We start from the raw sequence: 49,618 nt of genomic DNA, 5'->3' as shown, positions 1-49,618 counted from the left end.
TCAGGCCACAAGATGTTAAACGCTGTAGCCCACCCATCGCAGCTCCTGGCCGGGAGCCGCGATGGGGCTAATCTAGCAGGACTGAGACACATAAGGTGTTCAGTCTCGGTATCAGTAGAGACCGCCGCCACCGGACTGGATGGCCTGGTTTGCCTGAGGGGAAAGCGCCTCACCATAGCCGTTGGAACCATCCTCGCCCATGCCGATTACCCAGTAAGAATCGGCTGGGCCGGTGCCGGGCTTGAACGCTTCGACGATGGTTCCGGGCTGGCCCGGAGTCGCCTGCATGCCCGTCTTGCGATCGATCGACACAAGGTTCATGCCCTCGGGGACCTTGAAGTCGACATTGGGCGTGCCGTCCAGCGCCACACGCATGAAGTCCTTGAAGACGGGAGCTGCAAGACCGCCGCCGGTCGTGCCCCGTCCGAGGCTGCGCGGCTTGTCATAGCCGAGATAGACACCCACAACGAGGTTCGGCGTATAGCCGATGAACCAGGCGTCCTTCTCGTCGTTCGTGGTGCCGGTCTTGCCGGCGATATGGCGGCCAAGCTCGGCCACGGAGGTGGCCGTGCCGCGCTGCACCACGCCAACCATCATGGACGTGATCTGGTAGGCGGTCATCGGATCGAGAACCTGCTCGGCGTTGTCGACAAGCTCCGGCTCGGGCTGGTTCTGCCACTCGCTGGCATTGCAGCCTTCGCAGCCGCGGTCGTCATGCCTGAACACGGTCTTGCCGTATCGGTCCTGGATGCGGTCGATGAGCGAAGGCTTTATCGAGCGACCGCCATTGGCCATGATCGCATAGGCAGAAACCATGCGCATCACGGTCGTCTCGCCGGAGCCCAGCGACATCGGCAGATAGGGCGCAAGCTTGTCATAGACGCCGAAGCGCTCCGCATATTCGGCAACCAGCTTCATGCCCATGTCGTTGGCGAGGCGCACCGTCATCAGGTTGCGCGAACGCTCGATGCCCGAACGCAGGGTCGAGGGGCCGGCGGCGCGGCCATCGTAGTTCTTGGGCGTCCAGGTGGTATTGCCGCTCTGGATGGTGATCGGGCCGTCCATGATGACGGAAGCCGGCGTGTAGCCATTGTCGAGGGCGGCCGCGTAGACGATCGGCTTGAACGACGATCCGGGCTGGCGCATCGCCTGCGTGGCGCGGTTGAATTCGGACTGCGAATAGGAGAAGCCGCCCACCATGGCCAGAACGCGGCCGGTATGCGGGTCCATCGCGATCATGCCGCCGCTCACCTCCGGCAACTGGCGCAGCGCATAGGCGCTGTCGGAGCCTTCGCGCTTTTCCACGAAGATGACATCGCCGGGTTTCAGCACATCCGCCGGAGAATTTGCCTTGAGCGTCCTGCCGTCGACCACATGGCGCATCGCGAAGGACATGTCCTCCTTCGATACTGTGCCTTCGACCCGCTCCCTGACCAGTTCGCCGGAAACCTGCCGCGCCGGTTTCAGGCCGATGCGAAGGCCGGAAGCGCCGCTTTCCAGAACCACGGCGAGTGTCCATTCCGGCACATCGTCGAGGCTTTTGACTTCCCCAAGCGGCACGCCCCAGTCGCCGGACACATCGATGGTGGTCACCGGGCCGCGATAGCCGCGCAGGGTGTCGTATTTGATAAGGCCGGTCTGCATCGCCTTGCGGGCGACACGCTGCAATTCGGGATTCAGCGTCGTACGGACGGAAAGCCCCCCTTCATAGAGCGCGGTCTGGCCGTAGCGGGCGCTGATCTCGCGGCGCACCTCCTCGGTGAAATATTCGCCGGCGAAGAGATAGGTGCCGCCGCGGCGCGGCTTCACGCCAAGCCCCTCGGCCTTGGCCTTGTCCGCCTCCTCGCGCGAAATGTAATTGTTCTCGACCATCTGGTCGATCACCCAGTTGCGCCGCTCCAGTGCCCGTTCGGTGTGGCGGAACGGGTGGTAGTTGGACGGACCTTTGGGAAGCGCAGCCAGATAGGCGGCTTCGGAGGTGGTGAGTTCGTTGACGGATTTGTCGAAATAGGTAAGCGCCGCGCCAGCGATGCCGTAGGAGCCGAGCCCGAAAAAGATCTCGTTGAGATAAAGCTCGAGGATGCGATCCTTGGAATAGGCCTGTTCGATGCGGAACGACAGGATCATTTCCTTGATCTTGCGTTCATAGGTCTGGTCCGAGGTCAGCAGGAAGTTCTTCGCCACCTGCTGCGTGATCGTCGAGGCGCCAACCTGACGGCGCCCCGAGCCCATGTTCTGGAAATTGGTGATGACGGCGCGGGCCAGGCCCGTCGCGTCGATGCCGGGGTGATTGTAGAAATTCTTGTCCTCTGCCGAGAGGAAGGCCGCCTTGACGCGATCCGGAACGGCTTGGATCGGCAGATAGAGCCGCCGCTCATGCGCATATTCGGCCATCAGCGAACCGTCCGAGGCGTGGATTCGCGTCGTCACCGGCGGTTCGTATTTTGCCAGAACCTCATAGTCGGGCAGGTCCTTGGAAAGGCTACCGATATAGATCGCCACCGCACCCGCGACGAGCAGGGCCAGCGCGGTGCCGATGCCGAAAAAGTAGCCGATAAGCCGAATCATGCCCGCTCCAGTAGAAACTCCGCCACCTCCCCGAAGGGCGCGGCTACGCGCGCAAGACTCCCGGGAAGGTCCAAGATCGGGAACCAATGTCGCCCTGATGTGGGTAAATTACGGCAACGGGCAAAGTCGATTCTCGATTGCGGCAACAATATCGCACTGTGTTGTGCGCTTGCAACGCCACCTTGCAGTCAAAGGTTGCATCAACCACCCGCCGCAGCCTTTGCGGAAGCAAAAGCGGATATGGCGTTTATGATGCTGGATGCTGCCTTGTCGCGCCACTCCGGATTGAGGAGCTGCGCCTCGTCTTCCGGGTTGGACAGATAGCCAAGCTCGACCAGAACGGAGGGCACATCGGGCGCGCGCAGCACCTTGAAGCCGGCGAACCGGTGGGGATTGTTGATGAGGCCGACGGTGGTGGACAATTCCCCCACCAGCGTGTTGGCGAAGCTCATCGAGAACGAATGCGTCTCCCGGCGGATGAGATCGAACAGGATATCGGCCACTTCGGGGCTGTCCACCTTCACCTCGATGCCGCCGAGCTGGTCCGAAAGGTTCTCGCGCTCGGCAAGCGCCTGGGCCTCGGCATCCGATGCCTTGTCCGACACGGTGTAGACGGTCGCACCGCGAATGCCCTTCAGCCGGATCGTATCGGCATGGATCGAGATGAACAGGTCGGCCTCGTTCTGGCGCGCGATGCGCACGCGCTCGTCCAGCCGCAGGAAGGCGTCGCTGTCACGCGTCAGGATCACGTCATACTTGCGGATGGCGTCGAGTTTCGTCTTGAGCTCGCGTGCGAAGGCCAGCGTGATCTCCTTTTCCTGCGTTCCGCTCACGCCCTCCGCGCCGCCGTCGATGCCACCGTGGCCAGGGTCGAGCACCACGGTGAAGCGCCGCAGCGGGTGTTTGCTCTTGCGGTCGCCCTTGTCGCCCGCGACCGTCGCAGCCGTGGTCATGGCCTGCTCGGCAAGGGCTTCCTCGAACTGCCGGTCGGATGCAGCGGAAATCTCGATCGCAATACGCTGGCCGGGGCCATCCTCGTTCCTGAGTACATCGAGCCTGTCAACGAGAAAAGGCCCCTTGCCGGTAATCACCAGTCGGGAATTGCCGTCTCCGCTCTTTCCATAGCGTACGCCTGCGACCAGTCCCCGCGCCCTGAGGTCGGCGGCAGACAGGCGCATCTCAGTGGAAGGCAGATCGATGACCAGCCTGTGGGGCGAGCGCAGCAGGAACCATCTCGGCTCCGGCTCCCCGTCGAAATTCAGCACGATGCGCATTTTTGTGGCATCGCCCGCCATCTTGTATTCGGTGGCGGTCAAGGCTTCGCCAGCCGGTGCGGGAGCCGCCGCGAGGAATTGCATCCCGACCAGCAGGACCATCAGGGCAAGGACGCCGCCCAGCCGGCGGCAAAGGCCCGCCGCCTTGCTCTGCCGTGCATCCGCACCCATATGATGTCGCGTGGCTTCCATTGCGGCGGCTTGCCTGTCATTGATCGTGGCGCCGATACGACGCAATTCGATTAACAGTTCGTAGCCAGAGAAGGTTAACCAAGCCTTTTCAGAAGCCGTTTTACGCTACGTAAGGCCCATTTGCCGGCATCCGAAAACGGGGTTGCCTTCCACCTCGCCAAATCTTAAAAGCAGCGGTGGACTACCGCAATCTCGCAACCGTCCCTTGCGGCTCGCAGCCACTCCATAGTGGCCGGAGCCTTCAAGCGGGGTCGATACGGTTCGCGGCTGGTCACAAAAAGTTTTCGCAGGCATGGACCCGTGGCGGGGAGTGGTCTGCGTTCAGGAAAACGGCTGGGATGTGCCCGGCCGGCTCTGGTCAAGAGCAAACAAGCTGGTCCGGTTTCCGGGCTTTGGTTCAAGAGGTCCACTGGCTGACTATGCCTTCAAGCGCCATAATGGAAAGGTCCGCATCACACCGCGCCACAACGGCAGCGGGCGGCTCCGCCATCGCGCTTCGGCTGCGGCGCAGGGACATACAATTATCCGGCACCCTCACCCATTTTAACCGGCAGCGGGCATGGCCCGGTTGGCCGGCGCTGGCGGCTGCCGGGAGGACACGCAGTAATGCCCAACAACAAGATGCTTATAGATGCCTCCCACCCGGAGGAAACACGTGTTGTCGTCGTTCGCGGTAACCGCATCGAAGAATTCGATTTCGAATCCCAGGACAAGAAGCAGCTCAAAGGAAACATCTATCTCGCCCGTGTGACGCGGGTGGAGCCCTCGCTTCAGGCCGCTTTCGTCGAATATGGCGGAAACCGTCACGGCTTCCTCGCCTTTTCCGAAATCCATCCCGATTACTACCAGATTCCGGTTGCCGACCGGCAGGCGCTTCTTGCGGCCGAGGCCGCGGAAGCACAGGCAGACAGCGAGGATGAGAATGGCGGCGACGAGCGAAAGGAGCGTGATCGCTCCCGCCGCAACCGCCGGCGCGGCAGCAAGGCGCGCGACAGCGAAGAAGATGCGAATCGCGTCGAAGCAACGGCGGATGAGGCCGTCAGCGGCGATGAAGCCGGCTCGGAAGAGGAACCGGCCACCGGCGACGTGGTTTCCGATGACACAGAGGTGATGGCGCAGGCCGATGTGGCCTCCGACGCAACGGCTGAAGAGGACGGTGAGGCAGAAACTGGTTCCTCCGACGACGCCAGGCCGGCCTCCATGGCTGCGATGGTCGAAACCGATGTGGTTTCCGAGGCGGTTGCCGGCGAAACGGTGGAATCTTCGGAAAACGAACAGGAAAATACCGACCGCGGCACGGTCGAGGAAGTCGCTTCTTCCAACGGCGACGACCATGAGGTCGAATCGGTCGGGGCGGAAGATGCTCTGGAAGAAGCCCGCAGCCGCCGCAAGCCGCTGCGCCGCCAATACAAGATTCAGGAAGTCATCAAGCGGCGCCAGATCCTGCTCGTGCAGGTGGTCAAGGAAGAGCGTGGCAACAAGGGCGCGGCCCTCACCACCTATCTGTCGCTTGCCGGCCGCTATTCCGTGCTGATGCCCAACACGGCCCGCGGCGGAGGCATTTCGCGCAAGATCACCAACGCGCAGGACCGCAAGCGCCTGAAAGAGGTCATGGCCGACCTCGAGGTGCCGGAAGGCATGGGCGTCATCCTGCGCACGGCCGGTGAAAGCCGCACCAAGGCCGAAATCAAGCGCGACTATGAATATCTGATGCGTTTGTGGGAGAATGTCCGCAATCTGACGCTCCAGTCCACGGCCCCTGCCCTCGTCTACGAGGAAGGATCCCTCATCAAGCGTTCGGTGCGCGATCTCTACAACAAGGACATCGGCGAGGTGCTGGTCGCCGGCGAGGAAGGCTATCGCGAGGCGAAAGACTTCATGCGCATGCTGATGCCCAGCCACGCCAAGGTCGTGCAGCCTTACCGCGACACCACGCCGATCTTTGTACGTTCCGGCATCGAAGGCCAGCTCGACCGCATGGTGCAGCCGCAAGTGACGCTCAAGAGCGGCGGCTACCTCATCATCAACCAGACCGAAGCGCTGGTCTCCATCGACGTCAACTCGGGTCGTTCCACCAAGGAGCACTCCATCGAGGAAACGGCCCTGCACACCAATCTGGAAGCGGCCGAGGAGGTTGCCCGCCAGTTGCGCCTGCGCGACCTTGCCGGGCTGATTGTCATCGACTTCATCGACATGGAGGAGAGCCGCAACAACCGCGCCGTCGAGAAGCGGCTCAAGGAGTGCCTCAAGAACGACCGTGCCCGCATTCAGGTCGGCCGCATCTCGCATTTCGGCCTGCTCGAGATGTCGCGCCAGCGCATCCGCGCCAGCGTTCTGGAATCGACCATGAAGCCCTGCCCGCACTGCGGCGGCACCGGGCATGTGCGTTCGGATTCTTCGGTCGCCCTGATGGTCGTTCGCGCCATCGAGGAATTCCTGCTCAAGGATTCGCGTCATCACATCACGGTGCGAACCCCGGCTGCCACGGCCCTTTATGTGCTCAATCACAAGCGCAGCACGCTGATCGAGCTCGAAAAGCGGTTCGGCGTGACGATCACCGTCGAAGCTGACGAGAGCACCGCATCGCAGCACTATGTCATCTCGCGCGGCGCGATCGCCGACAAGCCGGAAGGCTTCGTTGAGATCCGCACGCAGACCGGCTTTACCGACGACGACGAGCCCGAGGACGACATCGTCATCGAAGACGAGGAAGAGGCGGAAGAGATCAGCGCCGAACAGGGTGAGGACGGCCACGGCGAAAGCCAGCGCGATCGCAAGCGCCGCCGCCGCCGCCGCCGTCGCGGCGGCCGGGACCGCGATCAAGCCGAGCAGGCACTGGATGCCGGCTCCGACCCGGCATCGGATGCGGATGACGAGACGGTCGAACAGGCCGGCGACGAGACCGATGCCACCGAAAGCGAAACCATATCCGTGAAGGCGGAAGACGACAGCCAGCCGAAGAAACGCCGGCGGGGCAAGCGCGGCGGCCGCCGCAACCGCGCCGACGATGAGGAAAATATCCCGGCCGCAGAAGCGGAGGCCGAAGAGGCCGGCGAAGGCGATGCGGCGATACAAGAGCCTGCCGCCGCGACTCAGCCCGAGGCCGGAATTTCCGAAACGGAATCCCCAGTGGCCGAGGTGGCCCTGGAGATCGCGGCCGAGGTGACGGCAGAGCCCGACAAGGTAGAAGCGCCCAAGGAAGAGGCGCCCGCCGAAAAGCCGAAGCGTGCCCGCCGCCCCCGGAAGGCCAAGGTCGAGGAGGTTTCGGCGGAAGCGGCCGACACAGAGGCTCCTCCCCAGCCGGAACCGGCTCCCGAAGCAGAGGCTGCTCCGGTTATCGAGGTTCAGGTTGCGCCTGAGGCACCTGTCGTCAATGGCTCGGCCGAGGAAGCGCCTGCCCAAAAGCCGAAGCGCACGCGCCGCAAGGCCGTAGCTGCCGACGCGCCCGCCGAACCGGTGGTGTCATCCGCAGTCGCAGAGACCGACGCTGCCGCTGCCCCCGCAGAAGAAAAGCCGAAGCGCGGCGGCTGGTGGCAACGCAAGGGCTTTTTCTGAAGCATTTTGCAGTCAGCTGGAATCACCTGACGTCGCACGAATGCGGCGAAAACAATCGGATGGAACGGCAGCCCGGATCTGTCCGGGCATCCGCCGCTCCAAGCATGTCGCCCGAAAAGCGGGAACCGGTTTCGGGCCAACGACATGCAAAAAAAGAACCTGAAGCGTGAAGGAGCGAATCTGAAAGATCGCGACACGCTTCAGGATTTCGCCTTCCAGTTGTGGATCAGAGGCCCGGCTTCCAGACAGCCGGGCCTTTTTCGTGCAATCCCGCAGCAATCAGGCGCCGAAGACCGACCAGTTCATGGCACGCGCCAGGTTTTCCAGCGCCAGCGTTCCCAGTTGCGAATTGCCATGCGCATTGAGGCCGGGCGACCAGACGGCAACCGAACCCACACCGGGCACCGCGCCCAGAATGCCGCCGCCCACGCCGCTTTTGGCCGGAATGCCGACGCGGAAGGCAAAGTCGCCCGAACCGTCATAGTGGCCGCAGGTCAGCATCAGGGCGCTGATGCGCCTTGCCCGTTCTGCCGATACGACCGTGTGGCCGCCGGCACTGCGCCCCCGGTCCGCCAGAAACCGCCCGGCCAACGCAAGCTGGCGGCAATTCATGGCGATGGCGCAATGGTGGAAATAGACGCCCAGCGCGAGTTCGGGCGAATGGTCGAGATTGCCAAACGACTTCATGTAGTTGGCAAGCGCCGAATTGCGGAATCCCGTGGCGCGCTCGGATGCCGCCACCTGATGATCGATCACGATGCTGTCGTCATCGGCAAGGAACCGCATGAAGCGCAGGATTTCACCGATGGCCTCGCGCGGCTGGTGTCCGGCCAGCAGAATATCGGCCACCACGATAGCGCCCGGATTGATGAAGGGATTGCGGGGCACCCCGCCTTCATGCTCAAGCTGCACGATCGAGTTGAAAGGATTGCCGGACGGTTCGCGCCCCACCCTGCGCCACAGGGCATCCCCCACCTTGCCGAGCGCAAGCGTAAGCGTGAAAACCTTGGAAACGCTCTGGATCGAAAAACTTTCCTCCGCATCTCCGGCCGTCAGCACCCGGCCGTCAACGAGAGCGACCGCGATCCCGAATCTGGCGGGATCTACCCTGGCCAGTTGCGGAATGTAGCTTGCCACCGCGCCCCGATCCCTGCGCTCCGACATTTCCGCAGCGATCTCGTCCAGAACGCCCTGCAAATCAGCCACGCCCTGCCCCCCGTTTATTTCAGCCAGCGTTCCAGACGCGCCAGCGCCTCGGCGATGTCGCTGTTGCTGCCGGCATAGGAGAACCGGATGAAGCGGTGCCCCTGCACCGGGTCGAAATCCCTGCCCGGCGTAGCGGCGACATGCGCCTCAGCCAACATGCGGCCGGCAAACTCCATGCTGTCGTTGGTGTGGCGGCTGACATCGCAGAAGGCGTAGAACGCCCCGTCCATGGGGGCGCCCAGCGGAAAGCCGAGTTCCGGCAAGCGCTGCATGAGGAGTTCGCGGTTCTGCGCATAACGCGCCTTGACGGCCTCCAGTTCAACGGTAGCGGAAAAAGCCTCCATGGCGGCGATCTGTGACAGTTCGGGAGCGGAAATGTAGAGGCTTTGCGCGATGCGCTCGACCGGGCGGACCAGTTCCTGCGGCAACACCATCCAGCCGATGCGCCACCCTGTCATGCAATAATACTTGGAAAAGGAGTTGATGACCGTGACCTCGTCGCCATAGGCGAGCGCCGTCGTATCCGGCGCACCGTAGGCAAGCCGGTGATAGATCTCGTCGGAAATCACCGTAATGCCGAGCTCGCGCGCGGCTGAAACGAGTTCTGCGAGCTCGCGCGCGGGAATGACCGCGCCGGTCGGGTTCGCGGGGCTGGCGAACAGCACGCCCTTCAACGGCTTTCTCGCATGTGCCGCACGAAGATGGCCGGCATCCAGATAGGGCGCTCCGTCCAGTTCGATCTCCAGCACATCAATCCCGAGCGCGGCCATGATGTTTCGATAAGCCGGATAGCCGGGAGCGGCGATGGCCACACGGTCGCCGGCGTCGAACATGGCAAGGAAGGCGAGGTTGAAGGCGGCCGAAGACCCGGTCGTCACGGCGATGCGCGCGGGCGAGACTTCTACGCCGTAGTGCTCGGCATAATGGCGCGCGATGGCCTCGCGCAGGCTCATGAGGCCGAGCGCATCCGTATAGCCGATGCGTCCCCGTTCCAGCGCCTCGGCAGCTGCACGGCGCACCGCGGCGGGAGCCGGATCGGACGGCTGCCCGACCGCCATCGAAATGACGTCGATGCCCTGCGCGATCAGCCGGTTCGCCCCGGCAAGAACGTCCATCGCGTGGAACGGCTCCACCTGCCCGCGACGTGACGACGACACACTCATCTGTAGCAATCCTCATTCCATAATGGCGCGCGGGAAGCGGCCCGGCGCCGCACAATTGCCCTATTGCTGTGGGGATCACAAGTTCATGAACTTTACGCCAGCGCCTTTTCATCGCACGAAGGCTCAGCTACGAGTGGAACGGAAATGACGAACCTGCCCGTAAAAGTCCGGTCCGTGAGCCGGGTTGGCAAGGCGCTTGCCACCCTGTCGCTTGGCGTCGCCATGCTGACCTCCGCCTGCGTGCAGGGTTTTGCGCAAGGCGTGCCGGTCGTGCGCGATGCCGAGATCGAGGCGCTGGTCCGCGATTATTCGCGTCCGATCTTCAATGCTGCCGGCCTCTCCAAGGCCGGTATCCAGATCGTTCTGGTCAACGACAGGAGTTTCAACGCCTTTGTGGCCGGCCGGCGCATGTTCATCAACACCGGTGCGCTCATGCAGGCCGACACGCCCAACGAGATCATCGGCGTCATCGCCCATGAAGCGGGGCATCTTGCGGGCGGTCACCAGCAGAGGCTGCGCGATCAGCTCGAACGCGCCAAGACCATGGCCATCATCGCCGGCCTGCTCGGCGCCGGCGCCATCGTGGCCGGCGGGGCCTCGGACAATCGCGGGCTTGCCGGAGCGGGCATCGGCCTTGCCACCGGCGGCAGCGAGGTGGCGCGCCGCAGCCTGTTGTCCTACCAGCGCGGCGAGGAAATGGCGGCTGACCGCTCCGCGATCACATATCTCGACAAGACCGGCCAGTCCGGCAAGGGCATGCTCACCACCTTCCAGCGCTTCCAGAGCGCGCTGTCGCTGTCCGGGGCAAGGGTCGATCCCTACCGCGTCAGCCATCCCATGCCGCAGGACCGTATTTCAAACCTGCAAACGCTGATCCAGAAGAGCCCGAACTACAACAAGGCCGACTCGCCTGCCCTTCAGCAGCGACACGACATGGCACGCTTCAAGATCGCAGCCTACACGCAGGGGCAGGCGGCGGCCTCGCGCATGATCGCCAAAAACCCCGGAACGCTCGCCGCAAAATATGGCGATGCACAGGTCACCTATCTCTATGGCAACCTGCGCTCGGCCCAGAGCAAGACGGATGCGCTCATCGCAGCCCAGCCGGGCAATCCGTACTTCCATGAACTGCGCGGCGATATCCTCATGAAGGCAGGCAGGCCAAAGGAAGCAGCGGCAGCCTACGGCAAGGCCATCCAGCTCGATCCGGCCAAATCCGGCCTGCTGCCGGTGATGCAGGGGCAGGCCCTGCTGGCCATCGGCACACCGGATGCGGTGAAGCAGGCCGTTGCGCAGATCAACAAGGGTCTCGAACGCGATCGCGAAAACATTTCCGCCTACCGCCATCTGGCGCAGGCGCAGGGCATGCTCGGCAATGTGGCCGAAGCCGAACTGGCGACCGCCGAAGGCCATTATTACTCCGGCGCATATAAGGATGCCGCGATATTCGCCGCCCGCGCCCAGACCCGCCTGAAACCCAACTCGCCCGCGTGGATGCGCGCGCAGGACATCATCAACCAGGGCAAGTCAGCCCGCAGGTAACGCTATTTCGCGCCACGCCGCGAACCAGAAAGGACTATCATCATGAAAAGAACGGTTCTGCTTGGCGCTCCGGCATTGGGGCTGGCGCTGCTTGCAGGCGGTTACATCGCAGGCAGCCACAACGTTGAAATGACGACCCGGGCGCATGCCGAAACGCTGGACCGCGCCGCTGTCGAGACCATCGTGCGCGAATATCTTCTTGCCAACCCGGAAGTGCTGCTGGAAGCGCAGGATGCGCTGGAAGCAAAACAGCAGGAGCAGCAGCGCCTCGCCAGCCTCGACACCATCAAGCAGAACAAGGAAGCGATCTTCAATTCGAGCTTCGACGGGGTTGTCGGCAATCCCGACGGCAAGATCACCATCGTTGAATTCTACGACTACAATTGCGGCTACTGCAAACGCGCCATGGACGACATGGACGCGCTGACCAAAGCCGATCCGGAGTTGCGCTTCGTGCTCAAGGAATTCCCCATTCTCAGCGCAGACTCCCAGAAAGCCAGCATCGTCTCCATGGCCTTCCATCTCATGCAGCCGGAAAAGTACGGCGAATTCCACCGCGCGCTGATGGGCGCGGAAGGCCGTGCCACCGAGGAAGAGGCGATCAGGATCGCGGTCTCGCTCGGCGCCGACGAGGCGGAACTGCGCGAGAAGATGAAGGACCCCTCCATTCCGCAGGCACTTTCCGCCACCTACGAGCTCGCCACCAAGCTTTCCGTCACCGGCACGCCATCCTACGTGGTGGGTGAGGAAGTGGTGTTCGGCGCGCTCGGCAAGGAAGTGCTGGCCGAGAAGATCGCGGCGGCGCGGAAAGCCCTCTGACATAGAATCGGCTTGATTGCCGGGAGGAAGCCTGCTGTGGACAGGCAAAGAAGCGGCTTGCGCTCTTTTCGCACCGGGTTAAGCGCATTATAGAAGGTCCGGCGCGGGTGATCGGTTTCCGCCACAGGACAAGGTCGGCATATTGAAAACTGTTTTCGTTCTGAACGGTCCCAATCTCAACATGCTCGGCAAGCGGGAGCCGTCCATCTATGGGACGCAGACGCTTGACGGCATTGCCGGTCTTTGCCGCGAATCCGGCCGCTCTCTCGGAGTGGAGGTGGATTTCCGCCAGACCAACCATGAGGGCGTTCTGGTCGACTGGATCCATGAGGCCGCCGACAGGGCCGCCGGCATCGTCATCAATGCCGCCGCCTACACCCACACCTCGATTGCCCTTCTCGATGCCGTCAAGGCGGTTCAGCCCTTGCCGGTCGTGGAAGTGCATCTTTCCAACATACATGCCCGCGAACCGTTCCGGCACGTCTCGATGATCGCGCCAAACGCCGTGGGAATGATCTGCGGCTTCGGCCCGCTCGGCTATACGCTGGCGTTGCAGGCGCTCGCTGCGCGACTGTAACCGGCAACAACAAGAAGGCTCGACCATGACAAGCAAGAAAACCGGTGTTGACCAGCAACTGATCCGCGATCTGGCGGGGATCCTGAACGACACCAACCTGACCGAGATCGAGGTCGAGAACGAGGATTTCAAGGTGCGCATTTCGCGCCAGCAGCAGACGGTCCACGCGGTCGCCCCTGCCTATGCGCCGGCGCCCGCAGCGGCGCCGGCTCCGGCCTCGGCCCCTGCAGCGCCTGCCGCGCCCGATCTTTCCAAGAACGCCGTGCCTTCCCCGATGGTCGGCACCGCCTATCTCGCCCCCGCACCGGGCGCCAAGGCATTCATCGAAGTCGGCCAGAAGGTGAGCGAAGGCCAGACACTGCTCATCATCGAAGCCATGAAGACCATGAACCAGATTCCCGCGCCGCGCGCCGGGACTGTCACGGCCATCATCGTTGAAGACGCTCAGCCGGTCGAATTCGGCCAGCCGCTCGTCGTGATCGAATAGGCTGGGGCGGCATGTTCCAGAAGATTCTCATTGCCAATCGCGGCGAGATCGCGCTTCGGGTGCTGCGGGCCTGCAAGGAGCTCGGCATCCAGACCGTCGTCGTCCATTCGACCGCCGATTCCGACGCCATGCATGTACGGCTGGCCGACGAGGCCGTGTGCATCGGCCCGCCGCCGTCGCGCGACAGCTATCTCAACATCCACCAGATCGTCGCCGCCTGTGAGATCACAGGCGCCGATGCCGTGCATCCGGGCTATGGCTTCCTGTCGGAAAATGCGAAGTTTGCCGACATTCTGGCGGCCCACAACATCACCTTCATCGGCCCCTCCGGCGACCATATCCGTATCATGGGCGACAAGATCGAGGCCAAGCGCACCGCCAAGCGCCTCGGCATTCCGGTCGTTCCGGGTTCGGAAGGCGCGGTGAGCGAGGAGCGCGAGGCCAAGCGCATCGCCGCCGAGATCGGCTACCCCGTCATCATCAAGGCGTCCGCCGGCGGCGGTGGCCGCGGCATGAAGGTGGCGCGCTCCGAAGCCGATCTGGAAGTGGCGCTTGCCACGGCGCGTTCGGAAGCCGGCGCGGCCTTCGGCGACGATTCCGTCTATATCGAGAAGTTTCTGGAAAAGCCGCGCCACATCGAATTGCAGGTGTTTGGCGACGGTGCTGGCAAGGGCGTGCATTTCGGCGAGCGCGACTGCTCGCTGCAGCGCCGCCACCAGAAGGTGTGGGAAGAGGCCCTGTCCCCGGCACTCAACGAGGCACAGCGCGAGCGCATCGGAACCATCTGCGCCAACGCGGTCGCCGAACTCGGCTATTCGGGAGCCGGCACCATCGAGTTCCTCTATGAGAACGGCGAGTTCTATTTCATCGAGATGAACACCCGTCTGCAGGTGGAGCATCCGGTGACGGAAGCCATCACCGGCATCGACCTCGTTCACGAGCAGATCCGCGTCGCCTCCGGCGGCGGACTTTCGGTGACGCAGAACGATATCCGCTTCCAGGGTCACGCCATCGAATGCCGCATCAACGCCGAGGACCCGCGCACCTTCGTGCCGTCGCCCGGTACCATAACGCATTTCCACACGCCCGGCGGGCTGGGCATCCGCGTCGATTCCGGCGTCTATTCCGGCTATCGCATCCCGCCCTACTATGACAGCCTGATCGGCAAGCTGATCGTGCACGGACGCAACCGTGTGGAATGCATGATGCGCCTTCGCCGGGCACTGGACGAGTTCGTCGTGGACGGCATCAACACCACGCTGCCGCTTTTCCGCGACCTTGTCGGCAATCACGACATTGCGGACGGCAACTATGACATCCACTGGCTGGAAAAGCATCTGGCCAAGGGCGAGTAGGTTGCTGGCGGAGCCTGTCACGGCCCGCGCTCTCACCCCCCTTCTGTCGGGGGGTGAGCGACTACGGAAGGACCGCCTGAATATTGAGCGGATCCTGTCGTCATGATCCGTCCTTTCGCCCCCGGTTTCCGCATCCCCACCGATCTGTTGCTGAAGGCCTATGCCTCCGGCGTGTTTCCAATGGCGGAAAGCGAATCGGACCCGGAAGTCTTCTGGGTAAGGCCGGAAATTCGGGGCATCATTCCGCTCGACGCCTTCCACATCCCCAGAAGTCTCGCCAAAACACTGCGCCACAATCCGTTCGAGATACGGTTCGACACCGATTTCGAAGGGGTTATCGATGCATGTGCCGAAAAGCGGGACGAGCGCCCTTCGACATGGATCAACGGGCCGATCCGGGAAGCCTATATACAGCTTCATTACATGGGGCATTGCCATTCGGTCGAAGCGTGGCGTGAGGGCCGTCTGGCCGGCGGCCTCTATGGAGTTTCGCTGGGCCGCGTCTTCTTCGGGGAGAGCATGTTCTCACGGGAAACCGATGCCTCCAAGGTCTGCCTTGTGGCGCTGGTCGAACGCCTTCGAAAGCAGGGCTACAAGCTGCTCGACACCCAGTTCACCACCGAGCACCTCAAGCGCTTCGGCGCCATCGACGTGCCGCGCGCCGAATATGAGCAGATACTGGCAGAAGCCCTCGTCGGCACCGCCATTTTCACGCCGGCAGCCGGCCACGATAGCCGTCGTTGAAGCCAGCTTCGCGGTGGCGTAGGATGGTGGAGGTTCCTTATATGTTCGACCGATGCACACAGCCGTCAATGATCCCGAACACGGCTTCTGCCGCGACTGCCTGACGCCGCAGCCCAATGCGGCGCCGCGCTGCGCGCGCTGCGGCAGCCCCAGGCTGGTGCGCCATCCCGAATTGTACAGGCTGCATCTGGCCCACATCGACTGTGACGCCTTCTATGCCGCAGTGGAAAAGCGCGACAATCCCGCACTGAAGGACAGGCCCGTCATCGTCGGTGGCGGCAAGCGCGGCGTCGTCTCGACAGCCTGCTACATCGCCCGCATCAACGGCGTGCGCTCGGCCATGCCGATGTTCAAGGCGCTGGAAGCCTGCCCCGAGGCGGTCGTCATCAAGCCGGACATGGAGAAATATGCGCGGGTCGGTCGTGAGGTCCGGGCCATGATGCAGGATCTGACGCCGCTGGTGGAGCCGATCTCCATCGACGAGGCATTCCTCGATCTGGCAGGGACAGAGCGGCTGCACGGCATGCCGCCTGCAATCGTTCTCGCACGCTTTGAGAAGCGGCTGGAAAGGGAGATCGGCATTACCGCTTCGGTCGGCCTCTCCTACTGCAAGTTCCTGGCCAAGGTGGCCTCCGATTTCCGCAAGCCCCGTGGCTTTTCCGTCATCGGGGAAGCCGAGGCGCACGACTTCCTCGCCATGCAGCCCGTCACGCTGATCTGGGGTGTCGGCAAGGCCTTCGCCGCCACGCTGGAACGCGACGGCATCCGCACCATCGGCCAGTTGCAGAAGATGGAACAGGCCGAACTGATGCGGCGCTATGGCAGTATGGGAAATCGCCTCTACCATCTCTCGCGCGGTCGGGACGAACGTGTCGTCAGCGCCGACCGCGACACCAAGAGCGTGTCCGCCGAAACGACCTTCGATCAGGATTTCGGGAAGATGGACGATCTGGTTCCGGTGCTGCGCGCGCTTTCGGAGAAGGTATCGGCACGGCTCAAGAAGGCCGGGCTTGCCGGACGCACGGTGGTGTTGAAGCTCAAATCCAACGATTTCAGGATACGCACGCGCAACCGCCAGCTCGAAGACCCGACCCGGCTCGCCGACCGCATTTTCTCCACCGGGCTCGAATTGCTGCGCAGGGAAATCGACGGCACGAAATACCGCCTGCTCGGCATCGGCGTGTCGGACCTCTGCGACGCGGGAAAGGCCGATCCGCCCGATCTGGTCGACACCCGATCGCACAAGCGGGCGCTGGCCGAAGGCGCGATAGACGCATTGCGCGACAAGTTCGGCCGCGGTGCGGTCGAAACCGGTTACACCTTCGGCAGGGGTCATCGCGGCAAGCCCGCCCGCCCCGGCGAAGACGACGAGCCGGATGTCCGCCACCCGTGGGAGCGGATCTAGACCCGCTCAGTCGTTGTCGTCGGGAATATTGAGGATATGGCCGCACGCCTTGCAATGAACGGCATCCGGCTCATGCCGCTGCAAACCGCAGCGCGGACATGGGAAAAAGACCTTGTTGGGCCTGAACAGCGCCCTTGCCAGCCGCACGAACAGCGTGATGCCGATGATCATGGTGACGATGGCTGTCAGCTTTCCGGCAACGCCAGGCAGCACGATGTCGCCGAAGCCGGTCGTGGTGACCGTCGCCACGGTCACATACATGGCGTCGACATAGCCCTCGAAGCCCGAACCGTTGCGGAAGAAGAAAGTGTAGACGAAGCCCGTGACAACGAACAGGAACGTCACCAGATTGACCACGGCATGGCTGGCCTCGCGCCATGGCCGCAGCCGCTTCATCTCGAAATGCCGCCACAATGTGCCGCTGCGCGACAGCGACCACAGCCGCAATATGCGCAGGAAGGCCAGATTGGCGAGCGCCTGCGGAAACAGCAGTGTCAGCAGGATGAACATGTCGATCCATGAGGTCGGCTGGCGGATCAGGCGCATCATATCCGTGGAAGCGAGCAGCCTGCCCGCCATGTCGGCAGCAACGAGGGTAGCGACCAGATAGTCGATCCAAAGGAAAGTCGGCGTTTCCTGCAACACCGGCGTCAGGATGAAGAAGACGATGATCGCCAGATCGATCAGGATCGTCGCAATCTGGAAGCGGAATGCTGCGGGTGAATTGCCGTGATAAAGCTTCCGCAGCCGGTCCCTGAGGGCCGCGATCCCGCTAAGCTGCTTTTCTTCGGCATCCTTGCTCATCGCCAAGCGATAGCGTGGAGCGGGCGAACCGTCCAGTGAAGCCGGCTTATACCAGTTCCACCTCGACCACGCCCTGAACCGCGCCGATTGCGGAAGCGATGCTGGGGTCGATGCGGTAGCGTTTCGGCAGCGCCACCTCGACTTCCCCCTGCCCTTCTTCCTTCAGGACGACAATGCTGACCTGTCCTTCGCCGCTTTGCGAAAGACGTGTCGCAACCGAATCGATGGGCGCAGCCCCGCGCACGAAGATGCGCAGCATCTTCTGCACCTGGCTGGCTGCATCGTCCAGCGACTTCACCGCCTGGATGCGCAGGTTGACCCCTTCCGGCCGGTCTTCCGCGCCCACCTCGATCACCACGGATTTGCCGGCTTCCAGAAGATCGCGATATTGCGCCAGCGTCTCGGAGAACATCACAGCCTCGAACTGGCCCGTGGTGTCGGACAGGTTCACCACGCCCATCTTGTTGCCGGTGCGCGTCTTGCGCTCCTGCTTGGAAGTCACCGTGCCCGCCAGCCGCCCGGCGGATGCACCGCGCTTCACAGCGGCCGAGAACTCCGCCCAGTTCTGCACCCGCATCTTTTCCAGAACCTGCTTGTACTCATCGAGCGGATGCGCCGACAGATAGAAGCCCACCACCTGAAACTCACGGTGCAGGCGCTCCGCCGGCAGCCACGGTTCGACGGCAGGCAGATTGAGCGCGTTCGACTGCGCGCCCAGCGAAATGCCGAAAATATCGCCCTGTCCCGATGTGGCGTTCTGCTGGGCAAGGGCCGCCAGCCCCATCATGCGTTCCACGCCGGCCATCATCGCCGCGCGCTCGTGGCCGAAGCAGTCGAAGGCCCCGGCCATGATCAGGCTTTCGAACACGCGCTTGCCGACGATCTTTGGGTCGATACGTTCGCAGAAATCCGCAAGGCTGCGGAACTGGCCTTCCTTGCGCTGTTCCACGATGTGATCGACGGCGGCTTCGCCCACGCCTTTCAACGCCGCAAGCGAATAGAAGATCTTGTTTTCGCCAACCTCGAAGTCGCGATAGCTGGTCAGCACCGAAGGCGGCACCACATCGATGCCGAGCCGCATGGCATCCTGCCGGAAATCGGCCAGCTTGTCGGTGTTGTTCATGTCGAGCGTCATCGACGCCGCCAGGAACTCGACCGGATAATGAGCCTTGAGGTACGCGGTCTGGTACGACACCACCGCATAGGCGGCGGCATGCGACTTGTTGAAGCCGTAGTCGGCGAACTTGGCCAGCAGGTCGAAGATGAAGTTGGACTGCTGCTTGCTCACCCCGCGCTCGACCGCGCCGGAGACGAAGCGCTCGCGCTGCTTGTCCATCTCGGCGCGGATCTTCTTGCCCATGGCCCGGCGCAGCAGATCCGCTTCGCCGAGCGAATAGCCGGCAAGCTCCTGAGCGATCTGCATGACCTGCTCCTGGTAGACGATGACGCCTTGCGTCTCCTTCACCAGATGGTCGATCCTGGGGTGGATGGAGGCCGTTTCCTCCTCGCCATGCTTGCGCGCGTTGTAGGTGGGGATGTTCTCCATCGGGCCGGGACGATAGAGCGCCACCAGCGCGATGATGTCCTCGATGCAGTCCGGGCGCATGCCGATGAGCGCCTTGCGCATGCCCGCCGATTCCACCTGGAACACGCCGACCGTCTCGCCGCGCGAAAGCATCGCATAGGTCGGCTGGTCGTCCAGCGGCAGCTTGGACAGGTCGATCTCGACGCCGCGCCGGCGGATCAGCCTCACCGCCGTTTCCAGCACGGTCAGCGTCTTGAGGCCGAGGAAGTCGAACTTCACCAGACCGGCGTCTTCAACCTTCTTCATGTTGAATTGGGTGACCGGCATGTCCGAGCGCGGATCGCGGTACATCGGCACCAGTTCCCACAAGGGACGGTCGCCGATGACGATGCCGGCGGCGTGGGTGGAAGCGTGGCGGTAGAGCCCTTCCAGCTTCTGCGCCATGTCGAGCAGTGTCTGGACGATCGGCTCCTTCTCCACCTCCTCCGCAAAGCGCGGCTCGGCCTCGATGGCGTCCTTGAGCTTGACCGGGTTGGCCGGATTGGCAGGCACCATCTTGCACAGCCGGTCGACCAGACCGTAGGGCATTTGCAGGACACGACCGACGTCGCGCAGCACCGCACGCGCCTGGAGCGTTCCGAAGGTGATGATCTGCCCCACCTGCTCGCGGCCGTATTTGCCCTGCACGTAGCGGATCACTTCCTCGCGCCGGTCCTGACAGAAATCGATATCGAAGTCCGGCATCGAAACGCGGTCGGGGTTGAGGAAGCGCTCGAACAGCAGCGAGAAGCGCAGCGGATCGATGTCGGTGATGGTCAGCGCATAGGCGACCAGCGAGCCGGCGCCCGAGCCGCGGCCCGGCCCCACCGGAATATCGTGCTTCTTGGCCCATTTGATGAAGTCGGCAACGATGAGGAAGTAGCCGGGAAACTTCATCCGCTCGATGACACCGAGTTCGAACTCGAGCCGCTCACGGTAATCCTCAACCGTGTGTCCCTTTGTCGGCCCGTGCGCCTCCAGCCGGCGCGCAAGCCCCTCGCGCGCCTGCCGCTTGAGTTCCTCCGCCTCCGCCCTTTCGGCAGCTTCCGGGTCCTCGACATCGGCCCCGGCAAAGCGCGGCAGGATCGGCTTGCGATTCTTCGGATAGTAGGAGCAGCGCATGGCGATCTCGACCGTGTTGTCGAGCGCCTCCGGCAGGTCGGCGAACAGTTTCGCCATCTCCGCCTGCGATTTCAGGTAATTGTCGGGCGAAAGACGGCGGCGGTCGTCGACCGCGATCACCGATCCTTCGGCGATTGCAATCAGCGCATCATGCGCCTCGTAATCGTCGCGCTTGAGAAAGAAGGCTTCGTTGGTGGCCACCAGCGGCAACCCGTAGCGATAGGCAAGATCGATGGTGCGCTGCTCGACGCCACGGTCGTATCCGCCCACACGCTCAAGCTCGACATAGAGCCGGTCACCGAACATGTCCTTCAGGAACAGGAGCCGCGATTCGGCAAGTTCGTACCGGTCTGCCTTGAGCGCACCGCCGATCGGCCCGCGCGGCCCGCCGGTGAGGCAGATCACGCCTTCGCGATATTGGGCCAGCATGTCGCTGGTGACATGCACGGGCTCGCCGGCAGGCGTATCGAGATAGGCATGGCTCACCAGCCGCACCAGATTGGCATAGCCTTCCTCATTGGCGGCGATCAGCACCACAGGCGCCATGTCCGGCCCGGCCTTGCGCCGATCGCGCGGCCCCTCCGATGTCTCGCCTGCAAACGACAAATCGATCTGGCAGCCCATGATCGGCTGAACGCCGTCCTTGGTGGCTTTCTGGGCAAATTCCAGCGCACCGAACAGATTGTTGGTGTCGGTAACGGCCACCGCCGGGCAATTGTCCTTCAGAGCGTGGCCGACGATGGCACCGAGCTGCAACGCACCTTCCAGCAGCGAATAGGCCGAATGGACGCGCAGATGGATGAACATGCGCCCGGAAACCGCAGCCGGCAGGGCCATCATCTTTTCGCTCACGGGTTGATCGTCGCTCATATGTCGCAAACCGGGGATTCGTTCACAGAGCTTTATAGTCGGGATCGGGAGGGCGCGAGTCCAGCCCACCCCTGTTCACAACCTGTATCGGGCAAGCGGCGGAATGCCCCACAGTCACGCGGCAGCTTGCACACCCGTCTCGTGCTGCTAGTTTGGCGACCATCATATTCGCATTGCAGGGAGGAAACTTCATGAAAACCCGCGCCGCCGTTGCCGTTGGAGCCGGCAAGCCCCTTGAGATCATGGAAGTGGACCTCGAAGGGCCGCGCGAAGGCGAGGTGCTGGTCGAAATCAAGGCAACCGGAATCTGCCATACCGACGAGTTCACCCTGTCGGGTGCCGATCCGGAGGGCATCTTCCCGGCCATTCTCGGCCATGAAGGCGCGGGCGTCGTGGTCGATGTCGGCAAGGGCGTGACCAGCTTGAAGAAGGGCGACCATGTCATCCCGCTCTACACGCCCGAATGCCGTTCCTGTCCGTCCTGCCTCAGCCGCAAGACCAATCTGTGCACCGCCATCCGCTCCACGCAGGGCCAGGGCCTGATGCCGGACGGCACCAGCCGGTTCTCGGTGGGCGGGGAGAAGATTTTTCACTATATGGGCTGCTCCACCTTCGCCAATCACACGGTCCTGCCCGAGATCGCGCTGGCCAAGGTCAATCCGGACGCGCCCTTCGACAAGATCTGCTATATCGGCTGCGGCGTCACCACCGGCATCGGTGCGGTGATCAACACGGCCAAGGTCGAAATCGGCGCAACGGCCGCCGTGTTCGGCCTGGGCGGTATCGGCCTCAACGTCATTCAGGGACTCAGGCTCGCCGGCGCCGACATGATCATCGGCGTCGACATCAACAACGACAAGAAGGCGTGGGGCGAGAAGTTCGGCATGACGCATTTCATCAACCCGACCGAGGTTGGTGACGTCGTGGCCGAGATCGTCAACATGACCAAGCGCGGGGCCGATCAGATCGGCGGCGCCGACTACACCTTCGACTGCACCGGCAACGTCAAGGTCATGCGCCAGGCACTTGAATGCGCTCATCGCGGCTGGGGCGAATCGATCGTCATCGGCGTTGCGGGCGCGGGTCAGGAAATCTCGACGCGCCCCTTCCAGCTCGTAACCGGACGCACCTGGAAGGGAACGGCCTTTGGCGGCGCACGCGGCCGCACCGACGTGCCGAAGATCGTCGACTGGTACATGGAAGGCAAGATCCAGATCGACCCCATGATCACTCACACCATGCCGCTCGAAGACATCAACAAGGGCTTCGAACTGATGAACACGGGCAAGTCCGTTCGCGGCGTGGTGATTTACTGAGGACGGGCATGGCGCCGGTGATCTATGTCGATGCCGACGCGTGCCCGGTCAAGGCCGAAGTCCTCCGGGTTGCCGAACGCTTCGACCTTGAAACGGTCTTCGTGGCCAATGGCGGGTTGCGCCCTTCGCGCGACCCGAAAATCCGCAACGTCGTGGTGCCCTCGGGCGCGGACGCGGCCGACGACTGGATCGTGGAGCATGCGCAGGCGAACGATGTCGTCATCACCGCCGACATCCCCTTGGCCGCCCGCACCGTGGCGCTTGGCGCTCATGTGCTCGGCCCGACGGGACGTGCCTTCACGCCCGAAACGATCGGCATGGCAGTCGCCATGCGCGATCTGAAACAGCATTTGCGCGAAACGGGCGAAAGCAGGGGCTACAACGCTTCCTTCGCGCCGCGTGACCGGTCGCGCTTTCTTGGCGAGCTCGACCGCATCCTGCGCGTGGCCCTGAAGTCGGGCGCATCCGCATGAACGCGGGGCAGCCACGGTCAGGCTGGCTGCCCATCCACCGGCATGCACTTTTCGGTCTGTCGGCGCTGATCGGTCTCGCTGCCCTCGTAACGGCCCTTTTCCTGCAGGCCGAACTCGCCTATTCGATCGGCGCCAACGCCTTTTTCGCGGTCTACAGTGCGCTGGTGCTTGCGGAAATGCCGTTGCTCAGTGCCGACTATCTCAGCCGCAACGCACGCGCCACCGATCAGCCTCTGGCAGTCATCTTCATCATCACATTCATGGTGGTCGGTGTGGCGGTTGGCGCCCTGTTCCAGATTATAAACAGCCCGGGAGCCGGGCCTGCCGGGCTTGTCTTCGTGCTGGCTTCAATTCCGCTCGGCTGGTTCACGATCCACGCCATGACAGCGCTTCACTATGCTCATGTCTACTGGATGGACGGTGACGGCCAAAGCGGCAGGGACAAGAGGGGAAAGCCCGCCGGCGGCTTCGAGTTTCCGGGAACCAAACGCCCGCAAGGCTGGGATTTTCTTTACTTTTCTACCGTCATCGGGATGACGGCGCAAACGTCCGACACGTCCGTCACGACGGCACATATGCGCCGCATCGTGCTTGCCCACTCCATCGTGTCGTTCTTCTTCAACACGGCCATCGTGGCGGCGGCCGTCAATCTGGCTGTCAGCTTCGGAAACTGAAGCTAATCTTTCTTCCTGTGAGGGTTCATAACCGCAACGGCGTCGGGAAATCTGTCACGAATCCCGGATCTTGTCTTTTCATCCGCCGGGTTCCGATCGCCAGCGACGCTGATGAACACATCGATGTCGCCGGAACCGAGCCAGCGGAGGCTCCCCGGGCTGGCGGGGCCGCACTCCACCACGACCACATCAAAAGTCGAGACAAGCGCCTGCAAGATTGCAGGCAGACGCGCGGCGAATCGCATTGCCGATGCCGGATCGGCAGTGCCCACGGGAACGATGCCACAATCGCCACATCGATCCGCATGAATGGCATGGCCGGTCCGGCCGGTTCCAGCAAGCAGATCGGTAATGCCCGGCAGAGAAACCGTGCCGAGCATAGGCAGGGAAACCACGCCTGCGACGGTCAGATCGACGAGCACCACCCGAAGTCCCAGTTGCGACAGTTCGCGGGCAACCGGCAAGGAAGCGGTCGCCGCGCCGACGCCTTCCGGGGAGACGAATGCGGCACAGGCGGTTCCGGTCTCGACGATGCGGTATACCGCCGACCCGATACTGACCGGCTTCATTCGCAATCCTGCCACGCGCCCTGTTCCGGTGATGTCGAAGCCGGTCTGAAATCCCGTGTCCTGCTGCCTTATCAAGCCGCATCTCCTCCTCACCGACAAGCGAAGGCACGGCTTTACCGGCCATTAACCCTAATAGGATGATAACGGAACAGGTCAGAAAGATCGCACGGCCAAGATGGTCAAAATGTCGAGTCGTCCATGAAGAGCCCCGCCGTCCTGTTGAGCGCCGTGATCGCCGTTTCCGCGATCCTGTCGGGTTGCGCCAGCTATCGGCCCACACCGGCCGCCTTTCATGAAGTTCTGGACAAGCCCTACCAGCTCGGCGCCGGTGACCGGGTGCGTATCACCGTGTTCGAGCAGGAAGGACTGACCAACACTTACAGTGTCGACCAGTCGGGCTACATCTCCTTTCCGCTGATCGGCGTCATTCCCGCCAGGGGGCACACGGCACAGCAGCTTGAGAAACAGATCGCCGCCAAACTGCGTCAGGGCTATCTGCGCGATCCCGACGTCTCGGTCGAGATCGACCGCTACCGCCCTGTTTTCGTGATGGGCGAAGTCGGCTCCGCCGGGCAGTACTCCTACGTGCCCGGTCTGACAGTGCAGAAGGCCATAGCGATGGCCGGCGGCTTCTCGGCACGGGCAAATCAGGAAAACGTCGACATCACCCGCGACATCAATGGCAAGGTAATGACCGGACGGGTGCTGACCTCGGACCCCATCCTGCCCGGCGATACGATCTATGTGCGTGAACGGCTGTTTTGACCGGCCGGAACGACACAGCCTGTTCTTGCCTGTGCGATAGCGACAAACTAGCTTTCGACCTGAACGGTTTCTTAGCTCTCGCCCGCTAAGCAGTTTGGGAACCGACAGGCTGATCATGAACGATATCGATCCTGCCAAACGCTTCTCGCCGGAAGCAGCGCAAGAACTTCAGGCATCCCCTGCCGGGGAGCGGCCGTCTGTGCTGAACGAAATGGCGAGACAGGTGGCCTCTCAGCTCGGCAACGATACCGTTACCCCGGTAATGGTGAGCGGCACGCTGCGCATACTTGAATTCGCCGTCCTGATGCTGTCGGGCCTTGTCGTCTACTGGTTCCTTGTCGGGCCCTTCGATCTCGCAGACTGGCAATATTACGTTGTCATAGCAGCCGGGTCCGCCATAGCGGTTGCCTTCCTGGAGTTCAGCGATTGCTATCAGGTGGCGGCGCTGATGCGCCCCTTCGCCACCTTCTCCCGCATTCTCCTGGTATGGGCCGGCACCTTCGCGCTGATGGCGCTGACCGCCTTCATGCTCAAGGTGGGCGCCGATTTTTCGCGCCTGATGTTCGGCGTGTGGTTCGTGACGGGCTTCGCCTCCAGTTTCACATTGCGCCTGATCGTGGCGCGGCTGATCCGCCGCTGGGCACGCAATGGGCGCATGGAGCGCCGTGCGGTCATCGTCGGTGGCGGCAAGGCGGCCGAGAACCTTATCCGCGCAATCGAGCAGCAGCCCTATAACGACATACGCATCTGCGGCATCTTCGATGATCGCGACGACAAGCGCTCTCCGCCCATCGTGGCGGGCTATCCGAAGCTCGGCACGATTTCCGAACTGATCGAGTTCGCACGCATTGCACGCATCGACCTGCTGATCGTCTCCTTGCCGATAACCGCCGAGCAGCGGGTTCTGCAACTGCTCAAGAAACTGTGGGTTCTGCCTGTCGACATCAGGCTTTCGGCCCAGTCCAGCTCCCTGCAGTTCCGGCCCCGGGCCTATTCCTACATCGGCTCGGTCCCCCTGCTCGACATTTTCGACAAGCCAATCAACGGCTGGGATTCGGTCGCCAAGCGTGCCTTCGATATTGTCTTCAGCATGATCGGCATCCTGCTGTTCTCCCCGATCATGATCGCGACCGCTATAGCCATCAAGCTGGATTCGAAAGGCCCTCTGCTGTTCAGGCAGAAGCGGCACGGTTTCAACAACGAGGTCATCGAGGTCTACAAGTTCCGTTCCATGTATGCCGACCAGTCGGATCCGTCCGCCAGGAAGACCGTGACCCGCAACGACCCGCGGGTGACCCGCGTCGGGCGCTTCATCCGCAAGACCTCGATCGACGAATTGCCCCAGTTCTTCAATGCCCTGCTGGGATCGCTCTCGCTGGTGGGGCCGCGCCCTCATGCCGTTGCCGCCCAGTCGCACAATCTGCTCTACGCGGAAGTGGTGGACGGCTACTTTGCCCGCCACAAGGTCAAGCCGGGGGTCACCGGCTGGGCGCAGATCAATGGCTGGCGCGGCGAGATGGACACGGACGAGAAGATCCGCATGCGCACGGAATTCGATCTTTACTATATCGAGAACTGGTCTCTGCTGTTCGACCTGAAAATCCTGCTGTTGACGCCGATCCGCCTGCTCAACACGGAAAACGCCTACTGAGCGTCGCCACGATCAGGGCCTTTCTGAACCGGGCCCCGGCTGCGCTGTCCGGATAGTCGCCACATTTTCCGGTCAGGTGTCCTGTTCCGCAGGCATCTCCCGACCATGTGCCCGGTCGTTGCGATTGCCTCGCCAAAAGCCGTCCGAAGGTTTTACAGTGCCACCCATGCATAATGCAGCTTTCCTTCTCGCCCTGAGATTTTACGGACGCATCCTGTTGTCGGTGCTGGCGGTTACAGGGATCGTATGTCTCATTGCCATGCAGGCGGGCTGGCTCACGACAAGGACGAATGCCGGGCCGGACCCGGCCGCAGAAAAACAGCTTGCTACAGACAGCGCCGGGGTCATGTCCGGCAGCGGACCGACCATGATCACGTCGGGAATGATACCCGTGGACCCTTCCCTGACATACGATCTGTCGGGCGAAATACGCAGCTTCGCCGCGAACGGAGACGAGGCGGCCGGCGCTGTCACCTATCTGGGTGTGATCGGTTACGATGAAAAAAAGCAAAGGCTGACTTCAAAACCCGGTCCCAACCGGTACGCGGCAGCCAACAACTACTACCTCGTTCCCGCGCGCGGATGGGCGACGGTGTCCGGCGTGATCAGCGGACAAGGCAACGAGAACCACAACCAGTTCCATCCGGGCACCCGCTTCGTTCGGGTGGTGGCACTGCTGAATTACAGGAACGAAACGATGAAAAGCGAGATTCGCAATGTCCGCTTCGCGCCTCGTATCGAGATGAAGACCAGATAGCTATTTGCGTGGCCGGAACATCGGATTTGCAGCGGGCCCCCATGTTTCGTGCCTGCGATCACAGGCTATCCTATGGCGGCGATAGCTTGCAGATTGTGGACCTAATTGAAGTTCAGCAGCAGCGACCGCAAGGCCCTCCGCTGCGAACCACTCAATTCACTGCAAATGATCGGCTTATGTTCTTTTGAGGCGTTTTAGCCCTTGCGCGCCAAGTGCGCAGAATATAAGGCTTCTCCCGGTTCGGAGTGTAGCGCAGCCCGGTAGCGCACTTGACTGGGGGTCAAGGGGTCGTGGGTTCGAATCCCGCCACTCCGACCATTTTTTCCAGAATGCATCATGGCAGGTCCGGCCGCCGAAGCGGCCGGAACGGACAGTTCACCGCCTGCCAAAAAGTAGCGAGACAGCGAGGCCGACAATGATCAGACCCACGGCCGCTGCGGCCGCCGGATGCTCACGGGCCGTGTTTTCGATGACCCGCGCCTTCCTGCGCAGATCGGGCATGTGGTCGCCGATCCGTCCGGAAATCTCGTCGTAGTAATCGGAAATGGTGTCGCGATAGTCGGCCAGCGCTTCGCGACCCTCCTCATAATAATGATGACCGCGCTTCGAAAGCTGCTTCTTCAGGGAAGCGAGCTCTTTGGAGAGTTGCGCGACCTGCTTCTCGAGGTCCTTGTCGGACAGGGACAAAAACGACGCCATGCTGTTTCCTTCTTTTACAAAACCAAAGAGGGAAAACGGTGGGCCGGCCTTTTGGTTCCACCACCATACGCGGTTCAGGCGGAACAGATCGCCCTGGCACCATGGCAACGGCAAGATGCCATGAAACGCGGGCTCCGCCTGTCAGCGCACCTGATCCAGAAGCCGCTTGCACTCCAGAAGATCGAAGAGCGCCTCCTGCAGCAAGGCGCGGTTGTCGCGTGACAGCCTGCCCCCATCGGCCTGAACCGGCCCCTCGTCATCGGCCTTGCCGAGGCCGAAGAAGCGGCGGCTGGGCTTGGCCCTGGGCTGGCCCACAAGTTGCTCCTCATCCCCCGCGCGCGGCTGTGCAGCGGGGGTAAGTTCCACAGCGTCGGCCTGCCTGCGCTGCGCAATGGCTTCCACCGCGGCAAGGTCGCCATTGCCGATCGCCACCAGAAACTGGTTGCCGTTTTCGCGCAGCAGTTTCTGCACGCCCTTGATCGTATAACCCTGATCGTAAAGCATGTGCCGGATGCCCTTTATGAGCTCGACATCCTGCGGCCTGTAATAGCGGCGGCCGCCGCCGCGCTTCATCGGCTTGATCTGGTTGAAGCGCGTTTCCCAGAAGCGCAGAACATGCTGCGGAAGGTCCAGTTCTTCCGCGACCTCGCTGATGGTGCGAAAGGCGTCGGGGCTCTTTTCCATGGCCGATCCTCGCAAAACACGTAAGCGGACAGGATGCGCGACGATGGCGCTATCCGGCGTTCAGGCAGGCCGCACGAATCGTTTTGGCAACGGACACCTGAACCGGGACTTATTCCAGCCGTTTATGCGCCAATATTCAAGTGTGCCGGCGGCAGCGGGATCCCTATCCGGAACTTTCGGGCTCGACTGGCCTACTTGCCGCCTTTTCCGCGATTCTGGTGCGAACGCAGAATGCGGCTCTTCAGCACATTGGACGCCTTGAAGGTCATCACCCGGCGCGGAAGGATGGGAACCTCCTCGCCGGTCTTGGGATTGCGGCCGATCCGCTCGTTCTTCGAGCGCACCTGAAAGGTGGCGAAGGAGGACAGTTTCACGGTTTCACCGCGCACGATCGCCTCGCAGATTTCATTGAGAACAGCCTCGACCAGCTCGGCCGATTCGGTCCTCGACAGGCCGACCTTTCGGTAAACAGCCTCGGCAAGGTCGGCGCGCGTAAGCGTCTTTCCCCCCATGCGTCCGTCCAATCCGTTAAAACAATGACCACCAGAAACGACGGCGGAGCCTAAGTAATTGATCCGTAAAGGTCAAGACCGTTTGGATCAGGCAATTGCACGGCCTACCAGCGCAGCAGCACCGCGCCCCAGGTGAAACCGCCTCCCATCGCCTCCAGCAGGACAAGATCGCCGCGCCTGATGCGCCCGTCCGCGACGGCCACGGAAAGCGCCAGCGGCACCGACGCGGCCGAGGTATTGCCATGCTGGTCGACGGTGATGACAACCTTTTCCTCGGCGATGCCAAGCTTCTTCGCCGAAGCATCTATGATGCGCTTGTTGGCCTGATGCGGCACGAACCAGTCGATATCTTCCGCGGTGATTCCAGCCTGTGAGAACGTCGCCTCGATCACGTCGGTGATCATGCCAACCGCATGCTTGAAGACCTCACGGCCTTCCATCTTGAGATGACCGACGGTGCCGGTGGTGGAAACGCCTCCATCGACATAGAGCTTTTCCTTGTGCTGTCCATCGGAGCGCAGCGCCGCAGCCAGCACGCCGCGATCTGCGATGGTGCCCTCGCCTTCGCCCGCCTCGAGAACGATGGCGCCGGCGCCGTCGCCGAACAGAACGCAGGTCGTGCGATCGTTCCAGTCGAGCAGGCGCGAGAAGGTCTCCGAACCGATGACCAGCGCCCTTTTGGAAAGCCCGCCGCGAATGTAGGCATCCGCCGTGGTGACGGCATAGACGAAGCCGGAGCACACGGCCTGCATGTCGAAGGCGAAGCCGTGATGCATGCCGAGCCGGCTCTGGATTTCGACGGCCGTGGCGGGAAAGGTATTGTTCGGCGTCGATGTCGCCAGCACGATGAGGTCGATATCGTCCGGGGTGAGCCCGGCATTGGCCAGTGCGGCGCGGGCAGCCGCCTCGCCCAGCGACGCCGTCGTCTCATCCTCCGCAGCGATGTAGCGCTGTCGGATGCCGGTGCGTTGTGCGATCCACTCGTCGGAGGTTTCCAGCCTACCCTCGAACTCGGCATTCTTCATGACGCGACGGGGCAAGGCCGAACCGGTGCCGCGCACAACTGATCTGATCAAGGTCTTATCCTTCTTCGTCGGTCTTTACGACATTGGCCTGCGTCGTCTGGCCTTGGCGGTTGCGTGCATGGAAAAGATCGATATCGGCCTGAACGCGGTCGAGCAGCTTGTTGCGGACCATGTCATAACCAAGCTCGACAGCTGCCGCAAACCCCGCCGAATCGGCGCCGCCATGGCTTTTCACCACGATGCCGTTGAGCCCCAGGAACACGCCGCCATTGGAACGGCTGACATCCATCTTCTCGCGCAACTGGTTGAAAGCCCCCCTGGCAAAGATATAGCCGATGCGCGCCATCAGCGTGCGCCCCATCGCGGCCTTCAGATAGCCGGCGATCTGGCGGGCCGTGCCCTCAGCCGTCTTGAGCGCGATGTTGCCGGCAAAGCCCTCGGTGACCACAACGTCGACCGTACCCTTGCCGATATCGTCGCCCTCGACGAAGCCGCGATAGTCGAGCGAGGAAAGCTCTGCCTCGCGCAGCATGCGCCCGGCCTCCTTGACCTCTTCCTGTCCCTTGACCTCTTCGACGCCGACGTTGAGCAGGCCCACGCTCGGGCGCTCGATGCCGAACAGAGCACGGGCCATTCCGGTGCCCAGAATCGCAAAATCGACGAGTTGCTGTGCATCGCCGCCAATGGTCGCTCCGACATCGAGAACGACGCTCTCGCTGCGAAGATTGGGCCAGATTGCGGCGATGGCCGGGCGGTCGACGCTGGCCATGGTGCGCAGGCAGAATTTCGCCATCGCCATCAGGGCACCGGTATTGCCGGCCGAGATGCAGGCATCCGCCTGCCCGTTCTTCACCGCCTCGATGGCGTTCCACATCGACGACGTTCCGCGTCCATGGCGCAGGGCCTGGCTCGGCTTGTCGTCCATCTGGACCGCGACCTCGCAATGAACGAACTCGCTGGAGCCGGACAGGGCCGGAAATTTCGCCAGTTCCGGACGGACGGCATCCTCGCGACCATAGATGATGAACTTGATTTCCGGACGCCGGGTAGCCACGGCTGCCAGCGCGGGGATCACCACGCTCGCGCCATGATCTCCGCCCATCGCATCGATCGAGATTCTGATCACGCCGTCTTTATCTCACTGCTAGTTTGTCGGCTGGCCGAAATTCCGGCGAAAATAGCGGTTTTGCTCCGCCGCACAACTGGCTTTTGCGATATGGCGCGGCTTTCAGACTTTTCCGAGAAGGCCACGCAGTTTTTTCTGGAACTCGTTTTCCTCCGGCCCGTCCAGCGAAGAGGTGTCGAGAGTGGCGCCGGCCTTGCGCGGATAGGGATCGATGGCGAGGCCGAAAAATTCCTCCGCCAGCGCACCAACGTCGATGGTGTCGCCGGTGAATAGCTCGGGGCTGTCGGGACCTTCCGAGTCGAGCAGCATCTCTCCGTTCTGATCGAAGCGGGCAAGTTTGGAATCCTGTGGCAGGAATACGCCCTCGACCGCCTCGTCGATACGGGCAGCTACAGGCTGGAGCGTGACCACGCATGACTGCGTGATGTCGGCGACGACATGGCCCGAAACCTTCACGCCACTGCGCTTCCAGGCAGTGACCAGCATCTCGGCCCTGTAGCTTTCAACGGAAAACAATCCGTGCGCCGCAGCCAGTGCCCTGCGCTGCGCCTCATCGGCCTCGACAACAACAGGCAGCCCCTTCTGCGGCAGGCGCGCGACATGGACCTCGAAGGAAACGGGGCTCGTGGCTTCGGCATCTTTCATTTTATTGTCCCTGCTCGCCGGCGCGCGGAAATTTCACCGAACCGGCGCAGATGGCGTCCAGATCCTGCGCGGAGAGATTCTGGACAGCCATCTTTACATAGGTGGTAAGCCTGGGCGATTCGAGCCATTCCTCGTCCGGACGTATGTTGCGGCCGAGCGCAGCCACCAGCGCTCCATCGTCCTGACGCTCCAGAGCGTCCGCGTAGGCTGCGGTGCGCCCGTAATACATCCTGGCCAGCCGCTTCATGCGCTTCGGCACACCGACGTCGCTGATGCCGAGCTCGCGCAGCGAATGGTCGACATCGAGAAAAAATTCGTCGATCAGCACCTGGGCGATGTCGTGCGCCTTTCCCTGCGTACCGTGCAGGCGGTGCTGGAGGAGGAACACGTGCAGCGACAGCATCTCGAAGCGCCCGAGCGGGGTGTCGGGAACATTCCAGTGCGAATAGAAATATGGCTGCCGCGCGGCTGCCACGATTTGCTCGTAGAGCGCATCGGTGACTTCGCGGTTTGTCTGGCTCCTGGCGCCGAACAGACGCTTGAACATGAAAAAGTGGTCTCCCACGGCCCCGGCGGTTTGGGCCTTGTTTGTTGAATGGCCGTGTTGCATCGGCGGCTAAGCTGGTTTACCGCTTTTGCGGCCCCGTGCAAGCGGGCGTGCAAGGCTGATTGGATGGAGTTGTCGTTGCGCGTGAAAAGATTCAAGTCGTCATTTTCGTCGCGCCCCGTCGGGCTTGCGTCGCTGATTGCCGTCACGGCAGCTCTTTCGGCCTGCAACAGCTCGAAAATGATCGGCGACCTCAACCCAGGCGAGACACTGCATCAGGGTTATGTCGTCGACCAGCAATCGCTGGACATGGTGCCCGTGGGTTCGAGCCGCGAGCAGGTTCTGCTGGCGCTTGGCACCCCCTCCACCACCGCGACATTCGACAATGAGGTGTTTTATTACATCTCGCAGACCCGCAGGCGGCCGGTTGCCTTCGCCAATGCCAAGGTGGTGGAGCAAAGCGTGCTCGCCGTCTATTTCGGTTCCGACGGCCGCGTCAGCAATATCGCGAACTATGGCCTGAAGGACGGCAAGGTCTTCGATTTCATCAGCCGTACCACCCCAACCGGCGGCAAGGACCAGAACTTCCTCGCTCAAGTGATCAGCGGCGCCGGCAAGATGAGCCCCGGCCAGGTCGGCAACATCATCGGCGGCGGAAACTGATCCGGTCCCGGAGAAACGTTTTCCCCAATCGAAAACCCGCGAGGATCGCTCCCCGCGGGTTTTTCTTTTTCCGGAAAGATCGAATCAGCCCTGCGCCAGAACTGCCAGCAGCAGCAGCGCCACGATGTTGGTGATCTTGATCGCCGGGTTGACCGCCGGGCCGGCCGTGTCCTTGTAGGGGTCGCCGACCGTATCGCCCGTCACCGACGCCTTGTGCGCTTCGGAACCCTTGAGGTGCTTCACGCCATCCTTGTCGGTGAAGCCGTCCTCAAACGACTTCTTGGCATTGTCCCAAGCACCTCCGCCTGAGGTCATCGAAATGGCAACGAACAGGCCGTTGACGATGACGCCGAGCAACGAGGCGCCGAGCGCCGCGAAGGCCGAAGCCTTGGAGCCGGAGATCAGCAGAACGCCGAAATATACCACCAGCGGCGCAAGCACCGGCAGAAGCGAGGGGATGATCATCTCCTTGATGGCTGCCCTGGTGAGAATATCGACCGCACGGGCATAGTTCGGCTTTGAGGTGCCCTGCATGATGCCGGGATCCTCACGGAACTGCCTGCGCACCTCCTCCACGATCGAGCCCGCCGCGCGACCGACCGCCGTCATGGCGATGCCGCCGAACAGATACGGGATCAGGCCGCCGAAGATAAGGCCAGCCACCACATAGGGATTGGAGAGATCGAACGACACCGTACCGAGATCCGAGAAGTAGGGATACCTGTCGGCATTGTCGGCAAAATATTTGAGGTCGTTCGAGTAGGCCGCGAACAGCACCAGCGCGCCGAGGCCCGCCGAACCGATCGCATAGCCCTTGGTCACGGCCTTCGTGGTGTTGCCGACGGCATCGAGCGCGTCGGTCGACTGTCGCACTTCCTTCGGCAATCCCGACATTTCGGCGATACCGCCGGCATTGTCGGTAACCGGACCGAAGGCATCAAGCGCGACGATCATGCCGGCGAGACCAAGCATGGTGGTCACCGCGATCGCGGTGCCGAACAGGCCGGCAAGCTGGAAGGTGGCGATGATGCCGCCGACAATCACGATGGCTGGCAGCGCGGTCGATTCCAGCGACACCGCGAGCCCCTGGATGACGTTGGTCCCGTGGCCGGTCACCGACGCCTGGGCGATCGAGTTTACCGGGCGCTTGTTGGTGCCCGTGTAGTATTCGGTGATGACCACGATCAGCGCCGTCACCAGCAGGCCGATCAGGCCGCAGGCGAAAAGGTTGCCGCCGGTAAGCACCATGCCGTTGACGGAGCCCACCTCGCCCCAGCCGATGGTCAGCTGGTTGGCCACCGCAAGGCCGGCCACCGACAGCACGCCGGTCACGATCAGCCCCTTGTAGAGCGCGCCCATGATCGAGCCGTTCGAGCCGAGCTTGACGAAGAAGGTACCGACGATCGAGGTGATGATGCAGGCCCCGCAGATCGCCAGCGGATAGAGCATCAGGTCGCCAAGGTTCGGCGCATTGCCGAAGAAGATGGCGGCCAGAACCATGGTGGCGACCACGGTGACAGCATAGGTCTCGAACAGATCGGCCGCCATGCCGGCGCAGTCGCCGACATTGTCGCCCACGTTGTCGGCGATGGTGGCCGGGTTGCGCGGGTCGTCTTCCGGAATGCCGGCTTCCACCTTGCCGACCAGATCGCCGCCGACATCCGCGCCCTTGGTGAAGATGCCGCCGCCGAGACGCGCAAAGATCGAGATCAGCGAAGCGCCGAAACCGAGCGACACAAGCGCATCGACCACCTCGCGGCTGGCCGGCGCATGGCCAAGCGGACCCGTGAGCACCCAGTAATAGACAGCGACGCCAAGCAGCGCGAGACCGGCCACCAGAAGGCCGGTGATCGCTCCCGACTTGAAGGCGATATCGAGACCCGCGGCGAGGCTGTTGGAAGCGGCCTGCGCCGTGCGCACATTCGCCCGGACGGACACATGCATGCCGATGAAGCCCGCAGCGCCCGAAAGCACGGCACCGATCAGGAAACCGAACGCGGCGGTCGCGGACAACAGCCACCACGCGAGCACGAAGACGACGACGCCAACGATGGCAATGGTGGTGTACTGGCGCGCCAGATAAGCCTGCGCGCCCTCGCGGATGGCCGCGGAGATTTCCTGCATGCGTGCATTGCCCTGGTCGGCGGCGAGCACCGACTTGGTCGCCCATATGGCGTAAAGGACAGAAAGCAGGCCGCAGGCGATGACGACATAAAGCATGGTCATTGCCGGATATTCCTCACATTATGGCCCGCAAGAACCCTCTCTCCCCGGGCCGTTGCAACCAGGGCGCACCGCATTGTGCAGTGCGACCTATCGTAGCGGCTTAGGCGAAACCTGTGAGCAAGGTCAAGATATTGTTACGTTTTTGCCCTGATTTCGCCCGAAAGTGGCATTCCGCGCTGCAAAAAGCGCATATCTTCAGCTCTGCCTGAGGTCGCGGTCGGGCTGGATCACGTAAATCAGCACCGCCAGCATGGTCATGTAGAACTTGAAGGCGGCTTCCTGCCCGTTCCATGTGCTCGACTGCCACATGGCGAACCACTCGCCGCCGATGACCATGAAACCGAAATACCAGACCAGAAATCCCATGGTCGTGCCGATGATGACGAACTTCTTCGCCTCGTTGAAGGTTTCCCCGCTGGCATTGCGCGCCTGCCACAGGTGCCAGGCCGCGATCAGGAACAGAACGCAGGTCAGCCCTTCGCCGATGATGATAAGCCAGTAGCCGGCCGTCCACAGCGCCGGGCTGGTGATGGCGCGATACATCAGCTTGTTGCCGGGAAAGGTGGTGTCCATCGACAGCACATGCTGGACAAAGGCGTAGTTCGATCCATAGTCGGTGATGTTGCCGAAGGCCACGAGGAAGGCGAACGCCGCAAGGCAAAGGCACATGATGATCTTGGAAAGCCGGGAGGTCATGGCAAAAGCTCCTTCAGATACCCCAACGGAGCGCATGAAAGGCTGAGTCCATCACAACAGGCAAGAGAGTGCGAATGAAGCTTGTTCTTACCCGATCCGCACGTCTGGAAGCGGAACGCGCCGGCATCGCAACCCGCATCGAGTCGGTGGCCCTGCCTGACGAATGCGCGACCGGCGATCTCGTCTCGCTGAAGGACGGCACGGCATCTCATGACTTCATCGTGATTCGCCGGCGCTGGATCGTCACGGAAGAAGGCGCAACGCTCGAACTTACGCTCGATCACCCTCCCCGGCCGGGCAGCCGCTGATCAGGCGGCCCGCTCGCGACGGTCGGCGACACCCTGCACGGCCAGCATGACAAGGCACAGGCCGGAGAACGGGAAGAGTATCCACGCGAGCATGTCCCAGCCCCAGGCGTTGTAGACTGCCCCCGACATCAGCGAGGCGAAAGCGACGCTGGAGAAAAGCACGAAATCGTGGAAGCCCTGCACCTTGCCCTTTTCTTCCGGCCTGTAGCACCCGGCCACGATGGCCGTGGAGCCGATGAAGCCGAAGTTCCAGCCAAGCCCGAGCAGAATCAGGGCCGTCCAGAATTGCCACAGCTGGATGCCTGACAGGGCTACGAGCCCGCAGCCGATCAGCAGGACGAAGCCGATCGCCACCATGGTCAGCGCGCCGAACCGGCTGATCAGGCGGCCGGTGAAGAAGCTCGGCGCGAACATCGCCATCACATGCCAGGAAATGCCGAGCGTCGCTTCGTCGGACGTGAAACCGCAACCGACCATGGCCAGCGGCGCGCCGGTCATCACGAAAGTCATCAGCGCGTAGGAGCCGACCGCGCAGATCAGCGCGGTGACGAAGCGCGGGCGGGTGACGATTTCGATCAGCGGACGGCCGGTCGGAACGGCCTGCTCCACCTTCTCGAAAACCGGACGCGGACGCAGTTGCGCCAGCACCAGCGCTCCGATTCCGGCCAGAACCACGAGCGAGGCGAAAGCACCGGCGAACGCGACAGGTTGCAGCAGGTCCTTGGTGAAGATCACCACCTGCGGCCCGAGCATTGCGGTGAAGACCCCGCCCGCAAGCACGAAGGAAATGGCGCGCGCCTTGAAGGCAGGGGGGGCATTGTCGGCTGCGGCGAAACGGAACTGCTGCACGAAAGCGCCGCCGAAACCGACCACCAGCAAGCCGAATGCAAAAAGCCAGAAACTCGACTGGTAGAGCGCGATGGTGGCGATCACACCGCCGAGCGCGGTCAGACCGGTTCCCGCAAGGAACCCCTCACGCTGGCCAAGCCGGCGTATGATGGCCGCAGCCGGCAGCGCGCCGATCGCGACGCCGACATTGAAGCCGGTCAGCGGGGCGGTCGCCAGCGACTTGTCCATGTCGAGAAGGTAGTGCCCGGCGAGTGCGCCAAGCGCAAAACAGATCGGCGCGGCAGAGCCGACGATGGCCTGCGCGGTAGCGAGGATCAGCGCTGTCCTGCGCGCCTCCCGCTCGACAGCGGGTGCCTGCGCGCCGGCAGCGGCCTGTCCTGATGCGCTCATGAAGCCTCCTTGCCCCTGCCTCTCCCTTCGCCGCGCACACGGCGGGAAATGCGATCGAGCACTGCATTGACGAGCTTCGGCTCGTCCTCTTCGTAGAATGCCTTGGCGATGTCGACATACTCCGAAACGATCACCGCGACAGGAACGTCGGCGCGCATCATCAGTTCGTAAGTGCCGGCGCGAAGGATGGCGCGCAGTGTCGAATCGAGGCGCGACAGCGGCCAGTCCTCGGTCAGCGCCTGACGAATGATCGGATCGAGCGTCTTCTGCTTTTCCACCACGCCGGCAAGAATCGCGCGGAACCACTGCGCATCCGCCTCGCGGTAAAGTGCGCCGTCCACTTCCTTGCCCAGCCGGAAGGCTTCGTATTCGGCTGTGATCTCCAGCAGTCCGCTGCCGGCGACGTCCATCTGGTACAGCGCCTGGACGGCCGCGAGACGCGCCGCGCCGCGCTTGTTAGCCTGCCTCACCGGAGGGTTGGTCTCTTCAGGCCCCGTCACGAACGTCCAGCTCCAAGCCTCTCCTGAACCGCGATCATGGTGAGCGCCGCCCGCGCGGCAAAGCCGCCCTTGTCGCCTTCGCTGCGGCGCGCACGCGCCCAGGCCTGCTCCTCGTTTTCAGTGGTGAGGATGCCGTTGCCGATGCAGATCGATTCCTGCACCGAGAGGTCCATCAGCGCACGCGCCGATTCGTTGGCCACGATGTCGAAATGATAGGTCTCGCCGCGAATGACGGTGCCGAGCGCCACGAATCCGTCGTAGCTTTGTCCTTCGTCTTCCTCTGCGTCGAGCGCGAAGGAAATCACCGCGGGAATCTCGAGCGCGCCGGGCACTGTCACCACGTCATAATCCGCACCCGCCTCATCCAGCGCGGCCTTCGCGCCTTCCAGCAGAGCGTCTGCGAGATCGTCATAGAAACGGGCCTCGATGATGAGCAGCTTTTTCTTATTATCCTGGGTCATGGTCCTTGCGTCTCCGAGTGAGCCGGTCAATAGGCCCAAGCGTGCGAGACCGCAAGCCTCACGCGACCGGGACAGGTTGGATCAGTGAAAGCCAGTCAGTAACCCTGCGCTGCCGCTTCCGCAAGCCGTGCAGCATAGCGCGCCATCGTATCGATTTCGAGGTTCACCAGGTCTCCGGCCTTACGCTCGCCCCATGTGGTCACCTGCAGCGAATGGTGAATGAGCAGCACGTCGAAGCGCCTGCCGTCCACCTCGTTGACGGTGAGCGAGGTACCGTCGAGCGCAACGGAGCCCTTGGGCGCGACAAAGCGCGCAAACTCCGCCGGAACTTCCAGCGTAAAGCGGACGGCGTCGCCTTCATCCTGCCGCGCAACAATCTCCGCCGTGGCGTCGACATGCCCCGACACGATGTGCCCGCCCAACTCGTCCCCGATCTTCAGTGCGCGCTCGAGATTGATGCGCGTACCGGATTTCCATTGGGCGGCGGTGGTCAGGCGCAGCGCCTCCTCCCACGCCTCGACCTCGAACCAGCGCGCATTGGATCCGCTCTCCGGCAAGGCCGTGACGGTCAGGCACACGCCGGAGCAGGCTATCGAGGCGCCTATATCGATGGTTTGCGGATCGTAGGCGGTATCGATGCGCAGCCGCACACCTTCCCTGAGCGGCTCGATCGCAGCAACCTTGCCGACATCGCTGACAATACCCGTGAACATCAGACCGTCCTTACCCACTCTGCGAAGCCGTCCTGATCGAACCGCATCTCGCGCAGCTTGCGAAAACCCGGCGGAATCCGGTCAGTTCCGATGGGGGCATCGATGCCCTGCGCGCCCACCTCCCCCGGTCCGTGAAACAGCATGATCCGGTCCACCAGCCCCTCGTCGAGGAAAGACCGGGCCACGGCTGCGCCTCCCTCCACAATGATGCTGGACATGCCAAGCGCAGCCAGATCGTCGAGCAGCTCTGGAAGGGCGATCCTGCCGTCATGCACCTCCGTCCCGATGAAGCGTACGCCGCGGCGCTCCAGTTCCAGACGCTTCTGTACGTCGGCTTCGAGATTTGCCGCGACATAGAGCGGCACGCGACCGATGCCGGAAACAAGCCGCGCATGTGGAGGAAGCCTGATGTCGCTGTCCAGCACGATGCGTGCCGGCGACCTGTTCTCCAGCCCCGGCAGCCGAACGGTCAGCTCCGGATCGTCCTCCAGCGCCGTGCCGATGCCGATCAGGATCGCATCGGCTTCCGCCCGCATCAGATGCACCTCGCGGCGAGCCACCTCGCCGGTGATCGGAACCTGTCCCTCGCCTCTGGCGCCGATCTTGCCATCGCTGGAGAGCGCCATCTTGAGCGTGACCTCGGGACGTTTCCTCAGAGAACGCATGAGGTAACCGGCAAGCTGGTCCGAGGCATCGGCAGCCAGCACGCGCTCCGTGACCTCGACGCCGGCTTCCCGCAATATGGCATAGCCCTTGCCGGAGACGCGGGGATCGGGATCGCTGGCCGCGCCCACCACGCGCCTGATGCCGGCAACGGCGAGCGCTTCCGCGCAAGGCGGGGTGCGTCCGTGATGCGCGCATGGCTCCAGCGTCACGTAGGCGGTCGCGCCACGCGCCAGTTCGCCGGCTTCGGCCAACGCCTCGGTTTCGGCGTGGGGCCGCCCGCCAATGGCGGTCACACCGGTGCCGACGATCATCGGCCCCGCCCCGTCATCGCGCACGATGATAGTTCCGACGGACGGGTTGGTGGATGTCCGGCCCAGATTGCGGCGCGACAGGCGCAGCGCGGCTGCCATGAATCTGCGGTCGAGGGCTTCCTGTTCGGGATCGGTGGAACGGCTCATCGATCAGTCAAGGTCCTCGTCGCCCTTCAGCTCGCCAAGCACATCATGGAAATCCTTGGCTTCGCGGAAATTGCGATACACGGAAGCGAAGCGCACATAGGCGACATCGTCCAGCGACTTCAGCGCCTCCATCACCAGCCGGCCGACTTCCGCCGAGGGAATCTCGGTCTCGCCCGAACTTTCGAGCTGACGCACGATGCCCGTCACGGCCCGGTCGATGCGCTCGGGATCGACGTTGCGCTTTCGCACCGCGATCTCGACCGAGCGCAGCAGCTTGTCGCGATCGAACGGAACCTTGCGTCCGGTCTTCTTTATGACGACCAGATCGCGCAACTGCACACGCTCGAAAGTGGTGAAGCGCCCCCCGCAATCGGGGCACACGCGCCGCCTGCGAATGGCCGAGCCATCTTCCGCAGGACGCGAATCCTTCACCTGCGTATCTTCAGACTGGCAATAAGGACAACGCATGACACCCACCCGATTCTCTACCGGCACAAGGCTAGAGATTTTCTTCCAAGGTAGGAAGCGCCAAGGGGAAATTGCAATGCCGCTTCTGTGCTGTCGATAGCGCAGTCCGTGCCCCGGCAAACACAGCGGCCGCCGCGATCCAGTCGCGACGGCCGCCTGCAACCGTAAACGAAACAGCGCTTATCCGAGATAGGAATAGAGCGGGAAGCGATCCGTCATCTCGATCACCCTCTGCTTCACCGAAGCTTCGACGGAGGCGTTGCCCTCATCGGAATTGGCGGCCTTCAGACCATCCAGAACCTCGGCGATAAGCTTGCCGACCTCGCGGAACTCGGCCTGCCCGAAGCCGCGCGTGGTGCCGGCGGGAGTGCCCAGACGCACGCCGGAGGTCACGAAAGGCTTTTCGGGATCGAACGGTATGCCGTTCTTGTTGCAGGTGATGTTGGCGCGGCCAAGGGCGGCCTCGGCGCGCTTGCCGGTGGCGTTCTTCGGCCTGAGATCGACCAGCATCAGATGGTTGTCGGTGCCGCCGGAAACGATATCGAGGCCGGTTTCCTGGAGGCTGGAAGCCAGCGCCTTGGCGTTGGCAACGACATTGTGCGCATATACCTTGAAGTCTGGCTTCAGCGCCTCCGCGAAGGCCACGGCCTTGCCGGCGATGACATGCATGAGCGGACCGCCCTGAAGGCCGGGGAACACGGCCGAATTGATCTTCTTGGCGATGTCCTCGTCGTTGGTCAGGATCATGCCGCCGCGCGGACCGCGAAGCGACTTGTGCGTGGTCGTGGTCGTCACATGCGCATAAGGGACAGGCGACGGGTGAACGCCGCCGGCGACCAGACCGGCGATGTGGGCCATATCGACCATCAGATACGCGCCGACCGCGTCGGCGATCTCGCGGAAGCGCTTCCAGTCCCAGATGCGCGAATAGGCGGTGCCGCCAGCGAGGATCAGCTTCGGCTTGACCTCATGCGCCCTGCGCTCGACCTCGTCCATGTCGATCAGGTGATCGTCCTGACGCACACCGTAGGAAACCACGTTGAACCACTTGCCGCTCATATTGACCGGCGAGCCGTGGGTGAGGTGGCCGCCCGAATTGAGGTCCAGTCCCATGAAGGTGTCGCCCGGCTGCAGCAGCGCCAGGAACACGGCCTGGTTCATCTGGCTGCCGGAATTCGGCTGCACATTGGCGAACTTGCAGTCGAACAGCTTCCTGGCGCGCTCGATGGCGAGTTCTTCGACAACGTCTACATACTGGCAGCCGCCATAATAGCGCTTGCCGGGATAGCCTTCGGCATATTTGTTGGTAAGGACCGTGCCCTGCGCTTCCATGACGGCGCGCGAAACGATGTTTTCCGAAGCGATCAGCTCGATCTCGTGACGCTGACGACCGAGCTCGTTACGGATCGCGCCGAAGATTTCCGGATCGGCATCCGCGAGCGTTGTTTCAAAGAAAGATTCCAGCGAACCGGATGCTGCCGACTGTATCGCCATTGCCTGAAGTTTCCCTAAGTGGAGTGAACCCGCAGGCGCCTTAGCACAGTTGACCTGCCCTATCCACTTTCAGCGCGAAATAAGCTGGCCCTATTGCGTCAGCCATTGCTGGCCCAGACGGTTGGGGCAGTTTTTCTCCATGCAATGCAAAAGGGCCGCCTCAAGGCGGCCCTCATGAAGTCCCGTGCGTTCCAGCTCAGAAAGCGGAGGAAATCTTCAGTTCGTCAACGCCGTCCCAGCCATAGATGTCGTCACGGAACTGCACGACGCCATCGCTTGTCGACCACGCGGATACATAGAGGAAATGAACCGGCACCGGGTTGGTGACGGCGACGGGTACTGTCTCGCCGGCCTTGATCGCCGCTTCGAACTGCTGACGGGTCCAGCCAGGGGTATCGCGCAGGATCCATGTCACCAGATCGCGAACGTTCTGCACGCGCACGCAGCCCGACGAGTCGAAGCGCATCATCTGCCCGAACAGGCTCTGCTGCGGCGTATCGTGCATGTAGACGCCGTCCGGGCTCGGGAAATTGATCTTCACCGACGCCATGGCGTTGTTGGTGCCCGGTTCCTGACGGAAGCGGTATTTTGCCGCCTCGTCCGTCGACCAGTCCACCATCATCGGATCGATCTCGCTGCCGTCCGGCGCGAACAGGCGAATCTTGCTGTCCCGGAGATAGTTCGGGTTCTTGCGCATCAGCGGAATGATGTCCTTGCGCACGATGGAGGTGGGGGCCGTCCAGTAGGGATTGACGATGATCTCGTTGATCCGCGAGTTCACGATGGGCGTCTGCCGGTCGATCTTGCCGACGATTGCCGTGTGGCGCAGGACGACACGGTCGTTTTCCACTGCCTCAATCTGCGCAGCCGGAATATTGACCAGCACGTAGCGGTTGCCGAGCGTACCGACCTTCTCGCGCAGGCGCCCGAGATTGGTTTCGAGCTGGCCGAGGCGGGTCTGGGCGGAAACGTTCATCGCCAGATAGCTGTATTTGCCGAGCACGCCGTCCGCCGGCAGGCCATGGCGCATCTGGAAACGCTTCACCGCGGCATCGACGTAGGAATCGAAGGACTGGGACAGTCCCGCATTCCGGGGCAGGTCGCCAGACACCATCAGACGCTTGCGCAGCGGCACCACGTCGGGGTCGATGACGCCGAGCTTGAGCTTCTTGGTGTCAGGCACGCGCTCCCAGCCGCCCTGCCCGACCAGATTGTGATACTGGCCGATGGCCTGTTCGGTATAGGCAATGGTCTGCTCGCTGAAGATCGGGCGCGTGGACTGGACCTTGGCGCTGCCGCTGGCGCGCGCATCGAACGTATCGCGCCAGCCGCCCTGCCCCGCTGCCCGGAGAATGTCGTCGACGACGTCCTGGGCACGCGCGCCACCGGCCACGAACGATGCCGCAAGAGCCGAGGCTCCGGAAAGAAACAAACGACGACTCGTCATCATGGGCGTTCCAGACATATCCAGTCAGTGTTCAGGCAATGCAGCCGGGCACTCTAGGTCTGCGACCTTAACAATTCGCCAACCATGCCGGGGGTTCCGGCATCGCGCCCGCGTCGCGCCTGAGCGGGTTGCTCATCGTCGGACATTCACGACCGATCCTGACACCTTCGCTTTCATCCGAATATGGCGGCAACGTGGCGCCTGCCGGCTTTCGGCCCTGCCGCATGCGACAAAGGCCGGGCCTTGTGCCTTTCAGGCACCGCCCGGCCAGTCAAGGGACCGTATGTCCGCGCTTGCGGCCGGGACCTTACATGCGATAGGCGATGGTGTCGTTCCAGAAGCGGTCCAGACGCTGGAGGGCGCGGTTCATCTGCTTGAACTCGTCGGTGTTGATGCCGCCGACCTGCTCGATGGAGCCGATGTGCCTCTCATAGAGGCGCGCCACCACGTCAGCCACTTCCATGCCCTTGTCGGTCAGGCTGATGCGCACCGAGCGGCGGTCGAGCTTTGAGCGCTCGTGGTTGATGAAGCCCAGATCGACCAGCTTCTTGACGTTATAGGACACGTTCGAACCGAGGTAGTAACCGCGCGAGCGGAGTTCTCCGGCCGTCAGTTCCGCATTGCCTATATTGAACAGAAGCAGCGCCTGGATGGCGTTGATGTCGGAGCGGCCCGCCCGTTCGAATTCGTCCTTGATCACGTCAAGAAGACGGCGGTGCAGCCGTTCAACAAGCTGAAGCGATTCCATGTACAGCGAACGGATAGCTTCCTGGCTTTCATTCGATACATTAGCGGGCTTCGCCGCCGAGCGCTGGTTGTTCATTGTCTTTGCCTCTCGTTTGTCGCCTGGTGATTTTTTGTTTTTCTCACCTTGATCGCGACACTATCGAATACTCATAAAATTCGACTTAAACACCAAGGCTAACAAGAGCTTACCAGCGAGAGCCGTCGAAGACGCTTAACGAATGGTCACGTCTTGCGGGACAATTAACCTAAAAAATGAGCTAATAGATTTGCAGAAGACCGGGAGGAGCCGGCAGTATCTACTGAATGGCTTGCGGCCGCTTGCGCATCTGCAAGGCGGCACGCAGGCCGCAATAGGCCGCGGCGACGATCGCATGCGAGACGACGACGGAAGGCTTGTGGCCGAAATACTGCGGAAAGCCGGCATACATGGCGATCTCGCCGGCCGCGCACAGGAACCAGATGACCGGCCCCCACGAGGCGAGCATCCACAACCCCGCCGCGGCGAACGGAAACAGCACCGCAAGCGCCGAAGCCGCGATCTGCCAGTGTACCGGCATCAGATCGAAGCGATAGAGATCGCCGGGGTAATAGCCGATCAGCCTGATCCAGTAGAGGACGCCCTGAACCAGACACAGGCAGGCGACGCAACGCAGGAACACGGCGAACGCAAGATCGAGCGTATCCGGGACGGGGACGGACCGGGTTGCAAGTCCTCTGGTCACAGCGCCAGTTCCCGCTCGCCAAGCGGCGCGAAATACGCTTCCACGGCAGCATCGCTCACAGCTTCCAGAGCCGGGGGGTTCCAGACCGGCGTCGAGCCCTTGTCGACAAGCGCGGCGCGAATGCCTTCATAGAAGTCGTGACCATCCAGCATGCGGTTGAGCACCCTGAACTCCATGCGCATGCAATCGTCCATCGAAAGGCCGGCCCCGCGGCTGATCTGGCGCCAGGTGACCTTGAGGCTGGTCGGGGATCGGGAAAGCATGGTCGCGAGCGTTTTTGCCGCGAAATCGTCACCCGCCTCGGCTTCCGCCTTCAGGCTGGCCAGAACCGATTCCAGAGATCCTTGCGAGAAATGGCGCTCGATGGCGGCAAAAGTCGCGGCATCCGTTTCCGGCGGCACATCGGCATGGAAACGGCTGAGAACCGCATCCACCTCGCCTGACGCCGTGAAAGCGTCGATGAGGTCCTGCTGGCTCTCGGCCCGGATGGCCTGCGTTGCGAGCCCGACCGCCAGCGCATCGCCATATCGGACGCGGTTGCCGGTCAGTGCCATATACATGCCGAAACTGCCCGGCAGCCGCGACAGCACATGGCTGCCGCCGACATCGGGAAAGAAGCCGATACCCACCTCCGGCATCGCCACGATGGCGTTTTCCGTCATGACCCTGTGCGAGCCGTGAGCCGAAATGCCGACGCCGCCGCCCATCACGATGCCGTCTATGAGCGCGACATAAGGCTTGGGGAAGCGCGCGAGCTGCGCATTCATGCGGTATTCGTCGCCGAAAAAGCCGACGTGGCGTTCGCCGGCCTTGCCGGCCCGATAGACATCCATGATGTCGCCGCCGGCGCAGAAGGCCCTCCCCTCGCCCCTGACGAGCACGAGGCGGACCGCATCGTCCCCTTCCCATGCATCGAGGGCAGCTGCCAGCGCATGAACCATTTTTGCGGTCAGGGCATTGAGGGCCTTCGGACGTGTGAGCGTCACCACACCGGCCTGTCCCACGATCTCGAAGCGAATCTCCTCGCCGCCGCCAAAATCCATCGCCACAGATTCCCTCTCCTATGATCTCCGGCAAAAGTGCTAAGTGCGGCAACCAGCTACGTCAATGGCACGAAATCATTGCGACATTGAGCGAAACGGCCACCGGAACAATGATGTCGCATTGGTCAGCGTCCCCGGTCATGTTAGAAAGCCTCCAGAATACGGCTTCGCGGGAAGCCCGGAAGAGTGTGCACAGATTAAGGACCGGGAATGGCGGATGCAGCCATCCCGCGGAGTTGGCCATGAACAGGTTCGCACCCACCAAGGCGGCAGGTACACGCACCGTAGACGAAGTCACCGGCTCCCGGCGCCTCAGGCGCATGCGCAAGGCCGCATGGTCGCGCCGTCTGGTGCAGGAAAACCACCTCACCGTCGACGATCTCATCTGGCCGATCTTTCTTGTCGACGGCGAGAATGTGCGAGAGCCCATTGCTGCCATGCCCGGCGTCTTCCGGTTCTCGGTCGATGTGGCCGTGCGCGAAGTGGAACGCGCGGCGAAGCTCGGCATTCCGGCCATCGCCACGTTCCCGAATGTGGACCTATCCCTGCGCGACGTCACCGGATCGCTGATCCTCGATCCCGACAATCTCACCAACCGGGCCACCCGCGCCATCAAGGAAGCGGTTCCGGAAATCGGTGTCATTACCGACGCCGCGCTGGATCCTTTCACCAGCCATGGTCACGACGGCGTGCTGCGCAACGGCATCATCGTCAACGACGAGACCGTCGAGCAGGTCGCGGCCGGCGCCGTGCTTCAGGCGGCTGCGGGAGCCGACATCATCGCGCCTTCCGACATGATGGACGGCCGCATCGGGGTCATCCGCTCCGCGCTGGACGACAACGGCTTCCAGGACGTGGCCATCATGTCCTATGCGACCAAGTTCGATTCGGCCTTCTACGGCCCCTACCGGGACGCGATCGGAACGGCCGGCCTGCTCAAGGGCGACAAGAAGACCTACTACATCAACGCCGCCAATTCCGCCGAGGCCCTGCGCGAGACCGAGCAGGACATTCTGGAAGGCACCGACATGGTCATGGTCAAGCCGGGCATGCCCTATCTCGACATCATCCGCCTTCTCAAGGATACCTTCGCCCTGCCCACTTTCGCCTATCAGGTCTCCGGCGAATACTCGATGATCATGGCAGCAGCAGCCAATGGCTGGATCGACGGCGAGCGTGCGATGATGGAATCGCTGCTGGCATTCAAGCGCGCCGGCGCCGACGGCATTCTCACCTACTTCGCGCCCAGCGTGGCGGAAAAGCTGAAAGGGTGAGCGGCGCAAGCCCGACCGCAGAGACAGCCAGCCAGCCATCCGAACACCCGCAGGAAGCGGGTTACGACCGCCACTGGCGACGCAACCTTGCCGTCTGCTTCGCCGGTTCGTTCGCCACCATCGTGGCGATGACGCTGCTCCTCCCCTTCCTGCCGCTCTATGTCGAGCAGCTTGGCGCCAGCAGCCATGCCAGCATCGTGCAGTGGTCGGGCATCGCCTATGGCGCCACATTCTTCGCCGCCGCGCTGGTCGCGCCGCTGTGGGGCCGCCTTGGCGACCGCTACGGACGCAAGCTGATGCTGGTTCGCGCCAGCCTCGGCATGGCCGTGTGCATGTCGCTGATGGGCATGGTGCAGAGCGTGGAGCAGCTTGTCCTGTTGCGTCTTCTTGTCGGTCTGGCCGGCGGCTATGCATCGGGGTCGACGATCCTCGTCGCCATGCAGACGCCGAAAGAACGGTCGGGCTGGGCGCTGGGCGTTCTCTCCACCGGCATCATGGCCGGAAATCTCGTAGGGCCGCTCATTGGAGGTCTGCTGCCGCCCCTGATCGGCATCCGCACCACTTTCATGCTTTCCGGCGGAGCTATTTTCGTCGCGTTTCTGGCCACCGCCCTCTTCATCAGGGAAGAGCACAGACCGGGGAAGGCTGCCCACAGGAAACGAAGCGGCGCTTGGGCGGCCATTCCGGACAAACGGCCGGTTACAGCCATGCTGGCGACCGGCATGCTGCTGATGTTCGCCAACATGTCGATCGAGCCGATCATCACGGTCTATGTCGCGCAACTGATGGAAAATCAGGCGCAAGTCACGCTGATGGCCGGCGTCGTCATGTCCGCCGCCGCGCTCGGCAGCATCGTGTCGTCAGCCTGGCTCGGCAAGCTGGCAGATCGCGCGGGACACTGGAATGTGGTGATCGGCGCGCTGGGAGCGGCCGCCCTGCTGCTTGTGCCGCAGGCGTTCGTCACCGCCGGCTGGCAGCTCGTCGCGCTGCGCTTCCTCATGGGGCTGGCGCTGGGCGGCCTGCTGCCGTCGATCACCAGCATCATCCGCCACAATGTACCGGACGGGGTCGGCGGCAACGTCCTCGGCTATGCGATCTCGGCCCAGTATGTCGGACAGGTGGCGGGTCCGGTGCTCGGAGGCTTCGTGGGCGGCCATATCGGAATGCAGGCCGTCTTCCTCGGCACGGCGGTCCTGCTTGGCGCCGGCGCCCTGTGGAACTGGCTTATCCGCAGGGACGATTTGCCGGATTGATTTATCGAAGCCTCGCCTCATAGCTGCACGATGAAACGATCTCTCCAGATTCCGATTCGTACCGGGAGCAGCCACCGATGAACAATCGCATTCTCGTCCTTGTCGCCGGGCTCGCCGGCACGGGAGGTGTCGCTCTTTCGGCGGCGGCGTCGCATGGAAGCGGCACCTTCACCGCCACGGCCGCATCGTTCATGCTGATGCACGCGCCGGTGCTGCTCGCCATCGGCCTGCTGACCGCCAACCGCATATTGCACGCTGCCAGCCTGATCCTGATCGCAGGTCTTGTCCTGTTCTGCGGCGATCTGCTGATGCGCGATTTCGTCGGCACGCGGCTGTTTCCCTTCGCTGCTCCGGCCGGCGGAACCCTGCTCATGGCCGGATGGCTGGCTGTTGCACTTGCTGCGCTTCGCCCGGGAAAATCCGCGGATTGAGCGGAATTTCTTGAAAATTCGCCGGCATGCACCATCTGAAGCCTGAAGGAACCCCAACCGAAAGGCTTCGAACCCATATGAACGCTCGCGTTCTCGACGGCGAGATCATCACCAGCCGC

47 protein-coding genes and 1 tRNA gene (1 of these 48 running past the window's edge) are annotated in these 49,618 nt (G+C 62.7%); 21 read left to right on the top strand and 27 right to left on the bottom strand.

Features of this window, described 5'->3' with window-relative positions:
* Positions 1-111: 111 nt before the first annotated feature.
* Positions 112-2,568, bottom strand: a complete 2,457-nt coding sequence (locus DES43_RS01340; protein ID WP_035023578.1) for a penicillin-binding protein 1A — start codon at positions 2,566-2,568, stop codon at positions 112-114.
* Positions 2,569-2,768: 200 nt separating this feature from the next.
* Positions 2,769-3,926, bottom strand: a complete 1,158-nt coding sequence (locus DES43_RS01335) for an N-acetylmuramoyl-L-alanine amidase (RefSeq protein WP_245264642.1) — start codon at positions 3,924-3,926, stop codon at positions 2,769-2,771.
* A 714-nt stretch (positions 3,927-4,640) separates the two neighbouring features.
* On the opposite strand from DES43_RS01335, the gene DES43_RS01330 reads away from it, so the two are divergent.
* Complete coding sequence (locus DES43_RS01330) at positions 4,641-7,589, top strand: Rne/Rng family ribonuclease (protein WP_035023580.1); 2,949 nt, start codon at positions 4,641-4,643, stop codon at positions 7,587-7,589.
* Between the two features lie 279 nt (positions 7,590-7,868).
* On the opposite strand, the gene DES43_RS01325 is transcribed toward DES43_RS01330, so the two are convergent.
* Together DES43_RS01325 and DES43_RS01320 are read right to left on the bottom strand one after the other, a co-directional pair.
* A complete protein-coding gene (locus DES43_RS01325) occupies positions 7,869-8,795 on the bottom strand; it encodes a glutaminase (RefSeq protein WP_035023582.1) in 927 nt (308 codons plus the stop codon).
* A 14-nt stretch (positions 8,796-8,809) separates the two neighbouring features.
* Positions 8,810-9,958, bottom strand: coding sequence for a pyridoxal phosphate-dependent aminotransferase (locus tag DES43_RS01320; protein ID WP_035023584.1), 1,149 nt, complete (start codon positions 9,956-9,958; stop codon positions 8,810-8,812).
* A 144-nt stretch (positions 9,959-10,102) separates the two neighbouring features.
* On the opposite strand from DES43_RS01320, the gene DES43_RS01315 reads away from it, so the two are divergent.
* The 7 genes from DES43_RS01315 (at position 10,103) to DES43_RS01285 (ending at position 16,887) form a co-directional block, all read left to right on the top strand.
* Entirely contained in the window at positions 10,103-11,500 is a 1,398-nt protein-coding gene (locus tag DES43_RS01315) for a M48 family metalloprotease (protein WP_084496391.1), read from the top strand.
* A gap of 42 nt (positions 11,501-11,542) precedes the next feature.
* Positions 11,543-12,319, top strand: coding sequence for a DsbA family protein (locus DES43_RS01310; RefSeq protein WP_035023586.1), 777 nt, complete (start codon positions 11,543-11,545; stop codon positions 12,317-12,319).
* A 142-nt stretch (positions 12,320-12,461) separates the two neighbouring features.
* Complete coding sequence (gene aroQ, locus DES43_RS01305; protein ID WP_035023588.1) at positions 12,462-12,896, top strand: type II 3-dehydroquinate dehydratase; 435 nt, start codon at positions 12,462-12,464, stop codon at positions 12,894-12,896.
* Positions 12,897-12,921: 25 nt separating this feature from the next.
* Positions 12,922-13,383: an acetyl-CoA carboxylase biotin carboxyl carrier protein gene (gene accB, locus DES43_RS01300; RefSeq protein WP_035023590.1), complete on the top strand. Its 462-nt coding sequence runs from the start codon at positions 12,922-12,924 to the stop codon at positions 13,381-13,383.
* Between the two features lie 11 nt (positions 13,384-13,394).
* Complete coding sequence (gene accC / locus DES43_RS01295) at positions 13,395-14,738, top strand: acetyl-CoA carboxylase biotin carboxylase subunit (RefSeq protein ID WP_035023592.1); 1,344 nt, start codon at positions 13,395-13,397, stop codon at positions 14,736-14,738.
* A 102-nt stretch (positions 14,739-14,840) separates the two neighbouring features.
* Positions 14,841-15,482 (top strand): leucyl/phenylalanyl-tRNA--protein transferase, encoded by a 642-nt coding sequence (gene aat / locus DES43_RS01290; protein ID WP_035023594.1) that lies wholly within the window; start codon positions 14,841-14,843, stop codon positions 15,480-15,482.
* A 52-nt stretch (positions 15,483-15,534) separates the two neighbouring features.
* A complete protein-coding gene (locus tag DES43_RS01285) occupies positions 15,535-16,887 on the top strand; it encodes a DNA polymerase IV (protein ID WP_035023596.1) in 1,353 nt (450 codons plus the stop codon).
* Between the two features lie 6 nt (positions 16,888-16,893).
* Here DES43_RS01285 and DES43_RS01280 read toward each other — a convergent pair whose 3' ends face one another.
* A complete protein-coding gene (locus tag DES43_RS01280) occupies positions 16,894-17,691 on the bottom strand; it encodes an ion channel (protein WP_035023598.1) in 798 nt (265 codons plus the stop codon).
* Between the two features lie 46 nt (positions 17,692-17,737).
* Complete coding sequence (gene dnaE, locus DES43_RS01275; RefSeq protein WP_035023600.1) at positions 17,738-21,247, bottom strand: DNA polymerase III subunit alpha; 3,510 nt, start codon at positions 21,245-21,247, stop codon at positions 17,738-17,740.
* 191 nt (positions 21,248-21,438) lie between these two features.
* On the opposite strand from dnaE, the gene DES43_RS01270 reads away from it, so the two are divergent.
* Genes DES43_RS01270 through DES43_RS01260 form a run of 3 tightly spaced genes read left to right on the top strand, consistent with a single transcriptional unit; the run spans position 21,439 to position 23,710 of the window.
* A complete protein-coding gene (locus DES43_RS01270; protein WP_035023602.1) occupies positions 21,439-22,563 on the top strand; it encodes an S-(hydroxymethyl)glutathione dehydrogenase/class III alcohol dehydrogenase in 1,125 nt (374 codons plus the stop codon).
* 8 nt (positions 22,564-22,571) lie between these two features.
* Positions 22,572-23,036 (top strand): YaiI/YqxD family protein, encoded by a 465-nt coding sequence (locus DES43_RS01265; RefSeq protein WP_035023604.1) that lies wholly within the window; start codon positions 22,572-22,574, stop codon positions 23,034-23,036.
* Positions 23,033-23,710 (top strand): DUF1345 domain-containing protein, encoded by a 678-nt coding sequence (locus DES43_RS01260; protein ID WP_035023606.1) that lies wholly within the window; start codon positions 23,033-23,035, stop codon positions 23,708-23,710. Before DES43_RS01265 ends, DES43_RS01260 begins: the two co-directional genes overlap by 4 nt.
* A 2-nt stretch (positions 23,711-23,712) precedes the next feature.
* Here the strand turns inward: DES43_RS01260 and DES43_RS01255 are convergent, their stop codons facing one another.
* Positions 23,713-24,354 (bottom strand): tyrosine-protein kinase family protein, encoded by a 642-nt coding sequence (locus DES43_RS01255; RefSeq protein WP_035023609.1) that lies wholly within the window; start codon positions 24,352-24,354, stop codon positions 23,713-23,715.
* 123 nt (positions 24,355-24,477) lie between these two features.
* Between DES43_RS01255 and DES43_RS01250 the strand changes: the two genes are divergently transcribed.
* From DES43_RS01250 to DES43_RS01235, 4 genes are all read left to right on the top strand, one after another.
* Positions 24,478-25,044 (top strand): polysaccharide biosynthesis/export family protein, encoded by a 567-nt coding sequence (locus DES43_RS01250; RefSeq protein ID WP_035023611.1) that lies wholly within the window; start codon positions 24,478-24,480, stop codon positions 25,042-25,044.
* A gap of 115 nt (positions 25,045-25,159) precedes the next feature.
* A complete protein-coding gene (locus DES43_RS01245; protein WP_035024074.1) occupies positions 25,160-26,695 on the top strand; it encodes an undecaprenyl-phosphate glucose phosphotransferase in 1,536 nt (511 codons plus the stop codon).
* Between the two features lie 217 nt (positions 26,696-26,912).
* Positions 26,913-27,452, top strand: coding sequence for a hypothetical protein (locus DES43_RS01240; RefSeq protein WP_133674770.1), 540 nt, complete (start codon positions 26,913-26,915; stop codon positions 27,450-27,452).
* Between the two features lie 241 nt (positions 27,453-27,693).
* A tRNA-Pro gene (locus DES43_RS01235) sits at positions 27,694-27,770 on the top strand.
* A 57-nt stretch (positions 27,771-27,827) separates the two neighbouring features.
* On the opposite strand, the gene DES43_RS01230 is transcribed toward DES43_RS01235, so the two are convergent.
* The 7 genes from DES43_RS01230 to DES43_RS01200 all read right to left on the bottom strand — a co-directional run bounded on the left by DES43_RS01230 (position 27,828) and on the right by DES43_RS01200 (position 32,690).
* Entirely contained in the window at positions 27,828-28,151 is a 324-nt protein-coding gene (locus DES43_RS01230) for a hypothetical protein (protein ID WP_035023654.1), read from the bottom strand.
* Positions 28,152-28,292: 141 nt separating this feature from the next.
* Positions 28,293-28,835, bottom strand: a complete 543-nt coding sequence (locus tag DES43_RS01225) for a MerR family transcriptional regulator (protein ID WP_035023656.1) — start codon at positions 28,833-28,835, stop codon at positions 28,293-28,295.
* 191 nt (positions 28,836-29,026) lie between these two features.
* The gene (locus DES43_RS01220) at positions 29,027-29,347 is read right to left on the bottom strand and encodes an integration host factor subunit alpha (RefSeq protein ID WP_035023658.1); all 321 of its coding nucleotides are present in this window, start codon (positions 29,345-29,347) and stop codon (positions 29,027-29,029) included.
* A 104-nt stretch (positions 29,348-29,451) separates the two neighbouring features.
* Positions 29,452-30,423 carry a beta-ketoacyl-ACP synthase III gene (locus tag DES43_RS01215; protein WP_035023660.1) on the bottom strand — a complete coding sequence of 324 codons (972 nt, stop codon included), beginning with the start codon at positions 30,421-30,423 and terminating at the stop codon, positions 29,452-29,454.
* A 4-nt stretch (positions 30,424-30,427) separates the two neighbouring features.
* The gene (gene plsX / locus DES43_RS01210; protein ID WP_035023662.1) at positions 30,428-31,498 is read right to left on the bottom strand and encodes a phosphate acyltransferase PlsX; all 1,071 of its coding nucleotides are present in this window, start codon (positions 31,496-31,498) and stop codon (positions 30,428-30,430) included.
* Positions 31,499-31,600: 102 nt separating this feature from the next.
* Positions 31,601-32,143 carry a YceD family protein gene (locus tag DES43_RS01205; protein ID WP_035023664.1) on the bottom strand — a complete coding sequence of 181 codons (543 nt, stop codon included), beginning with the start codon at positions 32,141-32,143 and terminating at the stop codon, positions 31,601-31,603.
* A gap of 1 nt (position 32,144) precedes the next feature.
* Positions 32,145-32,690, bottom strand: a complete 546-nt coding sequence (locus DES43_RS01200) for a ubiquinol-cytochrome C chaperone family protein (protein ID WP_035023666.1) — start codon at positions 32,688-32,690, stop codon at positions 32,145-32,147.
* 138 nt (positions 32,691-32,828) lie between these two features.
* On the opposite strand from DES43_RS01200, the gene DES43_RS01195 reads away from it, so the two are divergent.
* Complete coding sequence (locus DES43_RS01195; protein WP_084496402.1) at positions 32,829-33,353, top strand: outer membrane protein assembly factor BamE; 525 nt, start codon at positions 32,829-32,831, stop codon at positions 33,351-33,353.
* An 84-nt stretch (positions 33,354-33,437) separates the two neighbouring features.
* On the opposite strand, the gene DES43_RS01190 is transcribed toward DES43_RS01195, so the two are convergent.
* Both DES43_RS01190 and DES43_RS01185 read right to left on the bottom strand, forming a co-directional pair.
* On the bottom strand, positions 33,438-35,579 hold the full coding sequence (locus DES43_RS01190) for a sodium-translocating pyrophosphatase (RefSeq protein ID WP_035023670.1): 2,142 nt from the start codon (positions 35,577-35,579) through the stop codon (positions 33,438-33,440).
* A gap of 195 nt (positions 35,580-35,774) precedes the next feature.
* Complete coding sequence (locus DES43_RS01185) at positions 35,775-36,275, bottom strand: DUF2165 family protein (protein ID WP_035023672.1); 501 nt, start codon at positions 36,273-36,275, stop codon at positions 35,775-35,777.
* Positions 36,276-36,349: 74 nt separating this feature from the next.
* Here DES43_RS01185 and DES43_RS01180 point away from each other — a divergent pair, with 74 nt between their 5' ends.
* The gene (locus DES43_RS01180) at positions 36,350-36,583 is read left to right on the top strand and encodes a hypothetical protein (protein WP_051520389.1); all 234 of its coding nucleotides are present in this window, start codon (positions 36,350-36,352) and stop codon (positions 36,581-36,583) included.
* Here DES43_RS01180 and DES43_RS01175 read toward each other — a convergent pair whose 3' ends face one another.
* From DES43_RS01175 to DES43_RS01125, 11 genes are all read right to left on the bottom strand, one after another.
* Positions 36,584-37,822: an MFS transporter gene (locus tag DES43_RS01175; RefSeq protein ID WP_051520390.1), complete on the bottom strand. Its 1,239-nt coding sequence runs from the start codon at positions 37,820-37,822 to the stop codon at positions 36,584-36,586.
* Entirely contained in the window at positions 37,819-38,322 is a 504-nt protein-coding gene (nusB, locus tag DES43_RS01170; protein ID WP_035023676.1) for a transcription antitermination factor NusB, read from the bottom strand. The genes DES43_RS01175 and nusB overlap by 4 nt, the downstream gene beginning before the upstream one ends.
* Entirely contained in the window at positions 38,319-38,783 is a 465-nt protein-coding gene (locus DES43_RS01165) for a 6,7-dimethyl-8-ribityllumazine synthase (protein ID WP_035023678.1), read from the bottom strand. The genes nusB and DES43_RS01165 overlap by 4 nt, the downstream gene beginning before the upstream one ends.
* Before the next feature lie 95 nt (positions 38,784-38,878).
* Positions 38,879-39,496: a riboflavin synthase gene (locus tag DES43_RS01160; RefSeq protein WP_035023680.1), complete on the bottom strand. Its 618-nt coding sequence runs from the start codon at positions 39,494-39,496 to the stop codon at positions 38,879-38,881.
* Positions 39,496-40,620, bottom strand: coding sequence for a bifunctional diaminohydroxyphosphoribosylaminopyrimidine deaminase/5-amino-6-(5-phosphoribosylamino)uracil reductase RibD (ribD, locus tag DES43_RS01155; protein ID WP_035023682.1), 1,125 nt, complete (start codon positions 40,618-40,620; stop codon positions 39,496-39,498). Before ribD ends, DES43_RS01160 begins: the two co-directional genes overlap by 1 nt.
* Positions 40,621-40,623: 3 nt before the next feature.
* A complete protein-coding gene (gene nrdR / locus DES43_RS01150) occupies positions 40,624-41,088 on the bottom strand; it encodes a transcriptional regulator NrdR (protein ID WP_035024083.1) in 465 nt (154 codons plus the stop codon).
* A gap of 180 nt (positions 41,089-41,268) precedes the next feature.
* Complete coding sequence (gene glyA, locus DES43_RS01145; protein WP_035023685.1) at positions 41,269-42,582, bottom strand: serine hydroxymethyltransferase; 1,314 nt, start codon at positions 42,580-42,582, stop codon at positions 41,269-41,271.
* A gap of 196 nt (positions 42,583-42,778) precedes the next feature.
* Positions 42,779-44,032, bottom strand: a complete 1,254-nt coding sequence (locus DES43_RS01140; RefSeq protein WP_035023687.1) for a L,D-transpeptidase family protein — start codon at positions 44,030-44,032, stop codon at positions 42,779-42,781.
* Positions 44,033-44,336: 304 nt separating this feature from the next.
* Entirely contained in the window at positions 44,337-44,852 is a 516-nt protein-coding gene (gene ldtR / locus DES43_RS01135; RefSeq protein ID WP_035023688.1) for a transcriptional regulator LdtR, read from the bottom strand.
* 220 nt (positions 44,853-45,072) lie between these two features.
* A complete protein-coding gene (locus DES43_RS01130) occupies positions 45,073-45,498 on the bottom strand; it encodes a DUF6163 family protein (RefSeq protein ID WP_035023690.1) in 426 nt (141 codons plus the stop codon).
* Complete coding sequence (locus tag DES43_RS01125) at positions 45,495-46,541, bottom strand: enoyl-CoA hydratase/isomerase family protein (protein ID WP_035023692.1); 1,047 nt, start codon at positions 46,539-46,541, stop codon at positions 45,495-45,497. The genes DES43_RS01130 and DES43_RS01125 overlap by 4 nt, the downstream gene beginning before the upstream one ends.
* Before the next feature lie 242 nt (positions 46,542-46,783).
* On the opposite strand from DES43_RS01125, the gene hemB reads away from it, so the two are divergent.
* From hemB to DES43_RS01105, 4 genes are all read left to right on the top strand, one after another.
* The gene (hemB, locus tag DES43_RS01120; protein ID WP_035023694.1) at positions 46,784-47,815 is read left to right on the top strand and encodes a porphobilinogen synthase; all 1,032 of its coding nucleotides are present in this window, start codon (positions 46,784-46,786) and stop codon (positions 47,813-47,815) included.
* The gene (locus DES43_RS01115) at positions 47,812-49,068 is read left to right on the top strand and encodes an MFS transporter (RefSeq protein WP_051520391.1); all 1,257 of its coding nucleotides are present in this window, start codon (positions 47,812-47,814) and stop codon (positions 49,066-49,068) included. The genes hemB and DES43_RS01115 overlap by 4 nt, the downstream gene beginning before the upstream one ends.
* 77 nt (positions 49,069-49,145) lie before the next feature.
* A complete protein-coding gene (locus DES43_RS01110) occupies positions 49,146-49,499 on the top strand; it encodes a DUF423 domain-containing protein (RefSeq protein WP_035023696.1) in 354 nt (117 codons plus the stop codon).
* Positions 49,500-49,576: 77 nt separating this feature from the next.
* Positions 49,577-49,618, top strand: partial view of an RDD family protein gene (locus DES43_RS01105; RefSeq protein ID WP_035023698.1) — the 5' end (the start) only. Its footprint extends 429 nt past the window's final position; the window shows 42 of its 471 coding nt (coding positions 1-42); its start codon is at positions 49,577-49,579; its stop codon lies beyond the right edge, outside the window.

It is taken from the genome of Aquamicrobium defluvii (assembly GCF_004363725.1).
Taxonomy (GTDB): domain Bacteria; phylum Pseudomonadota; class Alphaproteobacteria; order Rhizobiales; family Rhizobiaceae; genus Mesorhizobium; species Mesorhizobium defluvii.
The sequence above is the reverse complement of the archived record's forward strand: the minus strand, read 5'-3'. Positions and strand labels throughout refer to the sequence as shown.

Coding starts and splice junctions, on each gene's coding strand:
- DES43_RS01320 (WP_035023584.1), bottom strand. CDS start 9,958: ATGAGTGTGTCGTCGTCACGTCGCGGGCAGGTGGAGCCGTTCCACGCG.
- DES43_RS01250 (WP_035023611.1), top strand. CDS start 24,478: ATGAAGAGCCCCGCCGTCCTGTTGAGCGCCGTGATCGCCGTTTCCGCG.
- glyA (WP_035023685.1), bottom strand. CDS start 42,582: ATGGCGATACAGTCGGCAGCATCCGGTTCGCTGGAATCTTTCTTTGAA.
- DES43_RS01225 (WP_035023656.1), bottom strand. CDS start 28,835: ATGGAAAAGAGCCCCGACGCCTTTCGCACCATCAGCGAGGTCGCGGAA.
- DES43_RS01315 (WP_084496391.1), top strand. CDS start 10,103: ATGACGAACCTGCCCGTAAAAGTCCGGTCCGTGAGCCGGGTTGGCAAG.
- DES43_RS01280 (WP_035023598.1), bottom strand. CDS start 17,691: ATGAGCAAGGATGCCGAAGAAAAGCAGCTTAGCGGGATCGCGGCCCTC.
- DES43_RS01180 (WP_051520389.1), top strand. CDS start 36,350: ATGAAGCTTGTTCTTACCCGATCCGCACGTCTGGAAGCGGAACGCGCC.
- DES43_RS01260 (WP_035023606.1), top strand. CDS start 23,033: ATGAACGCGGGGCAGCCACGGTCAGGCTGGCTGCCCATCCACCGGCAT.
- DES43_RS01330 (WP_035023580.1), top strand. CDS start 4,641: ATGCCCAACAACAAGATGCTTATAGATGCCTCCCACCCGGAGGAAACA.
- hemB (WP_035023694.1), top strand. CDS start 46,784: ATGAACAGGTTCGCACCCACCAAGGCGGCAGGTACACGCACCGTAGAC.
- aat (WP_035023594.1), top strand. CDS start 14,841: ATGATCCGTCCTTTCGCCCCCGGTTTCCGCATCCCCACCGATCTGTTG.
- DES43_RS01285 (WP_035023596.1), top strand. CDS start 15,535: ATGCACACAGCCGTCAATGATCCCGAACACGGCTTCTGCCGCGACTGC.
- DES43_RS01205 (WP_035023664.1), bottom strand. CDS start 32,143: ATGAAAGATGCCGAAGCCACGAGCCCCGTTTCCTTCGAGGTCCATGTC.
- DES43_RS01175 (WP_051520390.1), bottom strand. CDS start 37,822: ATGAGCGCATCAGGACAGGCCGCTGCCGGCGCGCAGGCACCCGCTGTC.
- DES43_RS01125 (WP_035023692.1), bottom strand. CDS start 46,541: ATGGATTTTGGCGGCGGCGAGGAGATTCGCTTCGAGATCGTGGGACAG.
- DES43_RS01220 (WP_035023658.1), bottom strand. CDS start 29,347: ATGGGGGGAAAGACGCTTACGCGCGCCGACCTTGCCGAGGCTGTTTAC.
- ribD (WP_035023682.1), bottom strand. CDS start 40,620: ATGAGCCGTTCCACCGATCCCGAACAGGAAGCCCTCGACCGCAGATTC.
- DES43_RS01245 (WP_035024074.1), top strand. CDS start 25,160: ATGAACGATATCGATCCTGCCAAACGCTTCTCGCCGGAAGCAGCGCAA.
- DES43_RS01270 (WP_035023602.1), top strand. CDS start 21,439: ATGAAAACCCGCGCCGCCGTTGCCGTTGGAGCCGGCAAGCCCCTTGAG.
- DES43_RS01185 (WP_035023672.1), bottom strand. CDS start 36,275: ATGACCTCCCGGCTTTCCAAGATCATCATGTGCCTTTGCCTTGCGGCG.
- DES43_RS01190 (WP_035023670.1), bottom strand. CDS start 35,579: ATGACCATGCTTTATGTCGTCATCGCCTGCGGCCTGCTTTCTGTCCTT.
- DES43_RS01110 (WP_035023696.1), top strand. CDS start 49,146: ATGAACAATCGCATTCTCGTCCTTGTCGCCGGGCTCGCCGGCACGGGA.
- DES43_RS01265 (WP_035023604.1), top strand. CDS start 22,572: ATGGCGCCGGTGATCTATGTCGATGCCGACGCGTGCCCGGTCAAGGCC.
- DES43_RS01200 (WP_035023666.1), bottom strand. CDS start 32,690: ATGTTCAAGCGTCTGTTCGGCGCCAGGAGCCAGACAAACCGCGAAGTC.
- DES43_RS01165 (WP_035023678.1), bottom strand. CDS start 38,783: ATGACCCAGGATAATAAGAAAAAGCTGCTCATCATCGAGGCCCGTTTC.
- DES43_RS01140 (WP_035023687.1), bottom strand. CDS start 44,032: ATGATGACGAGTCGTCGTTTGTTTCTTTCCGGAGCCTCGGCTCTTGCG.
- DES43_RS01310 (WP_035023586.1), top strand. CDS start 11,543: ATGAAAAGAACGGTTCTGCTTGGCGCTCCGGCATTGGGGCTGGCGCTG.
- ldtR (WP_035023688.1), bottom strand. CDS start 44,852: ATGAACAACCAGCGCTCGGCGGCGAAGCCCGCTAATGTATCGAATGAA.
- DES43_RS01335 (WP_245264642.1), bottom strand. CDS start 3,926: ATGCAATTCCTCGCGGCGGCTCCCGCACCGGCTGGCGAAGCCTTGACC.
- accB (WP_035023590.1), top strand. CDS start 12,922: ATGACAAGCAAGAAAACCGGTGTTGACCAGCAACTGATCCGCGATCTG.
- dnaE (WP_035023600.1), bottom strand. CDS start 21,247: ATGAGCGACGATCAACCCGTGAGCGAAAAGATGATGGCCCTGCCGGCT.
- DES43_RS01340 (WP_035023578.1), bottom strand. CDS start 2,568: ATGATTCGGCTTATCGGCTACTTTTTCGGCATCGGCACCGCGCTGGCC.
- DES43_RS01160 (WP_035023680.1), bottom strand. CDS start 39,496: ATGTTCACGGGTATTGTCAGCGATGTCGGCAAGGTTGCTGCGATCGAG.
- DES43_RS01230 (WP_035023654.1), bottom strand. CDS start 28,151: ATGGCGTCGTTTTTGTCCCTGTCCGACAAGGACCTCGAGAAGCAGGTC.
- nrdR (WP_035024083.1), bottom strand. CDS start 41,088: ATGCGTTGTCCTTATTGCCAGTCTGAAGATACGCAGGTGAAGGATTCG.
- accC (WP_035023592.1), top strand. CDS start 13,395: ATGTTCCAGAAGATTCTCATTGCCAATCGCGGCGAGATCGCGCTTCGG.